The sequence below is a fragment of the Mycobacterium sp. E2462 genome (genome assembly GCF_001672685.1).
Classification (GTDB): domain Bacteria; phylum Actinomycetota; class Actinomycetes; order Mycobacteriales; family Mycobacteriaceae; genus Mycobacterium.
Genome location: NZ_LZKC01000011.1, coordinates 1 through 56074 on the forward strand (window position 1 = coordinate 1; position 56074 = coordinate 56074).

Annotated in this window: 61 protein-coding genes and 1 pseudogene (1 of these 62 cut by a window edge); 28 read left to right on the forward strand and 34 right to left on the reverse strand. The window is 70.0% G+C overall.

The annotated features are described in order from the left end of the window. Window positions 1–121 precede the first annotated feature (121 nt). The gene (yajC, locus tag A5714_RS00275) at window positions 122–466 is read right to left on the reverse strand and encodes a preprotein translocase subunit YajC (protein ID WP_068069870.1); all 345 of its coding nucleotides are present in this window, start codon (window positions 464–466) and stop codon (window positions 122–124) included. 209 nt (window positions 467–675) lie between these two features. Between yajC and gabT the strand changes: the two genes are divergently transcribed. Beyond that, window positions 676–2016 (forward strand): 4-aminobutyrate--2-oxoglutarate transaminase, encoded by a 1341-nt coding sequence (gene gabT / locus A5714_RS00280; protein ID WP_068281781.1) that lies wholly within the window; start codon window positions 676–678, stop codon window positions 2014–2016. Between the two features lie 147 nt (window positions 2017–2163). Continuing rightward, a complete protein-coding gene (car, locus tag A5714_RS00285; RefSeq protein WP_068281695.1) occupies window positions 2164–5688 on the forward strand; it encodes a carboxylic acid reductase in 3525 nt (1174 codons plus the stop codon). 61 nt (window positions 5689–5749) lie between these two features. Here the strand turns inward: car and A5714_RS00290 are convergent, their stop codons facing one another. From A5714_RS00290 to ruvC, 5 genes are all read right to left on the reverse strand, one after another. After that, the gene (locus A5714_RS00290) at window positions 5750–6445 is read right to left on the reverse strand and encodes a hypothetical protein (RefSeq protein ID WP_068281697.1); all 696 of its coding nucleotides are present in this window, start codon (window positions 6443–6445) and stop codon (window positions 5750–5752) included. A gap of 118 nt (window positions 6446–6563) precedes the next feature. Further along, window positions 6564–6950: a DUF1304 domain-containing protein gene (locus A5714_RS00295; protein ID WP_068281699.1), complete on the reverse strand. Its 387-nt coding sequence runs from the start codon at window positions 6948–6950 to the stop codon at window positions 6564–6566. Between the two features lie 20 nt (window positions 6951–6970). Further along, window positions 6971–8026 (reverse strand): Holliday junction branch migration DNA helicase RuvB, encoded by a 1056-nt coding sequence (ruvB, locus tag A5714_RS00300; RefSeq protein ID WP_068281701.1) that lies wholly within the window; start codon window positions 8024–8026, stop codon window positions 6971–6973. Then, complete coding sequence (ruvA, locus tag A5714_RS00305; RefSeq protein ID WP_068281704.1) at window positions 8023–8628, reverse strand: Holliday junction branch migration protein RuvA; 606 nt, start codon at window positions 8626–8628, stop codon at window positions 8023–8025. The genes ruvB and ruvA overlap by 4 nt, the downstream gene beginning before the upstream one ends. Then, the gene (gene ruvC, locus A5714_RS00310; RefSeq protein WP_068072439.1) at window positions 8625–9191 is read right to left on the reverse strand and encodes a crossover junction endodeoxyribonuclease RuvC; all 567 of its coding nucleotides are present in this window, start codon (window positions 9189–9191) and stop codon (window positions 8625–8627) included. Before ruvC ends, ruvA begins: the two co-directional genes overlap by 4 nt. A 181-nt stretch (window positions 9192–9372) precedes the next feature. Here ruvC and A5714_RS00315 point away from each other — a divergent pair, with 181 nt between their 5' ends. The 5 genes from A5714_RS00315 to A5714_RS00335 are packed head-to-tail and all read left to right on the forward strand — an operon-like array spanning window position 9373 to window position 12980. Continuing rightward, the gene (locus tag A5714_RS00315; protein WP_068281706.1) at window positions 9373–9984 is read left to right on the forward strand and encodes a DUF4178 domain-containing protein; all 612 of its coding nucleotides are present in this window, start codon (window positions 9373–9375) and stop codon (window positions 9982–9984) included. A 15-nt stretch (window positions 9985–9999) separates the two neighbouring features. Further along, window positions 10000–10506 carry a DUF2617 family protein gene (locus A5714_RS00320; RefSeq protein ID WP_068281707.1) on the forward strand — a complete coding sequence of 169 codons (507 nt, stop codon included), beginning with the start codon at window positions 10000–10002 and terminating at the stop codon, window positions 10504–10506. Next, the gene (locus tag A5714_RS00325; protein ID WP_068281783.1) at window positions 10503–10934 is read left to right on the forward strand and encodes a DUF4247 domain-containing protein; all 432 of its coding nucleotides are present in this window, start codon (window positions 10503–10505) and stop codon (window positions 10932–10934) included. Before A5714_RS00320 ends, A5714_RS00325 begins: the two co-directional genes overlap by 4 nt. A gap of 28 nt (window positions 10935–10962) precedes the next feature. Then, entirely contained in the window at window positions 10963–11418 is a 456-nt protein-coding gene (locus A5714_RS00330) for a DUF350 domain-containing protein (protein WP_068072430.1), read from the forward strand. Next, entirely contained in the window at window positions 11415–12980 is a 1566-nt protein-coding gene (locus A5714_RS00335) for a polyamine aminopropyltransferase (protein WP_068281709.1), read from the forward strand. Before A5714_RS00330 ends, A5714_RS00335 begins: the two co-directional genes overlap by 4 nt. A 9-nt stretch (window positions 12981–12989) precedes the next feature. Here A5714_RS00335 and A5714_RS00340 read toward each other — a convergent pair whose 3' ends face one another. Both A5714_RS00340 and A5714_RS00345 read right to left on the reverse strand, forming a co-directional pair. After that, window positions 12990–13742, reverse strand: coding sequence for a YebC/PmpR family DNA-binding transcriptional regulator (locus A5714_RS00340; protein WP_068281711.1), 753 nt, complete (start codon window positions 13740–13742; stop codon window positions 12990–12992). An 83-nt stretch (window positions 13743–13825) separates the two neighbouring features. Then, window positions 13826–14527 (reverse strand): hypothetical protein, encoded by a 702-nt coding sequence (locus A5714_RS00345; RefSeq protein WP_068281785.1) that lies wholly within the window; start codon window positions 14525–14527, stop codon window positions 13826–13828. Window positions 14528–14718: 191 nt separating this feature from the next. Here A5714_RS00345 and A5714_RS00350 point away from each other — a divergent pair, with 191 nt between their 5' ends. Beyond that, window positions 14719–14937, forward strand: a complete 219-nt coding sequence (locus A5714_RS00350) for an acyl carrier protein (protein WP_068281714.1) — start codon at window positions 14719–14721, stop codon at window positions 14935–14937. A gap of 22 nt (window positions 14938–14959) precedes the next feature. Here A5714_RS00350 and A5714_RS00355 read toward each other — a convergent pair whose 3' ends face one another. From A5714_RS00355 to A5714_RS00430, 16 genes and pseudogenes are all read right to left on the reverse strand, one after another. Beyond that, window positions 14960–15637: a DsbA family protein gene (locus A5714_RS00355; protein WP_068281787.1), complete on the reverse strand. Its 678-nt coding sequence runs from the start codon at window positions 15635–15637 to the stop codon at window positions 14960–14962. Between the two features lie 2 nt (window positions 15638–15639). Next, on the reverse strand, window positions 15640–16992 hold the full coding sequence (locus A5714_RS00360; RefSeq protein WP_068281716.1) for a cytochrome P450: 1353 nt from the start codon (window positions 16990–16992) through the stop codon (window positions 15640–15642). 35 nt (window positions 16993–17027) lie between these two features. Further along, on the reverse strand, window positions 17028–17624 hold the full coding sequence (gene pdxT, locus A5714_RS00365; RefSeq protein ID WP_068281718.1) for a pyridoxal 5'-phosphate synthase glutaminase subunit PdxT: 597 nt from the start codon (window positions 17622–17624) through the stop codon (window positions 17028–17030). Then, a complete protein-coding gene (tesB, locus tag A5714_RS00370) occupies window positions 17621–18466 on the reverse strand; it encodes an acyl-CoA thioesterase II (RefSeq protein ID WP_068072411.1) in 846 nt (281 codons plus the stop codon). Before tesB ends, pdxT begins: the two co-directional genes overlap by 4 nt. 9 nt (window positions 18467–18475) lie before the next feature. After that, window positions 18476–19396: a pyridoxal 5'-phosphate synthase lyase subunit PdxS gene (pdxS, locus tag A5714_RS00375; RefSeq protein ID WP_068072409.1), complete on the reverse strand. Its 921-nt coding sequence runs from the start codon at window positions 19394–19396 to the stop codon at window positions 18476–18478. Between the two features lie 98 nt (window positions 19397–19494). Further along, window positions 19495–20094: a TetR/AcrR family transcriptional regulator gene (locus A5714_RS00380; protein WP_197502897.1), complete on the reverse strand. Its 600-nt coding sequence runs from the start codon at window positions 20092–20094 to the stop codon at window positions 19495–19497. Window positions 20095–20129: 35 nt separating this feature from the next. Then, window positions 20130–20567 (reverse strand): nitroreductase family deazaflavin-dependent oxidoreductase, encoded by a 438-nt coding sequence (locus A5714_RS00385; protein ID WP_068281719.1) that lies wholly within the window; start codon window positions 20565–20567, stop codon window positions 20130–20132. A 31-nt stretch (window positions 20568–20598) separates the two neighbouring features. Continuing rightward, entirely contained in the window at window positions 20599–21318 is a 720-nt protein-coding gene (locus tag A5714_RS00390; protein WP_068281789.1) for an SDR family NAD(P)-dependent oxidoreductase, read from the reverse strand. Window positions 21319–21446: 128 nt separating this feature from the next. After that, entirely contained in the window at window positions 21447–22472 is a 1026-nt protein-coding gene (locus A5714_RS00395) for an NUDIX domain-containing protein (RefSeq protein WP_068281721.1), read from the reverse strand. Then, window positions 22472–23596: a glycosyltransferase family 4 protein gene (locus A5714_RS00400; protein WP_068281723.1), complete on the reverse strand. Its 1125-nt coding sequence runs from the start codon at window positions 23594–23596 to the stop codon at window positions 22472–22474. The genes A5714_RS00395 and A5714_RS00400 overlap by 1 nt, the downstream gene beginning before the upstream one ends. Further along, entirely contained in the window at window positions 23596–24513 is a 918-nt protein-coding gene (locus A5714_RS00405; RefSeq protein ID WP_068281725.1) for a phosphatidylinositol mannoside acyltransferase, read from the reverse strand. Before A5714_RS00405 ends, A5714_RS00400 begins: the two co-directional genes overlap by 1 nt. Next, window positions 24512–25157, reverse strand: a pseudogene (gene pgsA / locus A5714_RS00410) (phosphatidylinositol phosphate synthase); the annotation flags it as partial. The pseudogene pgsA and the gene A5714_RS00405, both read right to left, overlap by 2 nt. A gap of 13 nt (window positions 25158–25170) precedes the next feature. Then, a complete protein-coding gene (locus A5714_RS00415; RefSeq protein WP_068281791.1) occupies window positions 25171–25746 on the reverse strand; it encodes an HIT domain-containing protein in 576 nt (191 codons plus the stop codon). Further along, window positions 25739–27796 (reverse strand): threonine--tRNA ligase, encoded by a 2058-nt coding sequence (gene thrS, locus A5714_RS00420; RefSeq protein ID WP_068281727.1) that lies wholly within the window; start codon window positions 27794–27796, stop codon window positions 25739–25741. The genes A5714_RS00415 and thrS overlap by 8 nt, the downstream gene beginning before the upstream one ends. 64 nt (window positions 27797–27860) lie before the next feature. Next, on the reverse strand, window positions 27861–28484 hold the full coding sequence (locus tag A5714_RS00425; RefSeq protein ID WP_068281793.1) for a PaaI family thioesterase: 624 nt from the start codon (window positions 28482–28484) through the stop codon (window positions 27861–27863). A gap of 42 nt (window positions 28485–28526) precedes the next feature. After that, on the reverse strand, window positions 28527–29411 hold the full coding sequence (locus A5714_RS00430) for an aldo/keto reductase (protein WP_068281729.1): 885 nt from the start codon (window positions 29409–29411) through the stop codon (window positions 28527–28529). 58 nt (window positions 29412–29469) lie between these two features. On the opposite strand from A5714_RS00430, the gene A5714_RS00435 reads away from it, so the two are divergent. After that, complete coding sequence (locus A5714_RS00435; protein WP_068281731.1) at window positions 29470–29970, forward strand: DUF1990 family protein; 501 nt, start codon at window positions 29470–29472, stop codon at window positions 29968–29970. Here A5714_RS00435 and A5714_RS00440 read toward each other — a convergent pair. The 4 genes from A5714_RS00440 to A5714_RS00455 are packed head-to-tail and all read right to left on the reverse strand — an operon-like array spanning window position 29952 to window position 32384. After that, entirely contained in the window at window positions 29952–30905 is a 954-nt protein-coding gene (locus A5714_RS00440) for a nitronate monooxygenase family protein (protein WP_068281733.1), read from the reverse strand. The genes A5714_RS00435 and A5714_RS00440 overlap by 19 nt on opposite strands. Window positions 30906–30908: 3 nt before the next feature. Next, window positions 30909–31253, reverse strand: coding sequence for a cupin domain-containing protein (locus A5714_RS00445; protein ID WP_068281735.1), 345 nt, complete (start codon window positions 31251–31253; stop codon window positions 30909–30911). A gap of 28 nt (window positions 31254–31281) precedes the next feature. Next, complete coding sequence (locus A5714_RS00450; protein ID WP_068281737.1) at window positions 31282–31707, reverse strand: hypothetical protein; 426 nt, start codon at window positions 31705–31707, stop codon at window positions 31282–31284. Next, window positions 31704–32384, reverse strand: coding sequence for a metalloregulator ArsR/SmtB family transcription factor (locus A5714_RS00455; RefSeq protein WP_068281739.1), 681 nt, complete (start codon window positions 32382–32384; stop codon window positions 31704–31706). The genes A5714_RS00450 and A5714_RS00455 overlap by 4 nt, the downstream gene beginning before the upstream one ends. A 333-nt stretch (window positions 32385–32717) precedes the next feature. Here A5714_RS00455 and A5714_RS00460 point away from each other — a divergent pair, with 333 nt between their 5' ends. From A5714_RS00460 to A5714_RS00490, 7 genes are all read left to right on the forward strand, one after another. Then, a complete protein-coding gene (locus A5714_RS00460) occupies window positions 32718–32930 on the forward strand; it encodes a hypothetical protein (RefSeq protein WP_197502818.1) in 213 nt (70 codons plus the stop codon). A 110-nt stretch (window positions 32931–33040) separates the two neighbouring features. After that, complete coding sequence (locus A5714_RS00465; protein ID WP_068069688.1) at window positions 33041–33340, forward strand: hypothetical protein; 300 nt, start codon at window positions 33041–33043, stop codon at window positions 33338–33340. Between the two features lie 128 nt (window positions 33341–33468). Continuing rightward, the gene (locus A5714_RS00470) at window positions 33469–34116 is read left to right on the forward strand and encodes a TetR/AcrR family transcriptional regulator (RefSeq protein ID WP_068069690.1); all 648 of its coding nucleotides are present in this window, start codon (window positions 33469–33471) and stop codon (window positions 34114–34116) included. Between the two features lie 307 nt (window positions 34117–34423). Beyond that, on the forward strand, window positions 34424–35233 hold the full coding sequence (locus A5714_RS00475) for an SGNH/GDSL hydrolase family protein (RefSeq protein WP_082959490.1): 810 nt from the start codon (window positions 34424–34426) through the stop codon (window positions 35231–35233). A gap of 36 nt (window positions 35234–35269) precedes the next feature. After that, the gene (locus tag A5714_RS00480) at window positions 35270–35941 is read left to right on the forward strand and encodes a DedA family protein (protein WP_068069692.1); all 672 of its coding nucleotides are present in this window, start codon (window positions 35270–35272) and stop codon (window positions 35939–35941) included. 392 nt (window positions 35942–36333) lie between these two features. Next, the gene (locus A5714_RS00485; RefSeq protein ID WP_068069694.1) at window positions 36334–36768 is read left to right on the forward strand and encodes an anti-sigma factor antagonist; all 435 of its coding nucleotides are present in this window, start codon (window positions 36334–36336) and stop codon (window positions 36766–36768) included. Window positions 36769–36803: 35 nt separating this feature from the next. Continuing rightward, entirely contained in the window at window positions 36804–37892 is a 1089-nt protein-coding gene (locus A5714_RS00490) for a glutamate--cysteine ligase (protein ID WP_068281741.1), read from the forward strand. Here the strand turns inward: A5714_RS00490 and A5714_RS00495 are convergent, their stop codons facing one another. From A5714_RS00495 to A5714_RS00505, 3 genes are all read right to left on the reverse strand, one after another. Next, on the reverse strand, window positions 37893–38663 hold the full coding sequence (locus A5714_RS00495) for a sulfite exporter TauE/SafE family protein (RefSeq protein WP_369829405.1): 771 nt from the start codon (window positions 38661–38663) through the stop codon (window positions 37893–37895). Between the two features lie 74 nt (window positions 38664–38737). Then, a complete protein-coding gene (locus A5714_RS00500) occupies window positions 38738–39679 on the reverse strand; it encodes a catalase family peroxidase (RefSeq protein WP_068281745.1) in 942 nt (313 codons plus the stop codon). Between the two features lie 9 nt (window positions 39680–39688). After that, window positions 39689–40480 (reverse strand): SDR family NAD(P)-dependent oxidoreductase, encoded by a 792-nt coding sequence (locus A5714_RS00505; protein ID WP_068281796.1) that lies wholly within the window; start codon window positions 40478–40480, stop codon window positions 39689–39691. A 164-nt stretch (window positions 40481–40644) separates the two neighbouring features. On the opposite strand from A5714_RS00505, the gene A5714_RS00510 reads away from it, so the two are divergent. Together A5714_RS00510 and A5714_RS00515 are read left to right on the forward strand one after the other, a co-directional pair. Further along, window positions 40645–42204, forward strand: coding sequence for a long-chain-fatty-acid--CoA ligase (locus A5714_RS00510; RefSeq protein ID WP_068281747.1), 1560 nt, complete (start codon window positions 40645–40647; stop codon window positions 42202–42204). Next, window positions 42201–42989 (forward strand): MBL fold metallo-hydrolase, encoded by a 789-nt coding sequence (locus A5714_RS00515; protein ID WP_068281749.1) that lies wholly within the window; start codon window positions 42201–42203, stop codon window positions 42987–42989. Before A5714_RS00510 ends, A5714_RS00515 begins: the two co-directional genes overlap by 4 nt. Here A5714_RS00515 and A5714_RS00520 read toward each other — a convergent pair. Next, on the reverse strand, window positions 42984–43817 hold the full coding sequence (locus A5714_RS00520; protein ID WP_068069707.1) for an enoyl-CoA hydratase/isomerase family protein: 834 nt from the start codon (window positions 43815–43817) through the stop codon (window positions 42984–42986). The genes A5714_RS00515 and A5714_RS00520 overlap by 6 nt on opposite strands. A gap of 171 nt (window positions 43818–43988) precedes the next feature. Between A5714_RS00520 and A5714_RS00525 the strand changes: the two genes are divergently transcribed. The 4 genes from A5714_RS00525 to gyrB all read left to right on the forward strand — a co-directional run bounded on the left by A5714_RS00525 (window position 43989) and on the right by gyrB (window position 49150). Then, window positions 43989–44858 carry a formylglycine-generating enzyme family protein gene (locus A5714_RS00525; protein WP_068281751.1) on the forward strand — a complete coding sequence of 290 codons (870 nt, stop codon included), beginning with the start codon at window positions 43989–43991 and terminating at the stop codon, window positions 44856–44858. 224 nt (window positions 44859–45082) lie between these two features. Then, on the forward strand, window positions 45083–45787 hold the full coding sequence (locus tag A5714_RS00530; protein ID WP_082959491.1) for a GntR family transcriptional regulator: 705 nt from the start codon (window positions 45083–45085) through the stop codon (window positions 45785–45787). Window positions 45788–45847: 60 nt separating this feature from the next. Then, window positions 45848–47200: an arylsulfatase gene (locus A5714_RS00535; RefSeq protein ID WP_068069710.1), complete on the forward strand. Its 1353-nt coding sequence runs from the start codon at window positions 45848–45850 to the stop codon at window positions 47198–47200. A 12-nt stretch (window positions 47201–47212) separates the two neighbouring features. Beyond that, window positions 47213–49150, forward strand: coding sequence for a DNA topoisomerase (ATP-hydrolyzing) subunit B (gyrB, locus tag A5714_RS00540; protein WP_068281753.1), 1938 nt, complete (start codon window positions 47213–47215; stop codon window positions 49148–49150). Window positions 49151–49162: 12 nt separating this feature from the next. Here gyrB and A5714_RS00545 read toward each other — a convergent pair whose 3' ends face one another. Further along, window positions 49163–49507 (reverse strand): DUF202 domain-containing protein, encoded by a 345-nt coding sequence (locus tag A5714_RS00545; protein WP_068281755.1) that lies wholly within the window; start codon window positions 49505–49507, stop codon window positions 49163–49165. After that, complete coding sequence (locus A5714_RS00550; protein ID WP_068074468.1) at window positions 49504–49884, reverse strand: YidH family protein; 381 nt, start codon at window positions 49882–49884, stop codon at window positions 49504–49506. The genes A5714_RS00545 and A5714_RS00550 overlap by 4 nt, the downstream gene beginning before the upstream one ends. 273 nt (window positions 49885–50157) lie before the next feature. Between A5714_RS00550 and A5714_RS00555 the strand changes: the two genes are divergently transcribed. From A5714_RS00555 to A5714_RS00580, 6 genes are all read left to right on the forward strand, one after another. Then, window positions 50158–51639, forward strand: coding sequence for an ABC transporter substrate-binding protein (locus A5714_RS00555; RefSeq protein ID WP_068281757.1), 1482 nt, complete (start codon window positions 50158–50160; stop codon window positions 51637–51639). A gap of 33 nt (window positions 51640–51672) precedes the next feature. Continuing rightward, entirely contained in the window at window positions 51673–52560 is an 888-nt protein-coding gene (locus tag A5714_RS00560; protein ID WP_068281759.1) for an ABC transporter permease, read from the forward strand. Continuing rightward, a complete protein-coding gene (locus A5714_RS00565; RefSeq protein WP_068281761.1) occupies window positions 52557–53312 on the forward strand; it encodes an ABC transporter ATP-binding protein in 756 nt (251 codons plus the stop codon). The genes A5714_RS00560 and A5714_RS00565 overlap by 4 nt, the downstream gene beginning before the upstream one ends. 74 nt (window positions 53313–53386) lie before the next feature. Further along, window positions 53387–53737: a hypothetical protein gene (locus A5714_RS00570; RefSeq protein WP_156671275.1), complete on the forward strand. Its 351-nt coding sequence runs from the start codon at window positions 53387–53389 to the stop codon at window positions 53735–53737. 61 nt (window positions 53738–53798) lie between these two features. Further along, window positions 53799–55310, forward strand: a complete 1512-nt coding sequence (locus tag A5714_RS00575) for a SulP family inorganic anion transporter (RefSeq protein WP_068281763.1) — start codon at window positions 53799–53801, stop codon at window positions 55308–55310. Window positions 55311–55439: 129 nt separating this feature from the next. Next, a protein-coding gene (locus tag A5714_RS00580; RefSeq protein ID WP_068281766.1) for a TIR domain-containing protein crosses the window boundary here: on the forward strand, window positions 55440–56074 show its 5' end (the start). It continues 2515 nt past the right edge of the window; 635 of the gene's 3150 nt are visible here — the first part of the coding sequence; the start codon lies at window positions 55440–55442; the stop codon falls past the right edge of the window.

A 56074-nucleotide genomic window follows, 5' to 3' on the forward strand; every position in this document is an offset into this window, starting at 1 on the left:
CCAGCAACAGCAGGAAAACCGACAGGTAGCGGGCAGGGTGCACCGGCGCCGAAGACGATGCCACGTTCCTTATATCTCCTCGAGAATCGCTTTCTAACCCGGACAGAGCCTACGTGCCCGGTCAGGAATCCTCGATCACCCGGCTCTGATCGACCGGGCCACCCGCCTCGGCCACACCGTCGGCGTGCTCGTCGTCAAGGTCGGCGTCGTCGGTGATCCGGTCGCGGATCGCCAGCTTCATCCAGGTGGTCACCACCCCGGGCGCGATCTCCAGGTCGACGTCGTCGTCGGTGATCGCGACGACCGTGCCCTGCAGCCCCGACGTCGTGTGCACCCGGTCACCCGGGCGCAACGACTCGTGCAGGTCGATGGTCGCCTGCATCGCGCGCTTCTGGCGCCGCGACGCGAAGTACATGAAGCCGCCCATGATGAGCACGAACGGCAAGAACATGATCAAGCTCTCCATGGACGTGCCTGCCTTCCGTCGTGAATTTTCGGGTACCCCCGTCGGGGCGGCGCGGCTCGGACGCACACCTGTACCGACGGTCCAGTGTGCCCCTAGTTTGGCAGGCCGCGGGCGGCGGCCGACCGGGCCGGTGCACGGGAGGCCGGCCGGCGCCACGCCGGATAGGCTCGTGGTGGCCGCGACGCGCGCGGCCCGTGAAGGGGGATGTGGTGGCCAGCCTCGAACAAACTCGCCAACTGGTCACCGAGATTCCCGGGCCGGCGTCGCTCGAACTCAACAAGCGACGGGCCGCCGCGGTCTCGCACGGCGTCAACGTCTCGGTGCCGGTGTTCGTGGCCCGCGCGGGCGGCGGCATCCTCGAGGACGTCGACGGCAACCGGCTCATCGACCTGGGCTCGGGCATCGCCGTGACCACCATCGGCAACTCGTCGCCGAAGGTCGTCGACGCGGTGCGCGCGCAGGTGGCCGAGTTCACCCACACGTGCTTCATGGTGACGCCGTACGAGCAGTACGTCGCCGTCGCCGAGGAGCTCAACCGCATCACCCCCGGCACAGGCGAGAAGCGCTCCGTGCTGTTCAACTCTGGCGCCGAGGCGGTCGAGAACGCCGTCAAGGTTGCGCGGTCCTTCACGCGCAAGCCGGCCGTCGTCGCGTTCGACCACGCGTACCACGGCCGCACCAACCTGACGATGGCGCTCACCGCCAAGTCCAAGCCCTACAAGAACGGCTTCGGCCCGTTCGCGCCGGAGGTCTATCGGGCGCCGCTGTCCTATCCCTACCGCGACGGGCTGCTGGACAAGGAGCTGGCCACCGACGGCGAGAAGGCCGCCGCCCGCGCCATCGGCGTCATCGAGAACCAGGTCGGCGCCGACAACCTGGCCGCCCTTGTCATCGAGCCCATTCAGGGCGAGGGCGGGTTCATCGTCCCGGCCGAAGGCTTCCTGCCCGCGCTGCTCGCGTGGTGCCGCAAGAACGACGTGGTGTTCATCGCCGACGAGGTGCAGAGCGGGTTCGCCCGCACCGGCGCCATGTTCGCCTGCGAACACGAGGGCATCGAACCCGACCTGATCTGCACCGCAAAGGGCATCGCCGACGGGCTGCCACTGTCCGCGGTCACCGGCCGCGCGCAGATCCTGGACGCGCCGCACGTCGGCGGTTTGGGGGGCACCTTCGGCGGTAACCCCATTGCCTCTGCGGCCGCCCTGGCCACCATCGCCACGATCGAGAACGACGGCTTGATCGAGCGAGCCCGACAATTGGAACGACTCATCACGGAACCGTTGTTGCGGCTACAGGCCAGTGATGACCGAATCGGCGATGTCCGCGGCCGCGGCGCCATGATCGCCATCGAATTGGTGAAATCTGGAACCGCCGAGCCCGACGCGGAACTCACCCAGAAGCTGTCCACCGCCGCGCACGCGGCCGGCGTCGTCGTGCTGACCTGCGGCATGTTCGGCAACGTCATCCGGCTGCTGCCCCCGCTGACCATCACCGACGAGCTGTTGGCCGAAGGGATCGACGTCCTGGCCCAACTGCTGCACGAACTCTAGAGCCGGCCATCGCCCCTGGTGGGCAATCTCACACCGCCAACATTCGGGGAGGTCGTGGAGGAATAAGGTTACTTTAGCTAACGTTCTAAGGGTCAGCGCGTAGCGCAGATTTAACTAACTATCTTTTATTTGCAAGGGGAACTGTCTATGTCGACCACCAACCTCGACGAGCGGCTGGCCCGCCGCGTCGAAGACCTCACCGCCAACGACCCGCAGTTCGCCGCCGCCAAGCCGGACCAGGCGATCACCGACGCCCTCGAGCAGCCCGGCCTGCGGCTGCCGCAGATCATCCAGACCGTGTTGGAGGGCTACGCGGACCGCCCGGCGCTGGGACAGCGCTCCGTCGAGTACGTCAAGGACCCGGCCACCGGCCGCACCACCTTCGAGCTGCTGGACCGCTTCGAGACCTTCACCTACGGCGAGGTGAACGAGCGCGTGTCCGCGCTGGGCCGCGCCTGGGCCACCGAGTCCGTGCGCCCCGGCGACCGCGTGTGCGTCCTGGGCTTCAACAGCGTGGACTACGCGACCATCGACATGGCGCTGGGCCAGATCGGCGCGGTCTCCGTGCCGCTGCAGACCAGCGCGTCGATCACCGGCCTGCAGCCGATCGTGGCCGAGACCGAGCCCGTCCTGGTCGGCGCCAGCGTCGCCCAGTTGAACGACGCCGTCGAGCTGATCCTGGGCGGTGACCACCGGCCCGCCAAGCTGGTTGTCTTCGACTACCACCCCGAGGTGGACGACGAACGCGAGGCCGTCGAGGACACCCGCGCGCGCCTGAGCGACGCCGGGGTCGCCGTCGAGACGCTGGCCGAGGTCTTGGAGCGCGGGCGGCAACTGCCCGCCGCCGAGCCCCCCGCCACCACCGAGGACGACCCGCTGGCCCTGCTGATCTACACCTCGGGCAGCACCGGCGCGCCCAAGGGCGCGATGTACCCGCAGAGCAACGTCGGCAAGATGTGGCGCCGCGGCAGCAAGAACTGGTTCGGGGAAAGCGCCGCGTCGATCACGCTGAACTTCATGCCGATGAGCCACGTCATGGGCCGCGGCATCCTCTACGGCACGCTGGGCAACGGCGGCACCGCGTACTTCGCGGCCCGCAGCGACCTGTCGACCCTGTTGCAGGACCTCGAGCTGGTCCGGCCCACCGAGCTGAACTTCGTCCCGCGCATCTGGGAGACGCTGTTCGGTGAATACCAGCGCCAGGTCGAGCGGCGGCTGCCCGACAGCGCCGACAGCCAGGCCCGCAAGGCCGTCGAGGAGGAGGTCCTCGAGGAGCAGCGCCAGTACCTGCTGGGCGGGCGCTACATCTTCGCGATGACGGGCTCGGCGCCCACCTCACCTGAACTGCGCAACTGGGTCGTGTCCCTGCTGCAGATGGACCTGCTCGACGGCTACGGCTCGACCGAGGCCGGGATGGTCCTGTTCGACGGCGAGATCCAGCGACCGCCCGTGGTCGACTACAAGCTCGTCGACGTGCCGGACCTGGGTTACTTCAGCACCGACCGCCCGTACCCGCGCGGGGAGTTGCTGCTCAAGACCGAGAACATGTTCCCGGGCTACTACAAGCGGGCCGAGACCACCGCCAGCGTCTTCGACGAGGACGGCTACTACCGCACCGGTGACGTGTTCGCCGAGACGGCTCCCGACCGGCTGGTCTACGTCGACCGGCGCAACAACGTGCTCAAGCTGGCCCAAGGCGAGTTCGTGACCCTGGCCAAGCTGGAGGCCGAGTTCGGCAACAGCCCGCTGGTGCGACAGATCTACGTCTACGGCAACAGCGCCCAGCCCTACCTGCTGGCGGTCGTGGTGCCCACCGAGGAGGCGCTGCAGCGCTGGGACGGCGACGAGCTCAAGGGCAAGATCGCCGACTCGCTGCAGACTGTCGCCCGGCAAGCCAACCTGCAGTCCTACGAGGTGCCGCGCGACTTCATCATCGAGACCGAGCCGTTCACGCTGGAGAACGGGCTGCTGACGGGGATCCGTAAGCTGGCCTGGCCCAAGCTCAAGGCGCACTACGGCGACCGCCTCGAGGAGCTCTACGCCAAGCTCGCCGAGGGCCAGGCCAACGAGCTGGCCGAGCTGCGCCGTAGCGGCGCGGACGCGCCGGTGCTGCAGACCATCAGCCGGGCCGCGGCCGCCATGCTGGGCACCGCGACCTCCGAGCTGACGCCCGACGCGCACTTCACCGACCTCGGTGGTGACTCACTGTCGGCGTTGACGTTCGGCAACCTGCTGCGCGAGATCTTCGACGTCGACGTGCCGGTGGGCGTGATCGTCAGCCCGGCCAACGACCTGCAGGCGATCGCGAACTACATCGAGGCCGAGCGGCAGGGCACCAAGCGGCCCACGTTCGCGGCCGTGCACGGCCGGGGCGCCACCACGGTGCACGCCAGCGACCTGACGTTGGACAAGTTCCTCGACGAGGCCACCCTGAGCGCCGCGCCGAACCTGCCCAAGCCCGCCGCCGAGGTGCGGACCGTGCTGCTCACCGGCGCGACCGGCTTCCTGGGGCGCTACCTGGCGCTGGAGTGGCTCGAGCGGATGGACCTCGTCGACGGCAAGGTGATTGCGCTGGTCCGCGCGAAAAGCGACGCGGAGGCCCGGGCCCGGCTCGACAAGACCTTCGACAGCGGGGACCCCAGGCTGCTGGAGCACTACCGCAAGCTGGCTGCCGACCACCTCGAGGTGATCGCCGGTGACAAGGGCGAGGCCAACCTCGGCCTGGACTCCCAGACGTGGCAGCGGCTGGCCGACACGGTCGACCTGATCGTCGACCCGGCGGCCCTGGTCAACCACGTGCTGCCGTACAGCGAGCTGTTCGGGCCGAACGCGCTGGGCACGGCCGAGCTGATCCGCGTCGCGCTGACCAGCAAACTCAAGCCGTACACCTACGTGTCGACGATCGGCGTCGGCGACCAGATCAAGCCGGGCGAGTTCGTCGAAGACGCCGACATCCGGCAGATCAGCGCCACCCGCGCGATCAACGACAACTACGCCAACGGCTACGGCAACAGCAAGTGGGCCGGCGAGGTGCTGCTGCGTGAGGCCAACGACCTGTGCGGGCTGCCGGTCGCGGTGTTCCGCTGCGACATGATCCTGGCCGACACCAGCTACGCCGGACAGCTCAACCTGCCGGACATGTTCACCCGGCTGATGTTGAGCCTGGTCGCCACCGGGATCGCGCCCGGCTCGTTCTACGAGCTGGACGCCCAGGGCAACCGGCAGCGGTCACACTACGACGGCCTGCCGGTCGAGTTCATCGCCGCGGCGATCTCCACGCTGGGGGCGCAGGCCCTCGACGGGGTCGCGGGGTTCCAGACCTACCACGTCATGAACCCCTACGACGACGGCATCGGGCTCGACGAGTACGTCGACTGGCTGGTGGAGGCCGGCTACTCGATCCAGCGCATCGCCGACTACGGCGAGTGGCTGCAGCGGTTCGAGGGCGCGATGCGGGCCCTCCCGGACCGGCAACGCCAGTACTCGTTGCTGCCGCTGCTGCACAACTACCAGCACCCGGAAAAGCCGATCACCGGGTCGATGGCGCCGACGGACCGCTTCCGCGCCGCGGTGCAGGAGGCAAAGATCGGGCCGGATAAGGACATCCCGCACGTGTCCGCGCCGGTGATCGTCCAGTACATCACCAACCTGGAGCTGCTCGGCCTGCTCTGACCGCGCAACGCGAATCGCCCAGCCCCCGCGGGGGCTGGGCGATTCGTCTTTCCGACGGTGATCAGCGTTGCGGGTGCGGCCACCGCAGGTAGGAGGCGTTGCCGCCACTGGCCGTCGCGGGCGTGCGCTGGCGCCGCCAGCCCCGCTTGGGCGGCTCGGGCTCGGCCACCTCGGCGGCCGGAACCCGCGGCCGGGTCAACGCGCTCGAGGACACCTCCGACGGCTCGTAGTTGGCCTCACGGTACGGCTCGACGGCCGGAGCCGCCGCCACGGGTTGCACGTCACGCGCCAACCGCACGGCCGTGCGGGCCAGCGCCATGCCGGCGAGCAGGATGATCAGCGCGCCCAGGCCCGAGAAGTAGGACAGCTCGAGGGCCGCCCGCTTCCGGTCGGTCGCCGCGATCGGGTCGCCGGCCGAGCCGATACCCAGCAGCGGCGCCACCTGGTTTCCGACCACGAACCAGGCGCCGGCCAGCACGGCCAGCCAGCCGCCCACCATCGCGGTGGCACGGTGGCCGGCCAGGATCAGCAAGAGGCCGCCCACCACGGCGGCGGCGCCGGGCAGCACCTCGAGCCAGCCGCGGGCGGCGCTCCACGCCCAGTCGCGGTCGGGCGTGTAGGCGAAGTTGAAGCGCGGACCGACGAAGGGAATCAACGCCCCCCACGCCCCCAAGATGACCAGCAGCAATCCGCTGACCGCGCCACGCGATCGAGGCATCCTGAGCCCGCGCGCGCGGTCGTCCTCTGCGTATTTCATGACATCTCCTCGCTAGATACCGGGCGGTTCTCCGGCGACGCCTGATTACCCGGCACTTTGCAGAAGTAACCTGGGCGGCTGCGCCGGCCCGTGGCCACTGAGGCTGGTGAGGCTGCTGTTACGCGATGTGACCGATCAGCAACAGCACGATCGCGAGCACCGGAAACGCCCCCTGCGTCACCGCGGCGCGGGCCTTGTCCCGCGCGGACGCCAGCAGTACCACCGCGGCGGCGGCCATCGAGCCGACGCCGGCGAAGACGAGCGCCGCCCCGACGGCGTTGTGTCCCAACGCGATTGCGGCGACACCCACTCCGGTGACGATCGCGAGGAACAGGTTGTAGAAACCCTGGTTGAAGGCCAGCAACTTGGTGGTTTCGGCCTCCTCGGCGGTGGTGCCGAAGGTGGCGCGGGTGCGCGGCGAGGTCCAGGTCAACGATTCCATCACGAAGATGTAGACGTGCAGTAACGCCGCCAGCGCGGCGACGATCAAACCGCCAGTGAGCACCGGAATCCTCCTCGCACGAGTTACTCGAACAGCCCGGGCTGACCCAGCGCCGTCACCGCCGCGGGCGGCGCCATGCCCAGGTGGGTCCACGCCTGGGCCGTGGCCACCCGCCCGCGCGGCGTGCGGGCGACCATCCCGGCGCGCACCAGAAACGGCTCGCACACCTCCTCGACGGTGGCGGCCTCCTCCCCCACCGCCACCGCCAGCGTCGAGACGCCCACCGGGCCGCCGCCGAAACTGCGGGTCAGCGCCGACAACACCGCCCGGTCCAGCCGGTCCAGGCCCAGCTCGTCGACGTCATAGACCTGCAGCGCCGCCTTCGCGACGTCGCGGGTGATCACCCCGTCCGCCCGCACCTCGGCGAAGTCGCGGACCCGGCGCAGCAGCCGGTTGGCGATCCGCGGCGTGCCGCGCGAGCGCCGGGCGATCTCCTCGGCCGCGTCGGCGCCCACCTCGATGCCCAGGATCCCGGCGGAGCGGGCCAGCACGCGCTCCAACTCGGCCGGCTCGTAGAAGTCCATGTGGGCGGTGAACCCGAACCGGTCCCGCAGCGGGCCGGTGAGCGCGCCGGAGCGCGTGGTGGCGCCGACCAGGGTGAACGGCGCCACCTCCAGCGGTATCGAGGTGGCGCCGGGGCCCTTGCCGACCACCACGTCGACCCGGAAGTCCTCCATCGCCAGGTACAGCATCTCCTCGGCGGGCCGCGCGATGCGGTGGATCTCGTCGATGAACAGGACGTCATGCTCGACCAGGTTCGACAGCATGGCGGCCAGGTCTCCGGCGCGCTCCAACGCCGGGCCGGACGTCATCCGCAGCGACGACCCGAGCTCGGCGGCGATGATCATGGCCAGCGACGTCTTGCCCAGGCCCGGCGGCCCGGACAGCAGGATGTGGTCGGGGGTGCCGCCCCGGTTCTTCGCGCCCTCGATGACCAGCTGCAACTGCTCGCGCACCCGCGGCTGGCCGATGAACTCGCGCAGCGACCGGGGGCGCAGGCCGACGTCGATGTCCCCCTCCCCGGGGACCAGAGCCGCCGATACGTCGCGCTCGGCGTAGCCGTCCGGAAACTCGCTCATCGCGACTTGCCCAACAGGGACAGGGCGGCGCGCAGGGCGCCGGAGGTGGTGGCCTCCGGGTCGGCGGCGAGCACCTTGTCCGTCGCCTCCTCGGCTTGCTTGCCGACGAAGCCGAGGCCGACCAGGGCCTCGACCACCGGGCCGCGGACGGCGTGGCCGTTGCGGACGGTGGGGGCGGCCGCGCCACCCGCCGCGGCATCCACCGGGCCGATCTTGTCGCGCAGCTCCACGATCATCCGTTCGGCGCCGCGCTTGCCGATCCCCGGCACCCGGGTCAGCGCCGTCACGTCGCTGTCGTGCAGCGCCCGGCGCAGCGCGGCGGCGTCGTGCACGGCCAGCGTCGCCATCGCCAGCCGGGGACCGACGCCGGAGACGGACAGCAGCGTCGAGAACAGGTCCCGGTCGTCGGCGTCGGTGAAGCCGTACAGCGTCATCGAGTCCTCCCGCACGATCATCGCGGTGAGCAGGCGGGCCTCCGTCCCGGTCCGCAGGGTCGCCAGCGTCGACGGCGTCGCGTTCACCCGGTAGCCCACGCCGGCGGCCTCGATCACCGCGTGGTCGAGCGCCACCTCGAGCACCTCACCGCGCACCGAGGCGATCATCGCGCGGCCCTGCGCGTGGCGTCCAGCTTCGCCCGGTAGGCCTGCCGGTGCCGCGCGGCCAGCGCCTCGGCCGCCGCCATCCGGGCGATCATCGGGGCCCGCCAGCAGTGGCAGATCGCCAGGGCCAGCGCGTCCGCCGCGTCGGCCGGCGTCGGCTTCGTCTGCAGCCCCAGGATTCGGGTCACCATCGCGGTGACCTGCGCCTTGTCGGCCGCGCCGTTGCCGGTGACCGCGGCCTTGACCTCGCTGGGGGTGTGGAAGTGCACGGCGATACCGCGCTTGGCCGCCGCCAGCGCGACGACGCCGCCGGCCTGGGCGGTGCCCATCGCGGTCGAGACGTTGAGCTGGGAGAACACCCGCTCGACGGCGACGACCTCCGGCTGGTGGGTGGCCAGCCAGTGTTCGACCGCGTCGCTGAGCTGCAGCAGGCGCTCGGCCAGCGGCGCGTCCGACGGGGTGCGCACCACGTCGACGTCCAGGGCGACCACGCGTCGCCCGCTCCCGCTCTCGACCACCGACAGCCCGCATCGGGTCAGCCCGGGATCGACGCCCATCACGCGCATTCCGGCTCCCACCTGTAGAACAGCTGTTCGATACCCTAGCGGCGCGCGGTGACCGGCCCGGGCAGGACACGCGGCGACGCGGCCGATTGCCGGTCGCGAGGTTTAGGCACCCGACCGGGCTAAAGCTGTTAGCTTTAGCCCCACACGTTCGCTCAAGCCTCGTCGGGATGGAACAAGTAGCGTGGGATCTCTGCTGGTCATCGTCGCCATCGTGCTGTTCATCGCGTCCATCGTGGTCCTCGTGATCGCTTTGCGGCGGCCCAAGCGCCCGGCCCCGCCGGCCGGCCGACCGGACCCGCTGGCCGCCGACGCGCTACCGCAGTTCGGGCCTCGGCAGCTGGGCCCCGGCGCCATCGTCAGCTACGGCGGCGTGGACTACATCGTCCGCGGCTCGGTCACCTTCCGTGAGGGCCCGTTCGTGTGGTGGGAACACCTGCTCGAGGGCGGCGAACAGCCGATCTGGTTCAGCGTCGAGGAGGACGACGGGCGCCTCGAGCTGGCCATGTGGGTGACCCGCAAGGATCTGTGGCTGCGGCCCGGGGACCCCTACGTCGTCGACGGGGTGGCGTTCCACGAGTCGGAGCGGGGCCGCGCCTCCTACACCACCGAGGGCACCACCGGGTTGCCGGCCGGCGGCGAGATGGAGTTCGTCGACTGCACCAACGCCGACGAGACCGCGCTGCTCTCGTTCGAACGGTGGGCCCCCGACATGCCATGGGAGATCTCCACCGGCAAACCCGTGGTGCCGGGCGAGCTGACCGTGTATCCGGCGCCGCCGCCCACCCCCGCGTAGGGCGCGGGAGCTCCGGTGCCCCTCCACCACCTCGCGGTGACCCCCACGGACGTGTCCGGGGAGCGCCTCGGCCTGGCCCTCAACGCGCCGGTCCCCGCGCCGCTGGCCACCTGCCGCCTCGAGCACCCGGGCGGCGGCGCCGTGCTGCTCGGCGTGCTCGGCGCCTCCCACGTGGTGGCCGTCGAGCACGCCGCGGGCCGGTTCTCCGAGGAGGTGTCCTGCTCCGCCCGCAGCGCCGGCGCCGATCTGCCGCGGCGCACCGCCGGCCCCGGCTACCTCCTGCACTCGCGCACCGAGGCCCGCGACGAGCCCGGTTTCCGGCGGCTCGCCCGCACTCTGCGCGACCGGTGCGCCGCAGAACCCGGGTGGCTGGGCGGCAGCTTTCCCGGCGACGACGCCGCGCTGACCGTCCTGGCCGCCGAGCCCGACGGGCCCGGCTGGCGCTGGCAGACGTGGCACCTGTACCCCGGGGCGTCGGGGGGCGGGACGGTGGTGCACACCGCGAGCCGGTGGCGACCGTGAGCCGCAACCGGCTCTTCGTCATCGCCGGCGTGCTGGCGCTGGCGGCCACGCTGTGCCTGGTCTTCGGAATCATCCTGCTGCAGAAGAACGTCGCGTCCTACGTCGCCGGGCACTACCACCAGTACGCCCGGGACGTGAACGGCACCCGATATCAGTGCAGCGGCAAGCCCGACGACGTCGCGGACACCCTCGCCGACTACGCCGAGCCCGACGCGCGCGCCGACAGTGACAGCACCGAGTACCTGCGCTACCCCAACAACATCGTCATCGTCGGACCCGACGGGCAGTATCCGTGCAGCATCCGCGTCGAGCCGCTCAGCGCCGGCTACAGCCACGGCGCCTTCGTCTTCCTCGGTCCCGGATTCAGTCCCGGATCACCGTCGGGCGGCGCCGGCGGCACCCCGGGCGGGCCCGGCGGAACCAAGTGACGGCACACCACCGATAAAGGAGACAACCATGTACCTCGCCGTCGAGATCGGCACGGTCGACCTCAACCCCGTCCTCAAGGGCGCGGTCGCCACGATCCTGTACTTCCTGGTCGGGATGGGCGTCCTGCTCGTCGGCTTCTACGCGGTGGACGTGCTGACGCCGGGCAAGCTGCGTCAGCTGGTGTTCGTCGAACGCCGCCCCAACGCCGTCGTCGTCGCCGGCGCCATGTACATCGCCCTGACCATCGTCATCATCACCGCGATCACCGACAGTTACAGCCAGCTGGGTCAGGGGCTGGTCGGCGTGGCTGTATACGGGCTGATGGGCGTCGTGCTGCTGGGCATCGCCCTGCTGGCCATGCACCTGCTAATCCCGGGCAGCTTCCACGAGCATGTCGACGAACCGCAGCTGCACCCGGGGTCCTTCGCCGTGGCGCTGATCCTGCTCGCCGTCGGAGGGGTCACCGCCGCCGCGGTCTCATGACCACCGAGCGGACGCCGGCGCGCTGGCGCGCGGTCCTGCTGGCCGCCGTCGCGGCGTGCGCGGCCTGCGGCATCATCTACGAACTCGCGCTGCTGACCCTGTCGGCGAGCCTCAACGGCGGCGGCATCGTCGCCACCTCGCTGATCGTGGCGGGCTACATCGCCGCCCTGGGGGCCGGTGCCCTGCTGGTCAAGCCGCTGCTGGCGCGGGCGGCCATCACCTTCGTCGCCGTCGAGGCGCTGCTCGGCATCGTCGGCGGGCTCTCCGCGGCGGCCCTCTACGTGGTGTTCGCCTTCCTGGAGGGCGACGGCTCGACATGGGTGCTGGCACTGTGCACGGCCCTGATCGGGGCGCTGGTCGGTGCGGAGGTGCCGCTGCTGATGACGCTGCTGCAGCGCGGCCGTGTGGCGGGCGCGGCCGACGCCGGCCGCACGCTGGCCAACCTCAACGCCGCCGATTACCTCGGCGCCCTGCTCGGCGGGCTGGTGTGGCCCTTCCTGCTGCTGCCGCAGCTCGGCATGATCCGCGGCGCGGCGGCCACCGGCATCGTCAACCTGGCCGCGGCCGCGGTGGTGGCGGTGTTCCTGCTGCGGCGGGTGGTGTCCACGCGGCAGCTCGTCACCGCGCTGTGCGCGCTCACCGCCGCGCTCGCGGTGCTCGCGACGCTGCTGGTGTGCTCGGCCGACATCGAGACCACCAGCCGGCAGCGGCTCTACGCCGACCCGATCATCGCCTACCGGCACACCGCGTACCAGGAGATCGTGGTGACCCGCCGCGACAACGACACCCGCCTCTACCTCGACGGGGGCCTGCAGTTCTCCACCCGCGACGAGTACCGCTACACCGAGAGCCTGGTGTACCCGGCGCTCGGGGGCCGCGCCGGCGGCGCGCGCTCGGTGCTGGTGCTCGGCGGCGGCGACGGCCTGGCCGCGCGCGAGCTGCTCCGCCAGCCGGGCATCACCGCGATCGTGCAGGTCGAACTCGACGCCGCGGTGATCGACATCGCCCGCACCACGTTGCGCGACGCCAACGCCGGCGCACTCGACAACCCGCGGGTGGGGCTGGTGATCGGCGACGCGATGAGCTGGCTGCGCACCCCGCACCCGGAGCTGCGCCCGGCCGCGGGGTTCGACGCGGTCATCGTCGACCTTCCCGATCCCGACACCCCCGCGCTGGGCCGGCTGTACTCCACCGAGTTCTACGCCCTGGCGGCCGGCGCACTGGCGCCCGACGGGCTGTTGGTGGTGCAGTCAGGCAGCCCCTTCTCGACCCCGACCGCGTTCTGGCGCACGGTGTCGACGATCCGGGCCGCCGGCTGCGCGGTCACCCCGTACCACGTGCACGTGCCGACCTTCGGGGACTGGGGATTCGCGCTGGCCCGGCGGTCCGGCGCCGCGCCGGTTCCGACGCTGCCGGCCGGCGCTCCCCCGCTGCGCTTCCTCGACCAGCGGGTGCTGGATGCCGCCACGGTGTTCGCCGGCGACGTCGCGCCCCGCGACCTCGAGCCGTCGACGCTGGAGCACCCGCGCGTCGTCGACGACATGCGCCACGGCTACAACTGACGCCGGGGGTTACGCCTCGATCTGCGCCAGGATGTCGTCCGGGATGTCGGCGTTGGTGAAGACGTCCTGCACGTCGTCGCTGTCCTCCAGCGCGTCGACCAGCTTCATCACCTTCTGCGCGCCGTCGGCGTCCAGGGGCACCGTCACCGACGGTTGGAACCCCGCCTCCGCGGAGTCGTAGTCGATGCCGGCCTCCTGCAGCGCGGTGCGCACCGCCACCAGGTCACCGGGCTCGCTGATGATCTCGAAGCTGTCGCCCAGGTCCGTGACGTCCTCGGCGCCGGCGTCGAGGACCGCGGCCAGGACGTCGTCCTCGGTGAGGCCGTTCTTCTCCAGGGTGATGACGCCCTTGCGGGAGAACAGGTAGGCCACCGACCCGGGATCGGCCATGGTGCCGCCGTTGCGGGTCATCGCCACCCGCACCTCGCTGGCGGCCCGGTTGCGGTTGTCGGTCAGGCACTCGATCAGCACCGCGACGCCGTTGGGCGCGTAACCCTCATAGGTGATGGTCTGCCAGTCGGCGCCGCCGGCTTCCTCGCCCGCCCCGCGCTTGCGGGCCTTCTCGATGTTGTCGTTGGGGACCGAGCTCTTCTTGGCCTTCTGAATGGCGTCGTAGAGGGTCGGGTTGCCCGCCGGGTCACCGCCGCCGACGCGGGCCGCGACCTCGATGTTCTTGATCAGCCGGGCGAACATCTTGCCGCGGCGGGCGTCGATGACGGCTTTCTTGTGCTTGGTGGTGGCCCACTTGGAATGGCCGCTCATCGCTGTCCGCACCTCTTCTGTTGCTCTTCCGCCAGACGAGTCTACGTGGGCCGACGGCGCGCCCGGCGGCGCGGGCCGCGAGGTCAGCGCGCGGTGACGCGCCCGACAAGGAGCGGTTGCGGCGCCCCGGCGTCACGCGTGTCGACGAAGAGCTGTTGCATGACGGCCCGCCACGACTCGGCGCGCAGCGCCGCGCCGTCTGCGCCGTCGCAGAGCCCGACGATGGTGGCCCGCCCGTCGTCGGCCAGGGTGTAGACCGGGCCGCAGCCGCCGTCTGCGGCGGCCTGTTCGGCCCTCAGGTCGGCCATGGTGAACCGGCCGCCGCCGACCGCGGTGACGTGGCCGCACCGCTGCACCGCGGAGGACTGCAGCACGCAGACCGCCGCGCCGGCCTCAACCCGCGACGCGGGATCCAGCCGCAGCCGTCGCCCGTCGGGCAACGTGTCGGCGGCCGCCACGGCCGGGTCCACGCCGATCGCCTCGTACTCGACCGCGCGCGACGAGCCGTCCAACGCGGCGGTGCCGGTGATGTTGTGGCGGGCGACGACCACGGACCCGACGGTGCCCCCGCGGCTGTCGGTGACCGGCGATTCGCCGTCGCAGCCGCCCGACGTCATTGCGATCCGCAGCGACGGTTCGACGAAGCCGACCACGCACCGGGTCGCCCCCTGCCAGACGGTCATGCCGGGATAGATCCGCGGGCCCGGGTCGGCGGCCGCCTGCGTGGGCGCTGCCAGGCAGCCGAGCGCGAGCGTGGTCGTCAGGCAACGGCTCACGGGATTCATCAGCCGCACCGCCTTTCGCGCAGTGGGTATCCAAGCCTGGCTACCCGGGTGGCGGGCGCCCAAACTTAGCCACCAAACGAAGTGCCGCACCGCTGCCGGCGGCGCGAAATCGATTCCCGCGAAAGCGTTTTGGCCGCGACACACCGGGTATTTGCGGGCCGTACGACACCACCACTCATGAGGAGCACACCATGGCAACGGGAGAAACCGGCTTCGACGACGTCACCTTCGATCTGATCTCGGTGCAGTACCACACGTTGAAGGCCGGCCACGACTACGGGCAGTACGTCCGGGACGCCAAGAACGCCGGCCTCGACGACGTCGCGTCGTTCTTCGAAGACGTGATGAAGCAGGACTCGGCGCGCGCCCACAAGTGCCACGAGTATCTGCGTCAGCTCGAATCAGCCTGAGCGGCAATCGAACTCACCGCAGCTATTCGGGTCGGGCCGCGCGGCGGACGAGTTCGGCAATGGCTTCCCGGTCGTCATGGTCGACGACCGGGAAGCCTGCGCTGCCGGTGCCCACCCAATGCAGGGTGATGCCCGGGTTGTGGACGTCGGACCCGTCGGCGAGGAAGAAATGCGGGCTGCCCTGGACGTCGGAGGCGTGGGCGCGATAGTCGCGCATCATCTGGGCGCGGGCGCTGCCGCTGTCCAGGTCCGCCGCCAGCCGGTCGGCGTCGACCGAGGGGCACCGCTGGGCGACGGTGACGATCTCGTGGTGCAAGGCGATCGGCCGGTTGTCGGTGAAAAAGGCGTGCCGCAGCGCCATGTCGAGTTCCTCGCCGGCGCGCAGCGACTGGTGCTTGGCGGCCTGCACCGCCTCGTTGGCGGGCATGGTGGTGATGGGCCAGGTGGACGGGTCGGCTTGCCATGGCGTCCAACCGAAATCGGGTTCCAGCGCGCCGACGACGGGGATCTCGGCATCGAGGAGGCGCTTGGGGATCGCGAACTGGTTGACGTCTTCGAGCGCGAAAAGCCGTAGATCCACGCGGAGTTCGCCGGTCAGGTTCGTCTCGTCGCGCGCCCGGTAGAGCCGGTGCAGGGCGAGGGTCGCCCAGGCGCACGCGATGTCGGTGTAGGCGACGATGGTGCCGGGGGCGACGTCCACCGTCAGCGCCCGACCGTCAGCGCGGCGGGCGTGACGGCCCATTCCAGGGTGAGCTGGTTCAGCGTCACCGGCAGCGGGTGCTCCGCGGAGAGCTGCGGCGTCGACACCAGTGACAGCCGCAACCGGCTGAGCAGCTGAGCGAGCAGCGTGCTGGTGGTGAACAACACCAGGTTCCGCCCCGGGCATTCGGCCGGTCCCGCGCTGAACGGCACCAGTTGCCGGTACCGGTGCGCGGTCCCGTCGAGCCAGATGTCGGGCGCGAACTGGTTGGCGAAGAGCAGCAGCTGGTCGTCGCGGTGGAACGCCGGCGTCACGATCATCAGGCCCGCACCCGCGGCCACCGTGAACCGCTGCGGGCCGTCGCGCCACGCGGTGTCCTCGGTGGTGTCACGCAGGATCGTCGGCGTGGTGGGCCACAGCCGCACGCTTTCCAGCATGCTGGCCCGCAGGAACGGCCGCGGCAGCGGCGCGTCGGGGTCGTCGGCGTCGGCGAGCGCGCGGGCGAGCTGCTCGGGGTGTGTGCACAGCAGCGCCAGCGCGCGGCACAGCGCCATGCCGGCGGCGTCGAAGGCGAAGATCCACTGCGGCATCTGCCCCACCGGGTCGACGGCACCGCCGGCCGGTAGCTCCGCGAGCGCGGCGGAAAGGGTTCCCGGCTGCGGGTTTTCGACGTAGCGATACAGCTGGTCGAAGAACTGGGCGCGCCGGCGGTAGTGCGGTAACGACAGAAACGACCAGTTGCCCGCCTTGCGCAGCCGCAGCAGCTGATCGGTGATCCGCTCGTCGGTGCGGGCGGCGTCGCCGAACGCCAGGCGGCGGACCAGTCGCCACCAGCCGCGCATGAACTCGAAGGACTCCAACCGCTCGTCCCGCAGCGCCGCGGCGGCGATGGCCTCGGCCTCTTCGGCGATGACGGACGCGAACTGACCTGCCATGCGGTGTAGTTCGGCGCCGGCGTCCAGCGCCGCCTCGTTGAGGGCGCGGCGCCGCGCCCGGATGGCGCCCTGGGTGATCAGCACGCCGTGCGGCTGAAACCATTGCAGCGCCTTGCGTTTTTCCAGATTCGCGGGGTGGAACGGGTCGGGCGCGTGGTCGAGCACCCGGCCGACGTCCTCGGGGTCGAGGATCACCAGGATCCGCCGTCCGGGCAACGCCAGTTCGACGGGCCCGCGGCCGAATTCCTCGCGAAGTCGCTGCATCCGGGCCACGGCGCGGGAATCGGCCCGGGTCGACTCGAGCAGCCGGACCACGGGTCGCCGGCGCGCCAGGACTCCGGCGGCGATCGAGGAAGCGCCCAGGTCGGAGAGGGCCGTGAGCGCCCGGAAACCGGTCAGTCGATGTGCGTTGCGGGTCACGGCTGCTAGCTACCCGCCGACAACCACACCAAACTTCAGCGGCGGCCCGTCACGATGTCAACGAACAACTGGTGCACCCGGCGGTCGCCGGTCACCTCGGGGTGAAACGCCGTCGCCAGCTTCGCGCCCTGCCGTACGGCGACGGGATGACCCGCGGCGCTGGCCAGCTCCTCGACGCCCTCGCCGGCGCGTTCGACCCAGGGCGCCCGGATGAACACCGCGCGGACCGTCCCCGACAGTCCCGCGAAGGCCACGTCGCCCTCGAACGAGTCGACCTGGCGCCCGAATGCGTTGCGCCGCACCGTCATATCGATCCCGCGCAGCGGCAGTGCCGCCCGATCACCGACGCCGGCGTCCAGTATCTCGCTGGCCAGCAGGATCATGCCGGCGCACGCGCCGTAGGCGGGCAGGCCGTCGGCCAGCAGTCCGCGCAGCGGCTCTGTCAGGTCGAGCTCACGCAGTAGGTGGCTCATGGTGGTGGATTCCCCGCCGGGGATCACCAGGCCGTCGATCGACTCGAGCTCGGCGCGGCGGCGCACGGGCATGGCCTCGGCGCCGGCTTCGCCCAGGGCCGCGAGGTGCTCCCGGGTGTCGCCCTGCAACGCCAGCACCCCGATGCGCGGGCCGCTCACTGCTGGGTGGGCAGGTAGCCGCGGGGGAAGCGGGTCAGGCCCTCCTGCATGACGGCCGCGACCATCTCGCCGTGCTGGTTGAAGATCTTGCCCTGGCACAGCGCGCGCCCGCCGCAGGCCGACGGCGACGACTGGTCGTAGAGGAGCCATTCGTCGGCCCGGAACATCCGCATGAACCACATCGCGTGGTCCAGTGACGCCACCTGCAGGTGTTCGCGCTCCTCGAGGTGGGTGACCTGCGCCGAACCCAGCAGCGTCAGGTCGCTCATGTAGGCCAGCGCGCAGATGTGCAGCACCGGATCGTCGGGCAGCGGGTCGCGGTGGCGGAACCACACCTGCTGCTGAGAAGCCTTGTTCGGGAGCCGGTGAATCTGGTCGCGCGGGGCGATGCGAATGTCCCACTCCTGGAACTGCTTGAAGCCCTCGTCGTCGAACACCTTCATCGACTTGAGTCCCGGCAGGTCGTCCGGCGGCGGCGCCGAGGGCATCACGTCCTGATGGTGGATGCCCTCCTGATCGGTCTGGAACGACGCCGACATGGAGAAGATGGTCTCGCCGTGCTGGATGGCGTTGACGCGGCGGGTGCAAAACGAGCCGCCGTCGCGCAGCCGCTCGACGATGAAGATGGTGGGCGCCGAAGAGTCGCCGGGACGGATGAAGTAGCCGTGCAACGAGTGCACCAGGAAGCTCGGGTCCACAGTGCGCACCGCCGAGACCAGGGACTGGCCCGCCACCTGGCCGCCGAAGGTGCGCTGGAAGTTGCCCTGTTCGGGGCTGAACACGCTCCCGCGGTAGATGTTGACCTCGAGTTGCTCGAGATCAAGGATCTTTTCGATCGACACGGACTGTTTTTACCAGCCGCGCTGCGCCAGCCGATGGGGCTCCGGGACTTGCTCGACGTTGATGCCCACCATGGCCTCCCCCAAGCCGCGCGACACCTTGGCCAGCACGTCGGGGTCGTCGTAGAAGGTGGTGGCCTTCACGATCGCGGCGGCGCGCTGGGCGGGATCGCCGGACTTGAAGATTCCCGAGCCGACGAACACCCCTTCAGCGCCCAGTTGCATCATCATCGCCGCGTCGGCCGGGGTGGCGATGCCACCGGCGGTGAACAGGGTGACCGGCAGCTTGCCGGCCCGCGCCACCTCCACGACGAGGTCGTAGGGAGCTTGCAATTCCTTTGCCGCGACGAACAATTCGTCTTCCGACAACGACGTGAGCCGGCGGATCTCGCCGCCGATCGCGCGCATGTGCGTGGTCGCGTTGGAGACGTCGCCGGTGCCGGCCTCGCCCTTGGAGCGGATCATGGCCGCGCCTTCGGCGATGCGGCGCAGCGCCTCCCCCAGGTTCGTGGCCCCGCACACGAACGGCACGGTGAACTTCCACTTGTCGATGTGGTGGGTGTAGTCCGCGGGCGTCAGCACCTCGGACTCGTCGACGTAGTCCACGCCGAGGCTCTGCAGGATCTGCGCCTCGACGAAGTGGCCGATGCGGGCTTTGGCCATCACCGGGATGGTGACCGCGGCGATGATGCCCTCGATCATGTCCGGGTCGCTCATCCGCGAGACGCCGCCCTGCGCGCGGATGTCGGCGGGCACCCGCTCCAGTGCCATCACCGCGACGGCGCCGGCGCCCTCCGCGATTCGGGCCTGCTCCGGGGTGACGACGTCCATGATGACCCCGCCCTTGAGCATCTCGGCCATACCCCGCTTGACCCGGGCCGTTCCGGTCCGCCCGTTGCCGTTGTGTCCCGCGTTGTGTGCCGCGCTGTCCACCGCTACCTCTGGTTTTCTCGATCGTCTGTGCCTACCGGTACCGACCCAGTGTAGTAGTCACGCGCGGCCCGATTCGCGCTGAAGGGGCCGCTCGGCGCTCAGCGCAGGGCGGCGTCCAGCAGCGCTTCGGCGGCGCTGCGGGCCGCCGCCGCGGCTTGCAGGTCGCGGTCCAGTTGCGCGCTGAGCCCCGCGCCGTCGTAGAGCAACTGCAGCTGACGCCCCAGCTCGTCGGGGCTCCTCGCCCCGGCCTGGCGGGCGAGATCGGTGAACAGCTCGCGGACGTCGTCGCGAAACCCGTCCGCGGCTTGCCGAATCGCGCCGCCGTCGGGGGCCTCGGCGCTGGCCGTGACGAAAGCGCAGCCGCGAAAGCCGGGGGCGGCGAACCCGTCGGCCTGCGCGTCGAAGACGGCGAGCAGGCGCTCCCGCGCGTCGTCGTGGCGCCCGATCGCGCGCCGCAGCTCGGCCAAGGTGGCTTGGTGCCGACCGTCGAGATAGGCCCGCACCAAGTTCTCCTTGCTGCCGAAGGTGTTATACAGCGACGCCTTGGCGACCCCCGCACGCTCGATCACGCGGTCGATGCCGACGGTTTGCACGCCCTCGGCGTAGAACAGATCGTCGGCGGCGGCCAGGAGCCGATCGCGCGCCGATCCCCGGTTGACGCGGCGGTCGCCGTCGGGCGCAGTCTCGGACACGCTCACCTGCCCCTCCTCTCCTGTAGACAGCTCTGTCTACTTTACGCCGCCGTGGGCTCCAGGACGACGATGGGAATCTCCCGCGCGCCGGCGTGGGCGCGGTACCCGGGGAAATGCGGCCAGTGCCGCTCGGCGACGGCCCACAGCCGGGCCTTCTCGTCGCCGAACGCCTCGCGGGCGCGCAACGCGTGCGTGACCGGGCCGTCTTGCAACCAAACGTCGGGGTTGGCTGTCAGGTTGCGGTACCACGCGGGATGCGTGGCAGCACCCGCGTTGGATGCCACCACCACGTAGGCGGCGCCGTGCGGGATGCGCATCAGCGGGGTCTTGCGCAGTGCACCGCTGCGGGCGCCGACGGTGGTCAGGATGACCACCGGGCGGCCTTCCATCGTGCCGCCATCGACGCCGTCACTGGCCTCGTAACGGGCGACGTGATCGCGGATGCGTTCGGTCGGGCTGGGCAGATAGCTGTCGGTCATGGCTGTTGATTCCCCTCCGTTGTCGGGAGCGCTAGATGGCCGTGCGGCCGCCGTCGACGGGCAGCACCGCGCCGGTGATGTAGCTGGCCTTGTCCGACGCCAGGAACGCGATGGCCTGGGCGATCTCCTCCGGTTGGGCGGCGCGGCCCAGCAGCGTGGTGCCGCCCAGGTTGGTGATGAGTTCCTCGGTGGCGCCGCCGGTGTAGGCGGGCCCGGGCGCGACCGTGTTAACGCGCACGCCGGCCGGGCTGTACTCGGCGGCCCAGGCGCGGCTCATCGCGGTCAGTGCGGCTTTCGTCGCGCCGTAGGCCGCGGCGCCGGGCAGGCCGACATGGCCGGCCATGCTGTCGACGCTGACGATGCTGCCGTGGCCGCGCTCGGCCATGCCGGGTGCGAGCGCAGCGACCAGTCGGTAGGCGCCACGCACGTTGGCGGCGAACAACTCGTCGAAAGTGGCGTCGTCGAGTTGGTCGGTCGGGCCGAACCAGGAGAACCCGGCGTTGTTGACCAGCACGTCGACGTCGCCGGTTGCGGCGGCCAGCGCCGCGACTCCGGCCGGGTCGGACAGGTCGGCGGCGACGAATCGCGCCCGCCCGCCGCGCTCGGTGATGGCGGTGACGGTGTCGGCGCCACGGCTGACGTCGCGGCCGTGCACGATCACCTCGAAACCGTCGTCCGCCAGCGCGAGCGCCGCGGCACGCCCGATTCCCGACGTCGCCCCGGTGACCAGAGCCTTGGATCGATTCTCCATCACGAACCTCACTATCTGAGTAGACCTGTCTGTCTAGCTGATGGTAAGGACCATAGACAGACCGGTCTACTCATGACAAGGCCCGGGGGCTGTGAGCTGCGCCACCCACCCGCGGCCGAGCCCGCCAGTCAGCGGATCGACAACACCGGGCCGGGGGTACGGCCGCCGGCGAGGGCGGCGGCCTCGGGCAGCAACCCGGACAGCTGCAGGGGGTACACCGTCTCCCCCGCGGCGACCAGTGCGACGATGTCGGCCGCATCGCACCAGCGGTGGCCGTGGATGTAGCTGCGCTCGAGGTGGGTGCGGCCGGTGCCGGACGGTTCGAAGCGCCGGGTGCGGTAGACGAAGTAGAACTCCTCGCTGTCGATCAGCGAGCCGTTGAATTCGAAGACCTCGTCGCGCCGCCACACCGGCCCCACCAGGTCGGCGGGCGCAACCCGCAGGCCGGTCTCCTCGGCGAGTTCCCGAGCGGCGGCCTCGGCCAACCGCTCCCCCTCCTGGACCTCCCCGCCCACGGTGAACCACCACTTCGGCGCGTGCCGGTCGGCCAGCGCCGGGTCTGACCCGCGCAGCAGTAGCACCGCGCCGGCGTCGTCGAGCAGGACGACGCGCGCGGAGGTGCGGTGGTTGAGCACGCCGGGGTCGCCGTGGGCCAGCGCGTGCGGTCGCTCGACGATCTCGAAGTAGCTGGGCAGCGCGGCGGTCCCCCCGAGCCGCAACAGCCGCACAAAGCGCCGCTCGGCCAGCGCCAGGGTGTCGCGCACCGCGTCGTTGTGGAAGCGGCGGGCCAACACCACGCGGGCCTCGGCGTCGGCCAGCTCGGCGATCAACCCGGCCGGCAGCGACGCCGGATTCACCACGGCCAACGCGGCGGACAGCTCGTTCTCGGCGCCCTCCCGCGCGCTTCGCTGCGCCCCCTCGGCGGCGTCGGCCAGCGCCGCAAGCCGCCGGCCCTCCGAGGCACCGCCGTAGGCATCGATCGCCACCGCCCGCGCCACCACCGCGCGCCGGGCCAGCGCACCGTCAAGCGCCTGCCAGGACAGGTCGTAGCGCACGTGCAGCCGGTCCAGGCGGTTCGCGGTCCGGTACGCCCAGGCGCCCAACACCGCCAGCGTAGCGACCAGCGCGATGATGGCGACGATCAGCCATGTCATCAGCTGGCCACCTCGACCTTGGCGCCGGACGCGGCGACCGTCTCGTACACCCGCATGATCTGGCTGGCCACCACCGACCAGTCATAGCGCTGGACGGCCCGCGACCCGGCCGTCGCGTACCGCTCCCGCAGCACGTCGCTGCCTAGCACGGCGATCACGGCGTCGGCCAGCGCGGCGCTGTCGCCCACCGGCACCAGCGCCCCCGCCTCCCCGTCGCGCAGCACGCGGCGGAAGGCGTCCAGGTCACTGGCCACCACGGGGGTGCCGGCCGCCATGGCCTCGACCAGGACGATGCCGAAGCTCTCGCCCCCGATGTTGGGCGCGCAGTAGACGTCGGCGCTGCGCATCGCCGACGCCTTGCCCGCGTCGTCGACCTGGCCGAGGAACCGCAGGTGTCGCGCCAGCGCGCCGGCCTGGGCGCGCAGCTGGTCCTCGTCGCCGCGGCCGACGATCAGCAGCTGCACGTCCTCGTACTGTTCGACGATCCGGGGCAGCGCGTCCAGCAGCACCGCCATGCCCTTGCGCGGCTCGTCGAAACGCCCCAGGAACAACACCGTCTTGCCGGGCCGCGGGTAGCCGTGCAGGCGCGGGGCGGCGGCGAACGAGGCGACGTCGACGCCGTTGGGAATCTCGACGGCGTCGGTGCCCAGCGCCTCCATCTGCCAGCGCCGGGCCAGGTCGGAGACCGCGATGCGGCCGATGATCTTCTCGTGCATGGGCCGCAAGATGCCCTGGAACACCGACAACGTCAGCGATTTTGTGGTCGAGGTGTGAAACGTCGCCACGATCGGCCCCTCGGCGATGTTCAGCGCCAGCATCGACAGGCTCGGCGCGTTCGGCTCGTGCAGGTGCAGGACGTCGAAATCCCCGTCGGCGAGCCATTTCTTGACCTTGCGGTGGGTCGCCGGCCCGAAGCGCAGCCGCGCCACCGAGCCGTTGTAGGGAATGGGCACGGCCCGCCCGCCGGACACGACGTAGTCCGGCAGCGTGGTGTGCGGCGAGAACGGCGCGAGCACGCTGACCTGGTGCCCGCGGCCGCGCATCACCTCCGCCAGCTGCAGCACGTGCGACTGCACCCCGCCCGGCACGTCGAACGAGTAGGGGCACACCATGCCGATGCGCATCAGGTGGCCCGGAGCCGGGCCTGTCTGGCCTCGGACAGGTCGGCCAGCCACTGCGGCTGCATCATGTGCCAGTCCTCGGGATGGGCGGCGATGTTGGCGGCGAACCGGTCGGCGAGCGCCTGCGTGATGGCGCCGACGTCGCCGCTGCTGGTGTCCAGGGGCGGGAACACCTCGAAACCCCACCCGGGCCCGTCGAACCAGCAGTGCACCGGAAGCAGGGCGGCCCCGGTGGCGACCGCCAGCTTCGCCGGTCCGGCCGGCATCCGGGTGGCCTCGCCGAAGAAGTCGACCTGCACCCCGGTGCGGGTGAGGTCGCGGTCGGCCATCAGACACACCAGCCCGTTGGCGCGCAGCCGGTCGCACAGGACGTCGAAGGGCGGCCGGTCCCCTCCCGACAGCGGTAACACCTCGAAGCCCAGGGTCTCGCGATAGCGGACGAACCGCCGGTACAGCGATTCGGGTTGCAGGCGTTCGGCCACGGTGGCGAAGGTCCCGCGGGTCTGGGTGAACCACACCCCGGCCATGTCCCAGTTGCCGCTGTGCGGCAGCGCGCAGATCGCCCCGCCTCCCGCGGCCAGCGCGGCGTCCAGGTTGTCGGCGCCGCGGAACGCCGCATCGAGTTCGCCGGCCAACTCGCCCAGGTTCATCGACGGCAGGCGAAACGCCTCCCGCCAGTACCGGCCGTAGGACGCCAGCGACTCGCGCATCAACGCGTCGGGCACCTCGGCCGGCGAGACGCCGGTGACGCGGGCCAGGTTCTTGCGCAGCTGCGCCGGCCCCCCGCGGCGGGCGGCGTAGTGCGCCCCGGTGTCGAAGGCGGTGCGCGCGGCGAACTCCGGCAACGCGCGCACGGCCATCCACCCGGCCGCGTACGTCCAGTCGGTCGCGGTGCGGGTCAGCCGCTCGGGCAGGATCACGGCTGCCCCGTCCGGGGCAGCGGTCCGGCGGCCTGCGGCGACTTCTTCACCGCGTACAACCGCTGGCCGCAGGTGAGCACGCTGGCCACCGCCAGCAGCCACATCGCGACCGGCAGCGCCGGCGGCCAGGCGACGAACGGAAAGTCGGACACGCCCGCGCCGGTCAGCACGATGATCAACCGCTCGGGGCGCTCGATCAGGCCGCCGTCGCCACGCAGGCCGCTGGCTTCGGCCCGGGCCTTGATGTAGGAGATCACCTGCGAGGTGACCAGGCAGATCAGGGTCGCCGCCGCCAGCGGCTTGTCGTGGGCGGTGAACACGATCCACCACAGCAGCCCGCAGAACACGGCGCCGTCGCTGACCCGGTCACAGGTGGCGTCGAGCACCGCGCCGAACCGGGTGCCGCCGCCACGCTCGCGGGCCATCGCCCCGTCGAGCATGTCGAACACCACGAAGAACCACACCACGCACGCCCCGGCGAACAGCTTGCCCAGCGGGAACAGCGTGAGCGACGCCGCGACGCACGCGGCGGTGCCCAGCAGGGTGACGCTGTCGGGGGTCAGCCCGAGGCGCAGGGCCGCCCGCGCCGTGGGGGCCGTGAGCCGCGCAAAGGCCGCCCGGGACAGAAACGGCGCCTTGCTCATCGGGCGGCGCTCCTCATGGCTGGTTGGTCCACTCCGTCGCCAGCAGCCGGCGGGTCTCGCGCAGCAACTGCGGGATCACCTTCGAGCCGCCGACGATGGTGATGAAGTTCGCGTCGCCGCCCCATCGCGGGACCACGTGCACATGCAGGTGCTCGGCCAGCGAGCCGCCCGCCGAGGAGCCCAGGTTCAGCCCGACGTTGAAGCCGTGCGGCCGCGACACGTTCTTGATCACGCGGATCGCCTTCTGAATGAACGCCATCAGCTCGGCGCTCTCCGCGTCGGTGAGGTCTTCGAGCTCCGAAACCCGCCGGTACGGCACCACCATCAGGTGGCCGGGGTTGTAGGGGTAGAGGTTGAGCACCGCGTAGACCAGCTCGCCGCGGGCGACCACCAGGCCGTCCTCGTCGGACAGGTGCGGGATGTCGCTGAACGGCTCGTCGGGCTTGCCCCCGGGGTCGCGCTTCATCGGCGACTCGGCCAGGTACGTCATGCGGTACGGCGTCCACAAGCGCTGCAGGTGATCACGCTCGCCGACGCCCGTGTCGAGGATGGCGTCGTCGACGCCGTCGGCCTTTCCGGGGTCACTCACCACTGGACACCTTCACGAGTTCGGCTGTGGGAACGGCGTTTTCACGGTCGGCGATCCACTTGACGATGGCGTCGACGGCGCTGTCGCGGGGCACCCCGTTGATCTGGGTGCGGTCACCGAACCGGAAGCTCACCGCGCCGGCCTGCACGTCGCGGTCGCCGGCGAGCAGCATGAACGGCACCTTCTGCGCGGTGTGGTGCACGATCTTCTTGGCCATCCGGTCGTCGCTGCCGTCCACCTCGACCCGCACGCCGTGCGCCTTGAGTTGCGCGGCAACGCTTTCCAGGTAGGGCAGGTGCTCGTCGGCGACGGGGATCCCGACGGCCTGTACCGGGGCCAGCCACGCCGGGAACGCCCCGGCGTAGTGCTCGGTGAGGATGCCGAAGAACCGCTCGATCGACCCGAACAGCGCGCGGTGGATCATCACGGGCCGTTGCCGGGTGCCGTCCGGGGCGGTGTACTCCAGCGCGAAGCGCTCCGGAAAGTTGAAGTCCAGCTGAATGGTGGACATCTGCCAGGTGCGGCCCAACGCGTCCTTGACCTGCACCGAGATCTTCGGGCCGTAGAAGGCCGCCCCGCCCGGGTCGGGCACCAGGTCCAGGCCGGACTCGGCGCCGACTTCCGCGAGCACGCTGGTGGCCTCCTCCCAGACGTCGTCGGAGCCGACGAACTTCTCGGGATCCTTGGTCGACAGCTCCAAATAGAAGTCGGTGAGGCCGTAGTCGCTGAGCAGGTCCAGGACGAAGCGCAGCAGCGAGCGCAGCTCGTCGCGCATCTGGTCGCGGGTGCAGAAGATGTGGGCGTCGTCCATGGTGAGGCCGCGGACCCGGGTCAGGCCGTGGATGACGCCGGACTTCTCCAGGCGGTAGACCGTGCCGAACTCGAAGAGCCGCAACGGCAATTCGCGGTAGGAGCGGCCGCGTGTCCGGAAGATCAGGCAGTGCATGGGGCAGTTCATCGGCTTGAGGTAGTAGTCCTGCCCCGGCTTGCGCAGCGACCCGTCCTCGTTGTACTCGGCGTCGAGGTGCATCGGGGGGAACATGCCGTCGGCGTACCAGTCCAGGTGCCCCGAGGTGTGAAACAGCTGCGCCTTGGTGATGTGCGGGGTGTTGACGAACTCGTAGCCCGCCCGCTCGTGCTGGCGCCGCGAGTAGTTTTCCAGCTCCCGGCGCACGATGCCGCCCTTGGGGTGGAAAACGGCCAGCCCCGAACCGATCTCGTCGGGGAAGCTGAACAGGTCGAGTTCCACGCCGAGCTTGCGGTGGTCGCGACGCTGCGCCTCTTCGATAAGTTCGAGGTGCTTGTCCAGGGCCTCTTGGGATTCCCAGGCGGTGCCGTAGATGCGCTGCAGGCTCGCGTTGCGCTGGTCGCCGCGCCAGTACGCGGCCGAGCTGCGGGTGAGCTTGAACGCCGGGATGTGCTTGGTCGTGGGGATGTGCGGGCCACGGCACAGGTCACCCCAAACCCGTTCCCGCGTGCGGGGATTGAGGTTGTCGTAGGCCGTCAGCTCGTCGCCGCCGACCTCCATCACGTCCGGGTCGCCGGACTTGTCGTCGACCAGCTCCAGCTTGTACGGCTCGGCCGAAAGTTCTTGACGGGCCTGATCTTTGGACTCGTAGACGCGGCGGGAGAACAGCTGGCCCTCTTTGACGATCTGGCGCATCCGCTTTTCCAGCTTGTCGAGGTCCTCGGGGGTGAACGGCTCCGCCACGTCGAAGTCGTAATAGAAGCCGTCGGTGATGGGCGGCCCGATGCCGAGCTTGGCGTGCGGGAACAGCTGCTGGACGGCCTGGGCCAGCACGTGGGCGGCCGAGTGCCGGATCACGCTGCGGCCGTCGTCGGTGTTGGCGGCCACGGGCACGACGTCGGCGTCGGCGTCGGGCACCCAGCTCAGGTCGCGCAGTTTGCCGTCGCCGTCGCGCACCACCACGACCGCGTCGGGGGTGCCGCGCCGCGGCAGCCCGGCGTCTGCCACCGCCGCGCCCGCGGTGGTCCCGGCGGCCACCCGAATCGGGGCGGTTGCGGGGACGGGGTCGGCGGGGGCGCTCATGGGTGGGGTTCTCCGTTGTTCTCGGGTCTGACGATCGCTGCCATGCTATCGGGGCCGAGGCGCCTCAGGGCTGGCCAGGTTTGAGGCGCACGAACAGCGCCTCGGCTTCCGTCAGCAGGGTGTCACCGTCGGTCAACCGGCCGGACACGAAGATCTTGCGGCCGTCCACCCGGTCCACGCCGGCGTCGAACTGCAATTCGGTCTGGATCGGCACGATGTGCCGGTAGTCGATCTTGAGGTAGGCGGTGCGCTGGTAGGGGCCGCCGGTGAGCACCGAGGACGTCAGCCCGAGCACGCTGTCGAACAGCAGGCCCAGGAAGCCGCCGTGCACGGCGCCGTTGCGGCCCAGGTGGTAGCGCGCGAAGCGCGCCTGGCCCTGGATGCGGCCCTCGTCGGTCTTGCGGGCTGTCATGGGAATGGTCTGGATGTTGCCGCGCATCGGCAGGTCCATCCGGCGCCCCGACGGCGAATTCCATTCGTCGGCCACGAACGGGCTCAGCAGCGCCGACGCCTTCTCCAGGAGGTCGGCGGCCTCGGTGAACACCTCGTCCGGGGCGTCCGCGCCGCGCGCCAGGTCCTGCAGCGAACGCACCGCGTCGACGAACCTGCCGTAGTCCGGGCCGCCCTTGGTGGTCGGTTCCGGCGGGTTGAACCCGCCGCCGGGATGCTGCTGCTGTGCGCCGGCCATCACCACACCGTATTGCCCGGCGTGCCCGCCTGCGCGCGGTGGTTAGACCGTCTGTTGACCCCCGGCCGCGGAGAGGGTCTCGAACTCCTCGTCGGACAGCGTGATCTCGGCGGCGGCGACGTTCTCCTCCAGGTGCGCGACCTTCGACGTGCCGGGGATCGGCAGCATCACCGGGGAGCGTTTCAGCAGCCACGCGAGCGCCAGCTGCGACGGCGTCGCGTGGTGGTCGGCGGCGATGCGCTGCAACGGCCCGTCGGCGGCCGCCAGCGGTCCGGCGGCCAGCGGGAACCATGGGATGAAACCGACGCCACGCTCGGTCGCCGCGTCCAGCAGCGGCTCGGCGCCCCGCGCGGACAGGTTGTACATGTTCTGCACCGAGACGATCTCGGTGATCTCCTGGGCGGCGTCGAGCTGCTCGACGCCGATCTCGGAGAGCCCGATGTGGCGGATCTTGCCCTCGTTCTTCAGCGTGAGCAGCTCGCCGACCTGGTCGGCCAGCGGGAAATTCTTGTCGATCCGGTGCAGCTGGAACAGGTCGATGGTGTCCACGCCGAGCCGGCGCAGGCTCATCTCGCATTCCTGGCGCAGGTAACTGGGGTTACCCAACGGCACCCACACGTCCGGGCCGGTGCGCAGCAACCCCGCCTTGGTGGCGATCACCAGGCCGTCGTAGGGATGCAGCGCCTCGCGGATGATCTCCTCGGACACGTACGGGCCGTAGGAATCGGCGGTGTCGAAGAAGTTGACGCCGAGTTCGACGGCGCGCCGCAGCACCCGCACGCATTCGTCACGGTCGTCCGGCGGGCCCCAGACACCCTTGGCGGTCAGGCGCATGGCGCCGAAGCCGAGTCGGTTGACGGTCAGATCACCACCGAGCGTGAACGTTCCGGACGCTTCGGCAACGGTTTTCGAGTTCTGTGCGGTCACAATGTTAAACGGTACGCGCCGGGCGCCGCGTGCACAGCGCCCGTGGCAAGCTGAACGGGTGGATCTGGCAGCGCTTGAAGAACTTGCGTTGACCTACGCCGAGGTGGGCGCGACCGCGTCGGGCGACCGGCCCGCCGGCTACGGTCACCTGCACGTACAGGCCCAGATCGGCACCGGCCGCGCACGTTTCGAGCGGGCCGCCGACGCGGTGCTGCACTGGGGCATGCAGCGCGGCGCCGGGCTGCGGGTGCAGGCGAGCTCGGACGTGGTGGCGGTGGATGCCGTGGTGGTGGTGCGGATGGGCTTTTTGCCCGCTCCCTGCCGCGTGGTGTACGTCGTCGACGAGCCCGACCTCCGCGGGTTCGGCTATGGCACGCTGCCCGGCCACCCGGAGTCCGGCGAGGAACGCTTCGTCGTGCGCTACGAGCCGGACACATCGGCGGTGTTCGCGGAGGTGTCGTCGTTCTCGCGGCCCGCGGCGTGGTGGAGCAAGGCGGGCGGCCCGCTGGTGTCGCTGACCCAGCGCGTCATCGCCAAGCGCTACTTGCGCGCGGTCTGACCCCAACGGCTCAGCAATTGCTCAGCGCCCGAACACATTTCGTCGATCACCTCGGCGACCGACGCGTCGTCGCGGATCATGCCCACCCCCTGGCCGGCGTCCACGGGGGCCACCCGACGATCGTCGGCGGCGATCGAGGCCGCCAGTTCCTCGCGGGCCTGCGCGTCCAAGGTGTCCTCGTGGCCCGTCCAGCGCTCGACGAAGTCGTTGGTCAACACCCGTGACGGAAAATGGGCGGGCCACGGCCGGTCCTGCGCGACGTCGAAGGCCCGGGTGACCGTGGTATCGGTGGCGCGCGCCGCGATCAGCGCGCGGCGGCTGGCGTCCCCGGAGAGCGCCTCCGGGCAGGCGGCCAGGCGGGTTCCCACCCACGCCCCGCTCGCCCCGGCCGCGAGCACCGCGGCCAGGCTGCGCGCCGAGGCGATGCCGCCACCGGCGAGCACGGGCACCGTCACGGCGTCGAGCACGGCGTCCAGCAGTGGCAGCGTGGCCAGCCTGGTCTCGCCGTGACCGCCGCCCGCGGCGCCCCGGGCGACCAGGATGTCGACGCCGGCGTCGACGGCCCGGCGCGCCCCACTGCCGTCGTAAACCTGTGTGACGGTGGGGATTCCGGCGTCGTGCGCCTTGCCCACCCAGGACCAGTCCGTGCCGAAGCTCACCGACAGCAGCGCCGGCCGGGCGGCCAGGGCGTCCTCCAGCAGGCCCGCCTCGTTGCGCATCACCCAGTCGACCAGGCCGATGCCGAAGGTGCCCCGCACGTGTTGCAGCTGGGTCCGCAGCAGTTCCCTGGTGGCGACGCTGCCCATGCCGACCATGCCCAGCCCGCCGGCCGCGGTGACCGCGGCGGCCAGGCGTCCGCCGGCGACCCCGCCCATCGGGGCGTTGAGAATCGGCGCGCGCAGCCCGAACGCGCGTGACCAGTCGGTGCCGAGCATCGCCTAGTGCGCCTGCGGGAGAGTTTTGAGCACGGTCAGCAGGATCACCGAGTCCTCGACCGCGTGCAGGGCGTGCCGGGCGGTGGGGAGGGCGACGTAATCCCCCGTTCTGCCGTCCCAGGCGTCGGCGCCGGCGGTCACCCGGACGTGACCGGACAGCACCTGCAGGGTCGCCTCGCCGGGGCTGTCGTGTTCGGACAGGTCGTGGCCGCCGAGCAGGGCGAGCACGGTCTGCCGCAGTTCGTTGGTGTGGCCGCCGTGGATGGTGTGCGCTGCGCGGCCGCTGTGCGCTTGCCGGGCCTCGGCGAGCTTCTCGGCGGCGAGCGCGGTGAGCGAGACGGATTCCATGGCGCAGTCCTTTGCGATCGGCGGCCGGTCAGCCGGCGATTAGCAGTATCCCCGCCGCCACAAGCGCGACGACTTTGACCGCCTCCAGGCCGATGTAGGCGTAGTGGGCGCGCGAGCGCGGCCCGTCACGGCCGGCGAGCACCGCGTCCGAGCGGCGCGTCAACCGGGGCCGCACCGCCACCAACTGGACGGCCAGCGCGGCGGCGGCGGCGCCGACCGCCACGACCGCGCCCGTCGGGGTGGGGCCGGCCGCCGCGATCGCGCCGACGACGAGCGCGAAGACCACCTCGACGGCGTTGAGCGCGCGGAAGACCAGCCGCCCGATGCCGAGCCCGATCTGCAGCGTCACGCCCGGCGCCCGGAACTTCAGCGGCGCCTCCAGGAACGAGATGGCCAGCACCATGCCGAGCCAGACGAACGTCAGCGCCGCGGCGATGGCCGGTCCGCGGGTCACCGGGCCGGCTGCAGCAGGGTCAGGTGGGCCAGGCACAGGTCGGGCTCCGCGAACGGCTCGAGTGCGTCCACCGACAGCGGCGCTCCCATGCTCTCGACGGTGCCCTGCATGAGGCCGAGGTGCACGGGGCAGATGACGCTGGTGCGGTTCTCGGCCAGCTCGAGGAACGGGCAGTGCCGCAGGCCGAGCTGATGTCCGCCCTCGCCGATGCGGTGCTCGGGGGCGAAGCCGAGGTCGTCGAGCACGTCGATGAGGTGCTCGATGGCCTCGTCGGCGGTGGCCGGGGCATCGGGCGACGACGGCAACGCCACCTCCGTCTTGCGCGCCCAGGCCCGGCCCGCGGCGCGGGCCTTGGCGCCCGGGTCCGGTTCGGCCGCGAAGGCCGCGGCCAGGACCTCGGCAAGCAGCCGGTAGTGGCGTGTCCCGCCGCGATCCATCTGCCGCACGGCGCGGAACATCAACGGCGGGCGACCGGGCCCCTTGCGTTCCAACTCGACGTGCTCGACCTGGCCGTCCGCGACCAGGCTTTCCAGGTGAAAGCGCACGGTGTTGGGGTGCACATCGAGTACCTCGGCGATCGCGACGATGCTCATCGGGGCCGACGACCCGCGCAGCACGCGCAATACCTTGCGGCGGCGGCCGACGGACTCCCCGGTGGACGGGTCGTGGGCACTCACGGGACTTCACGCTCCTCGGTCGTCACGCTCCCTCACGTGAGGCGGCACTCGGCTGAGCGGCCCGGCAGCGTTATCTCCAGAGTGCCTCATGGTCCGGCCGCGGTGCGCGCGTGGCGGGCATGTTCGGACCGGCCGCCACCGCCGGCGACACCGGCCGCGCGGACTGCGAATCGCGATCGTGGACAGCACCTTTGAACTGCGGCAACGACTTTGGCTCCGTTCCGCAATCCGTGCGTTACGAAATAGTGACGTCCGCAGACGTAACTTGGCTGCGGTGAGTTGCGGGGTGAACAAAGGAGCTTGACGGCCATGGGTGTTAACCCACCGTTGTTGATGACCGATTCGGACCTGGACGCGTTGGCTGAGGAGTTTCTGGATTCGCACTACCTCGGTGCGACCTACGCCGACTGGTCCCCGGATCGACGGTTGGACACGTTCCTGCGCCGCCGGGGGCTCGCCCGGGTGGCCGACAACGGGGACCTGTCGCACACCGTGTTGGAACGCATCATGGCCCAGTCGGGCCGCGCCTCGTTGACGCGGCGTTAATTGGCTCGGCGATTCAACTGCGAAATTAGGTTGGCGAGTGCGATGATGAAACAGCTTGTCGAGCTGGGGCGGTGGTCACGCACATCGCTGTGGCTGATGGGGAGGCGACCATGAATTCGCTTAAGTGGCGGCAACATTGGGTAGCGCGTAGGCCGATGACGACCACGATCTATCAACTGACCGACCGGTTGCGCAACGACCACATCGCGCTGGTGCCCGCGCACCAGATCACGGCGACGGTGTCGGCGTGGCTGGCCGAGTTGGGCGTCGACAGCCCGCTGGTCGACGAGCTGGAACGGGCGGTGTGCGCCGGCGACTGGGCCGCGGCGCACGCCCTGGGCGAGTGCCTGTCGATCGAGATCGTTGCGGCCGACCGGGAGCTGACCCCCACCGGCGACGCGGACACCTGACGCATATCGGCGCCCGCCGTCGAATTCGGGGTGGGCGCGCAGCAAAACGCTGCTCTTAATCAGCAATATCGCTGGTTTTCATCGATCGTTTCGGTGTCGTAAATCGACGTGCCCATACAGTAACGGGCGTGTCCGACGTGCCGACACAGACCAGATATGCGCACGCCTCGCGGGCCAGGCGGTCCTCGGCGCACGCCGGTGACGACCGGGAGCAGGCCATTTTGGCGACCGCCGAGCGACTGCTGCAGGAACGGCCGCTGGCGGATTTCTCCGTCGACGACCTAGCAAAGGGCGCGGGCATTTCGCGGCCCACCTTCTATTTTTATTTCCGTTCCAAGAACGCGGTGCTGCTGTCGCTGCTCGACCAGATGAACACCAAGGCGCAGACGGCGCTGCGGTCGTGGGGCGCCATCCCGGCCGACGACCCGGCGGCCGCCTGGCGCGCCCGCATCGAGTCGTTTTTCGAGGTGTCGGGCGCGCACCGCGCGGTCGCGGTCGCCGGCGCGGCGGCCACGGCGACCAACCCCGAGGTACGCCAGCTGTGGGCGGCCCTGATGCAGAAGTGGACCTACCACACCACCGTGGCGATCAAGGCCGAGCGCGGCCGCGGCGTGGCTCCCGCGACGGTACCGGCGGAGGACCTGTCGGTGGCGCTGAACATGCTGAGCGAGCGGGTGATGGCCGCAACCTTCACCGGCGAGGAGCAGGCGATTCCCGAGGACCGGGTGATCGACGCGCTGCTGCACGTCTGGCTGGCCAGCATTTATCAGCGCTGAGCCGTAATGGCTTGCGGCGCCGAGCTTTACACGGCGCGGACCAGGGCGGTAACGGCCGACCCGACGCGGGCCGTGATGCCCACCCCGAGGGCCCGCGACACCAAGCGCGAGGCGCGCACGACCCCGCCTCGGGTTGGCCGGGCAGCAGGCGCTGCCCCCGCTGGTAGCGCTGCCGGGCCGATCAGGTGCCCGGGAGCTGTGAAGTGCACAACTGCCGGGGCTCCCGCCGTGCTCAACGACGCTGATCGACGGCCGCGGGGCGTTGTGTGCCATCACTGCGGACGCCGAACCTACTATTGTCGGCTTCGTGCACGGCGCTATTCACGCTGGATATCACCGTTACGTCGCCATCGGTGACAGCCAGACCGAGGGCCTGTGGGACGGCGACGACACCGTCGGCCTGCTCGGGTTCGCCGACCGTCTCGCGGTGATGGTCGACTCGCTCTACCCGGGGCTGCAGTACGCCAACCTTGCGATTCGCGGCAAACGGATCGGCCACGTCCTCACCGAGCAGGTGCCCCCGGCGCTGGCGATGCAGCCGGACCTCATCACCGTCTGCGCGGGCATGAACGACGTCATCCAGCCCGGGCGGTCGTTCGGCCCCGCCCTGGCGGACCTGGAACGCGTCTACGCCGCGCTGGCCCAATCCGGCGCCACGGTGGTGACGACCACCTTCCCCAACGTCGCGCAGTTCCTCCCGCTCGGCCGACTGGTGTCCGGGCGCCTGACCCGGATCAACGCGGCGATCCGCGGAGCCGCCGAGCGCTACGGGTTCGCCCTGGTCGACCTGTACAACGCGCCCTCGATGCGCGAGCTGGACACCTGGGCCATCGACCGGGTGCACGCGTCCACCAAGGGGCACATGCTGTTCGCGGCGGCGGCCGCGGAAGCCCTCAATCTGCCTGAGAGCAACCACGATTGGGCTCAGCCGGGCCTCCGACCCACCCAGCGTTCCTTCGCGGCAGGCACCTACGAGCAGCTGCGCTGGACGCAGGCGAGTTTCTTCCCTTGGATCTGGCGCCGGTTGCGCGGGTTGTCGTCCTACGACGGGCGCGCACCGAAACGACCGCGCCTGGAAGACCTGCGCGCGCCCAGCGAATTCCGACGCAGCCTTTAGGCCGCGGATCGGGTCACGGTCAGGCATCCTTGACGCATGGACGTGGAGGCCTTGCTGCACTCGATCCCGCCCCTTGCGGTCTACCTGGTGGTCGGCGGTGTGGTGGGGGTCGAGAGCCTGGGCATCCCGCTGCCGGGCGAGATCGTGCTGGTGACGGCGGCGCTGATGTCGTCGCATCACGACCTGGCCGTCAACCCGGTCGGCGTCGGCGCCGCGGCCGTGCTGGGCGCGGTGATCGGGGACTCGATCGGCTATTCGGTGGGGCGCCGCTTCGGTATGCCGCTGTTCGACCGGCTCGGCCGGCGATTCCCCCGCCACTTCGGCCCCGGGCACGTCGCGCTGGCCGAGAAACTGTTCAGTCGGTGGGGTTCGCGCGCCGTCTTCTTCGGCCGCTTCATCGCGCTGCTGCGGATCTTCGCCGGGCCGCTGGCGGGGGCTTTGAAGATGCACTACCCGCGGTTCCTCACGGCGAACGTCTCGGGCGCCGTCTGCTGGGCGGGCGGCACCACGGCGCTGGTGTACTTCGCCGGCATGGCCGCCGAGCGCTGGCTGGAGCGGTTCTCCTGGATCGGGCTGCTGATCGCCGTGGTACTCGGGGGCACGGCGGCGATCCTGTTGCGCGAGCGCACCTCCCGGATGGTCGCCGAACTGGAGGCCGAACACCACCGCAAGGCCGCCGCGCCGGACGCGGTGTCGGAGAGCGGCTAGCCGAGCGATCGCGGAAAACCCGCACCGCTTTTTTGCTCAGGCGGCGGCCAGAATTATTTTGCTAAACGGGCGAATATCGCGGGCGAAAGACCATATTGCGTCGCGAAAAGACACAGCCCACGACGCGCCGGCCCGTCGCCTCCACGACGGTGTTGCCGCGCCGACCGCCTCCCGTTCGCCGAGGTCAGGGGCCGTCAGCCGCGGGTGACCGGCGGGTGTCGCACGCTGGGATATTCACACGGCAAGACTTACAAAACTCTTAGGTCGAAACGTATGGACAGACGACCCCGGCGCGTTATAGAAAAGAGATTCGCACTCGCGAAATAGTCTGTCTTCAGACAATAGGACGGGCATCCATCGCGGCGGTTCGGACGCCGATTAGGGAGTCCACCATGAGTTCAATTATTGCCGAACCCCTAGGCCCTCGCGTCTCGCTGAGCAGCAAGCTGGTCTACGAACTGGGCGACCCCCACAGCACCCTGCGCGCCACCACCGACCGCCGCGGCCCGGCGGTGCTGATTTACGCCGGCGGCGAGGTCGACGCCTGCAACGAGGAGACCTGGCGGCACCTGGTGAGCGAGGCGGCCGCCGTGGTCGCCGCGCCCGGACCCCTGGTGGTGGACGTCAGCGGCCTGGACTTCATGGGTTGCTGCGCGTTCGCCGTCCTCGCCGAGCAGGCGAAGCGTTGCCGGGAGCGCGGCGTCGAATTGCGGCTGGTGAGCCTCGACCAGTTCGTCGCGCGAGTCGTCGACGCATGCGGCCTCGGCCGCACACTGCCGGTTTATCCGACGGTCGATTCCGCGCTCGCCGCGGCCGCGCGCTGGTAATCGGGTGACGTTCTGCGAGTTGATCTTTCGACCGCATGAGTGACCTTCCGACGATCGGCGCAGAAGAAGAGTTCCTGGTTGTCGATCCCGACAGCGGCGAACCCGTTCCGCGCAACGCCGACGTGGCCGCGCAGGCCGAGCGCCGCGGCGTCGAGCTGCAGCGCGAACTGAGCAGCTGCCAGGTGGAGACCACCTCCAGCGTGGTCGCGACCGCCTCGGAACTGCGCGAGGAGTTGACGCGGTTGCGCCGCACCGCGGCGCAGGCAGCCGAGGCGGCGGGGGTGCGGCTGCTGGCCTCCGGGTTGCCGCCGGTGACGCCGCGAGAATTCCCGGTCACCGACACCCCGCGCTATCAGCGCATCGGCGCCGAATTCGGGATGGTCGCCCACGAGCAGGGCATCTGCGGATGCCACGTTCATGTGCAGGTTCCCGACCGCCCGGCCGCCATCCACGTGAGCAACTGGCTGCGGCCGTGGCTCCCATATTTGCTTGCACTTAGCGCCAATTCGCCGCTGTACCGCAACGCCGACAGCGGATTTGCGAGCTGGCGCAGCATTTTATGGCGACGCTGGCCGGCCGCGGGTCCGCCGCCCTACTTCGCCTCGCCGGACGAGTACGACCGCGCGGTCGCCATGCTGGTCGACGCGCGGGTGATCCTGGACAAGGGCATGGTCTATTGGGACGTGCGCCCGTCGGCCGACTTCCCCACCGTCGAGGTCCGGGTGGCCGACGTGCCGGCAACCGTCGACGAGACGGTCCTGCTCGCCACCTTGATCCGGGCGCTGGTGATGACGGCCCTGCAGGCCCGCGACGACGACGCGGCCCGGTTGCCGCCGGGCGCGCTGCGGGCCGCCTACTGGAAGGCGGCGCACGACGGATTGGCCGGCGATGCGCTGGATCTCATCCACGGCCGGGGCGCCGTGCCGGCGCGGCAGCAGTTGGACGTGCTGGTGCACCGGGTGCGTCCAGCGCTCGAGGCGCTCGGCGAGTATGACCACGTCGTCGACACGCTGGACCGCGTCGCGGCCCGCGGCAACGGGGCGATGCGCCAGTTGCGGGCTTGGCGCAAACGGGGCGACGTCGCCGACGTCGTCGCCGAGGTGGCGGCCGCGACGCTGAGCTGATCAGGCCACTGAGAGCAAACGGTACAACCCGATCAGCCCCACCACCACGATGGTCGCGCGCAGCGCATTGCCCGACAACCGTCGGCCGTAGCGCGCCCCGATCAGCCCGCCGACCAACGATCCCGCCGCGATCAGCCCGGCGACGGGCCAGTTGATCCGGTGGAACGCGACCAGCGTATAGGCTACGGCGGCAACCACATTCACGACGAGCGCCAGCAGGTTCTTGGCCGCGTTGGTGCGCTGCACGGATTCGGGCAGCAGCGCGGCCATGACACCGACCAGCAAAATCCCCTGCCCGGCGGTGAAGTAGCCGCCGTAGACGCCGACGGCGAAGGTGCCGAAAACCAGTAGGGCCATCCGGCCCCGGCTGACGTGCTCGGGTGAGCGGCCCGCCACCTCGGCGCGCCGAACCGTCCACGCCTGGATCCGCGGCCCCAGCACCACCAGCACCAGGGCCAGCACCATGAGCGCGGGGACGACGTCGACGAACACCTTCTCGGGCAGGTGCAGCAGCAGGTAGGCGCCCACGACGGCGCCGAGCAACGACGCCGGGAGTTGCCACCGCAGCCGCCGCCACTGCCCGCTCAGCTCCGCGCGGTAGCCCCAGGTGCCCGACACGCTGCCGGCGACCAGACCGGTCGCGTTCGACATGGTGGCCGTCACCGGCGGGTAGCCCAGCGCCACCAGCGTCGGGAAGGTGATGAGGGTGCCGGAGCCGACCAGCGCGTTGATGGCGCCGGCACCGAGCCCGGCCAGGCAGATCAGCAACATATGCAGAGGCGCCACAGGAGAAAAACCCTACCCTGCGGCCGATTTCGATCGAGTCGCCTCCCGTGAGACCGTGGTCACACAGGCGGCGCTTCGGCGCCGCGGTCCACCCCGGTGCGCAGCTTCACCGATGCGGAGTACGCGAGCGAGCGAAACCGCAGCACGGGATCGTCGGAGGGTTCGATGCCGTCGGTCACCCGCATCGGGTCGAACACCACGATGTCGTTGCCGCGCTCGCGTTCGGTGTCGCGTCCGATGATCTCCAGCGTGCCGACGGTGACCACCTGGCTGCTCTGCCAGGCGGCCGATGGGTCGACCGTCGAATCGCCGGGGCCGGCGATCTGCACCCGGTACTCGAAGCGCACCGGCCCGGTGGCCAGCCGCTCGTCCAGCTCCTCGGTGAGGAAGTCCGCGTCCTCGCGTCGCGCCGCGTCGTCGGGCGGCCGGGCCGCGGTGGGGGCCGGAACCAGGTGGTAGCGAACGAACCTCGCGCTGCCGTCGGCGGCCAGCCAGCGGTAGGCGTGCAGGCCGTGGTACTCGACGGTCGCATAACTCGCCGGCACCCGGTTGGCCTCGCGCACCCCCGGCAACGCGCCGAGCGTGCGCGGGTGGGTTAGGAAATACTTGGCGAGCCGCAGCGGTGTCGTGACGCCGGGTCGCATGGCCTTGAGCAGGTCGACGAAGCCGTCGGGCGTGCTGGAGACGAACAGTTTGGCGGTCTGCGTCGACACGTCGGTGGTCTTGCCGTCGGGCAAGCGGAACTTCACGGCCATGCCGCGCACGCCGGGCGCCCCGTCGCGCTGTTTGGGATTGCCCGAACCGTTGGAGAAGCGGACCAGCGCCGGCACCGGCGAGCCGTCCAGATGCGTTGCGCGGGAGAGCATCCGGGCGTCACGGGTCGGGGTGAACGTGCCGCGGTACAGGGTGCCCTTGGCGTGCAGCGCCCGCGATCCCGGCTGCGCTCCCCCGGTGCCCCGGATGGCCTCGATCGCGTCGTCGGGCGTCAGTTGCGCGTTCATGGCCGAATCCTAGTTGCGGGGGAACCCGAAGAGCGCCACCACGCCATGATCGCGCCCGGCGGTGTAACCGCCGTCGACCGCGATGGCCTGTCCGGTGACGAAGGAGGCGTCGGTCGACAGCAGGAACGCGGCCATGGCCGCGACCTCCTCCGGCCGGCCCAGCCGCTGCAGGGCGTGCTCTTCGGTGATGGAGATCAGTGGGCCCTCCATCCCGGGGAGCCGCAGGACGCTGTCGGCCAGCGGCGTCTCGATGAAGCCGGGACAGACGACGTTGGCCCGGATGCCGCTCGGCCCGTAGTCGAGCGCGATGTTCTTGGTGAGCAGCACGACACCGCCCTTGGCCGCGTTGTAGGAGCTGCCGCCCGCCGTGCCCTCGAGCCCTTCGACGCTGGCGACGGTCACCAGCGAACCGCGCTCACCGTCCACCCGCGGCTGCTCGATCATCCGGGCCAGCGCCGCCTTGGCCACTAGGAACGTCCCGGTGAGGTTGACCCCGACGACCCGGTCCCATTCGGTGCGGTCGAGCAGATGCACGGGGCCGCCGCCGGCCACACCGGCCGCATGGAAGACCCCGTCGAGGCGGGCCGGGACGGCGGCGAACACGGCGGCCACCGCGTCCTCGTCGGTCACGTCGGCCGCCACGAACCGAAAGCCGGGACCCAAATCCGGCGGGTCGGCCACGTCGGCGCCCACGACCGCGCCGCCCTCGGCCAGCAGCCGCCGCGCGGTCGCCAGGCCGATGCCGGATGCGGCGCCGGTGACGACGAAGGTGCGGGAACGGGCGCGATCGGGAGTCACCATGTCCACCCTCCGTCGGGTCAGCTGGCAGGTAAGTCCAGCCGGGTAAGTCGACCGGATAGATCGTCGACCGGATAGATCATGGTGGCACGCCACCCCGCCGGGGGTGGCCGTAGCATGCGCGTAACGCACCACGATGGGCGAAGCGACCCGATTCGGAGGGGTTCATGCCACCAGCCGACGTCACGGCACACACGACGGAAACGCTCGCCGGGTTCGTCGACCGACACGCGCAGCAGCGGCCCGACGCGGTCGCCATCCGGTTCGGCGCGACGCAATGGTCCTGGACGCAGTGGAGCTCGCGGATCCGGCGGGTCGCGGGGATGTTGCGCGCGGCGGGCATCGAGCGCGGCGACTGCGTCGCGTTCCTCGACAAGAATCACCCCGCCTGCCTCGAGGTGCTGTTCGCGGCGGCGTCGATCGGCGCGGTGACCACCATCGTCAACTGGCGCATCGCGGGCGAGGAGATGGTGCACGTGCTCGCCGACAGCGCTGCGCGGGCGCTCATTGTCGGCGCCGAGCTGCACCCGGCCGCCGCGGTGGCCGCCGACCGGGTGCCGGGCCTGCAGCGGATCATCGAAGTCGGCGACGAGTACGAGACATTGCTCGCCGCCGCGGATCCCGCCGAGAGCGACCCGGACGTTGAAGAAAACGACACGGCGCTGGTCATTTACAGCTCCGGCACCACCGGGCGGCCCAAGGGTGTGCTGCTGAGCCAGCGGGCGTTGGTCAACCACGCGGCGAACCTCGCGTCGTCTTTCCCCTTCGCCGACGGCGATGCCAACCTGGTGGCCATGCCCCTGTTCCACGTGGGCGGAATTGGCTACGCGCTGTTTGGGATTCGCGCCGGGGTGCCGACGATCATGACCCGCGAGCCGGAGGCCGCCGCCCTGATGGCGGCGCTGGGCGACGGGGCGACGCACGCGTTCTTCGTGCCGCCGGTGATCGCCCGGTTCCTCGACGGCGGCGCCGCGGCCGTGGCCACGGTCGCCCGCCTGCGCTACATCGTGTACGGGGCGGCGCCGATGCCGTTGCCGTTGCTGCACCGGGCGCTCGCCACGTGGCCGGACACCAAATTCGTCCAGGTGTACGGGCAGACCGAACTGTGCGGGGCGGTCACGGCGCTCGGTGACGACGAGCACCGCGACGTCGAGCGGCCCGAGTTGCAGCTGTCGGCCGGAAAAGCGGTGCTCGGCTGCGAAATTCGGATCGTCGACACCGAGTCCGGTGCCGCGCTGCCGCCGGGTGAGTCGGGCGAGATCTGGGTGCGCAGCAACCAGAACATGAGCGGATACCTCAACCGCCCGGACGCGACGGCCGAGACGGTCACCGCCGACGCCTGGGTGCGCACCGGCGATGTCGGACGGCTGGACGCCGACGGCTACGTCTTCGTCGAGGACCGGTTGAAGGACATGATCATCACCGGCGGCGAGAACGTGTACGGCCCGGAGGTGGAAAGCGTGCTGACCAAGCATCCGGCGATCGCCGACGCGGCGGTCATCGGGGTGCCCGACGACTTCTGGGGGGAATCCGTCAAGGCGATCGTGGTGGCCAGCGGCGAGGTCGACGCGGACGGTGTCATCGCGTTCTGCCGCGGGCACCTGGCCGGCTACAAGTGCCCGCGCACGGTGGACTTCGTCGAAGCACTGCCGCGCAACGCCAGCGGGAAGATCTTGAAAGCACAGCTGCGCGAACCGTTTTGGCGCGACCGTGGACGGGCGATATGAGCGCCGAGGTCGACGCGCGGCGACGCGACCTCGCGATCGCGGTGCTGGGCGGCCCCACCACCGTCATCGACATCGCCGGTTTGCGGATCGTCATGGACCCCACCTTCGATCCGCCCGGGGACCACGGATACCTGACCAAGCTGCAAGGCCCCGCGGTGGGCGCCGAGGCGCTGGGCTCGGTGGACGCGGTGCTGGTCAGTCACGATCAGCATCCCGACAACTTCGATGACGCGGGACGCCTGATGGCGCTGGCCGCGCCGCTGCTCCTCACCCACCCCGGCGCCGCCGACCGGCTGGGGCCGCCGGCGCTCGGACTGGCGCCCTGGGAGTCCCACCAGCTCACCGATGGCGTTGCGGTGCAGGCCGTTCCGGCGGTCCACGGCCCCGCCGACGGGCAGCGCGACGCCGGCGGCCACGTCAACTGTGAGGTCACGGGTTTCGTGCTGAGCGGCCCGGGCCTGCCCACGGTCTATCTCAGTGGGGACAACGCGTCGATGGCCGCGGTCAAAGACGTCGCCGGGCGTTGCAGCCCCATCGACGTCGCCGTGCTGTTCGCCGGGGCCGCCCGCGTGCCGGCCAAGGAGCGCGGCCGCCCGTTGACGTTGACCTCGGCGCGTGCGGCCGCCGCCGCCGAGCTCCTGGGCGCGCGCGTGGTGGTCCCCGCACACTTCGACGGCTGGGCGCATTTCAGCGAAGGGCTCGACGACGTGGTCACGGCGTTCGACCAGGCGGGCATCGGCGACCGATTGCGGGTCGCCGCCCACGGCGACTGGGTGGACCTATAGCCGGCCCTCGGTGCGCAGCGCCGGGTGCACCCAGTCCGGCGAGCGACGCTGCTTGAACGCACGGAATCCTTCCCGCGCTTCCTCATCCGACAGACTGCTCGACATGCCGATGCGGTCGTAGAGGCCCAGGTAGTTGTCGATGCTGGACTTGATGACGCCGCGGGCCCGCGGCGCGGTCCGGCAGCATTGCGCCAAAACGACTTTGGCCTCCTCGAGAAGGTCGCCGTGCGGCACCACCCGGGCGATCAGGCCCCAGTCGAGCGCCTCGGCGGCGGTGAGGACGCGCCCGGTGAACATCAGGTCGCGGGTGCGCACCGGCCCGACGACCCGCGTCAGCATCTGGCTGTAGTAGGTGTCGGCGTAGCCGCGGAACAGTTCGGGCACCCGGAACGTCGCCCGCTCGCTGACCACGGAAAGATCGCTGCACAAAGCGATCTGGAAGCCACCACCCTGGCAGAGCCCGTTGACCGCGGAGACGACCGGCTTGGCGGACGTGCGCACCGCGTCGAACGGGGTGACGTCCATGCCCAGCGCGGAGCCGAAGGTGATCCAGTTGTCGTCGGCTCCCCCACCGCCCATGTCACCGCCGGGCGCGAACACGTCCCCGGTGCCGGTGATCAGCAAGCCGGCCAAATCCGGGTCCTCGTTGAGGCGCCCGACCGCACACCGGATCCCGAAGTACATGGCCGGCGTGAGGGCGTTGCGGGCCTCGGGCCGGTCGATGGTGCACACCGCGATCGGGCCGTGGCGTTCGAACCTCAGGTAGGCGGTGCCCAGCCAGTCGCCCTCGGGCGGGCGCGGGGTGGGCGTCGACGGCTGCCGTGTCACGGGGCTCCTCTCGGGCTCGCCGCGGAAAGCGGAGCGCTACTGTGGCTCTTACAGTATTCCTGCGGCCGGGCGGCCCGTCGGCGGGGCGCCGGACGCCCGCAAGGCGCGGTGCGGTGCTCCGGGTCCACCCGTCAGCCGCCGGCCGAGCGCCGGACCGCATAGCCTGGCGGCATGCTCACCGAGTTGATCGACCTTCCCGGCGGCGCCTTCCTCATGGGGTCCAACGCTTTCTACCCCGAGGAATCACCCGTGCACGAAGTGACCGTGCGCCCGTTTTCGATCGAGCGTCATCCGGTGACGAATGCGCAGTTCGCCGAATTCGTCGACCAGACCGGCTACGTCACTGTCGCGGAGAACGCCCTGGATCCACAGGACTTCCCCGGCGTGCCGGCCGAGGACCTCAAACCCGGTGCGCTCGTGTTCACCCCGACCGCGGGACCGGTGGATCTGCGTGCCTGGCGGCAGTGGTGGGCTTGGGTGCCGGGCGCCTGCTGGCGGCAGCCGTTCGGGCCGGGGTCCTCGATCGAGGATCGGCTCGACCACCCGGTGGTCCAGGTGGCCTATCCGGACGCCGCCGCCTACGCGAGCTGGGCGGGACGGCGGCTGCCCGGCGAAGCGCAGTGGGAGTACGCGGCGCGCGCCGGCACCTCGTCGACCTATGCGTGGGGCGACGACGTCGCGCCCGGCGGCGAGCTCATGGCCAACACCTGGCAGGGGAAGTTCCCCTACCGCAATGACGGCGCTCGCGGATGGACGGGTACCTCGCCGGTAGGAACGTTCGCGCCCAACGGGTTTGGCCTGGTCGACATGATCGGCAACGTGTGGGAGTGGACCACGACTCGCTACAGCGCCGGCCACCACCTGGCGGCCAGCTGTTGCCCCACGCCGGCGACCGGTGATCCCGCCGTGTTGCAGACGCTCAAGGGCGGCTCGCACCTGTGTGCACCGGAGTACTGCCACCGGTACCGTCCGGCCGCGCGGTCGTCGCAGTCGCAGGACAGCGCGACCACCCACATCGGGTTCCGCTGCGTCGCACCCTGACATGCGGGTGGCGAAACACCACCGCTAACGCCGCGGTATATGGCCTGGCCTACCGCGTAACCCCCGGCCAGGTGGCGTAACATTCCGCTAACCGCCACCCCCGTCATTGGTGGCACAGTGGGCCCATGCCCCGGCGCCCGCACATCCCTCCCAAGGACTTTCCCCGTCCTGTCACACGGGAGTACGCCGGTACCCGGGCAGACGCGGCGCGGTGGGTCCGCGACGTGTTGCGCAGTCAGATCCTCGAAGGCGCCTACGGCGGCTTGGCCGCCGCCCGCCCGGCGCTGCCGTCGGAATCCGCCCTGGCCGCTGAACTGGGAGTGAGCCGCAACGCCATTCGGGAAGCGCTCGAACTGCTGCGGGGCGAAGGCCTGATCACTCGCGTGCAAGGCTCCGGCACGTTCGTCACCGGCGCGAAGTTGCGCCAGCACCTCGACCGGCTGGAAGGTCTCGCCGAATCCCTTGCTGGGCATCAGCTTCCGGTGGGCAACAAGGTGTTGTCGGTACGGGAATCCACCGCCACCCCGTTCGTGGCGGCCAAGCTGCAGCTGCCCGAGAACTCCCCCATCCTGTTCATCGAGCGGCTTCGTTCGGTCGGAGGGCTGCCGCTGTCGCTGGACACCACCTCGCTGCGCATCGGGGCCATTCCGATGGACGCCGACCTGGACAAGCAGGACGTGTTCGCGCTCATCGAGCAGGCACTGGGCGAGCGCCTGGGCTGGGCCGAGATCACCGTCGAATCCGTGTTGGCGGACCCCAACACCGCCACACTGCTGCAGATCCGCACCGGTGCGCCGCTGCTGTTGTTGCACCGCCTGACCCATCTACGAGACGGCACACCGTTCGACCTCGAGACGGTGCGCTATCGCGGTGACCGATGCTCGCTGGTCACCACCGCCACGCGTGAGGACGCTTCGCCGCCGCCGTAGTCGGCTGATCCGCACCGCCACAACGATTCACCCCCACACCAATTGAGAGGTGGCACAGTCATGCCCGAACAACCCAACATCGTGTACTTCCACGTCGACAACCTCGGCATGGGAGAGCTCGGCTGCTACGGCGGAGGGATCCTGCGCGGCGCCGACACCGCCCGCGCCGACGCCTTCGCCGCCGAGTCGCTGAAGCTGTCGCACTTCGTCGTCGAGCCACAGTGCACCCCAACCCGGTCAGCCCTGATGACCGGGCGTTATCCCATCCGATCGGGCAACCACACCATCGCGTTGGGTGGAAACGGTGGTGGGATCGTCGCCTGGGAACGCACCATGGGCGACATCCTCTCTGAGAACGGCTACGCCACCGCGTGTTTCGGAAAATGGCACATCGGCGCCGAGGACGGCCGGTGGCCCACCGACCACGGCTTCGACGAGTGGTACGGCCCGGCCCGCACCTACGACGAGTGCCTGTGGCCCGACGACCCGTGGTACGACGGTGAGCGCGACGGCTACTCGTACATGTACGAGGGCACCAAGGCTGACGGGGTCACCGCCACCGACCAGCAGCTCACGGTCAAGCTCAAGGGTGAGATGGACGGCGAATACGACCGTCGCGCCAAGGCGTTCATGAAACGCAGTGTCGAGGCGGGCAAACCGTTCTACCTGTACCACAACCACTCGTTGATGCACTTCCCGATGGAGGTGCGCGAGGAGTTCAAGGGCAAGAGCACCAACGGCGCTTGGGGCGATTCGCTGCTGATGCTCGACCACGACTTCGGCAGCATCCTCGACTATCTGGCCGAGCTGGGCGTCGAGGAGAACACGATCGTGGTGTTCGCCGGCGACAACGGTGCCGAGGACCACCTGGCCGGTCGCGGCACCGCGGGCTTCTTCGACGGTTCCTACTTCAGTTCCGCCGAGGGCGGAATCCGCACCCCGTGCCTGATCCGCTGGCCGGGCAAGGTCAAACCTCGCGAGAGCAACGAGATGGTGCATGTCACCGACATGTTCCCGACGCTGCTGCGCTGGGCCGGCTGCGACGTCCCCGACGACCGCATCATCGACGGCATCGACCAACGCGACTTCTTCACCGGCGCCGACGAATCCAACCGCGAGGGCTGCATGGTGTGGCTGAACGAGGAGCTACACGCGGTGAAGTGGTCACAGTTCAAGATCAACTTCAAGCGGCAGCAGCACTTCCATGACCCGGAGATCCCGCTCGGCTTCGCCCGCATCACCAACCTGTTGGAGGACCCGAAGGAACGCGAGGCGGTCAACCAGACCTGGGTGCGGTGGTGGGTGATGCAACACGCCTACCGGTTCATCCAGGCGTTCGACGAGAGCGTGAAGACCGAGGAGCTGATCCCGGCCGGGGCGCCCCTGGACTTCGTTCCGGCCCGCACCGCCTAGGAGCATTGACCGATGGCCGATGGTGTTACTCCCAACGCTTATGGCGCGCAATCGATCACCATCCTGGAAGGCCTTGACGTCGTCCGCAAGCGGCCTGGGATGTACATCGGGTCCACCGGGGAACGCGGCCTGCACCATCTGATTTGGGAGGTCGTCGACAACGGAGTCGACGAAGCGATGGCCGGCCACGCCCGCCGCGTGGACGTGACGCTGCTGGCCGACGGTGGGGTCGAGGTGACCGACGACGGGCGCGGGATTCCGGTCGCGATGCACGCGACCGGAATCCCCACCGTGGACGTCGTGATGACCCAGCTACACGCCGGGGGCAAGTTCGACGCGGACTCCTACAGCGTCTCCGGCGGCCTCCACGGGGTGGGGGTCTCCGTTGTCAACGCCTTGTCCACCAGGCTCGAGGTGGACATCTGCCGCGACGGTTTCCAGTGGTCGCAGCGCTATGACCGGTCCATCCCGGGCACGTTGACCCGCGGTGCGAGCACGACGCGGACCGGCACGACGGTGCGGTTCTGGGCCGACCCGGACATCTTCGAGACCACGCGGTACAGCGCGGAGACCGTGGCACGCAGACTGCAAGAAATGGCCTTCTTGAACAAGGGGCTGTTGCTGACGCTGACGGATCGACGGTCGCATGCCGCCGACGGCGCACAGCGGCGTTTCCACTACCCCGGCGGCCTGGCCGACTACATCGCCCACATCAACCGCGCCAAATCCCCGATCCAGCCCAGCATCATCGAATTTTCGGGCGGCGAGCCGGGACAGCAGGCCGAGATCGCGATGCAGTGGAACCAGGGGTACTCGGCGTCGGTGCACACCTTCGCCAACACCATCAACACCCGCGAGGGCGGCACCCATGAAGAGGGCTTCCGCAGCGCGCTGACCTCGGTGGTGAACAAATACGCCAGGGACAAGAAACTGGTGAAAGACAGCGAGGCCAATCTCACCGGGGACGATATCCGGGAGGGCCTGGCGGCGGTGATCTCGGTCAAACTCGCGGAGCCGCAGTTCGAGGGCCAGACCAAAACGCGACTGGGCAACGCAAACGTGCGTTCGTTCGTCCAGAAGATGTGCCATGAGCGGCTTACCCACTGGTTCGAAGCCAATCCGGCCGAAGCGAGGGTGATCGTCGCCAAGACCGCGTCCTCGGCCCGAGCCCGCGTCGCGGCGCGTAAGGCGCGGGAGTTGGTGCGGCGCAAGAGCGCGACCGACCTCGGTGGGCTGCCCGGCAAGCTGGCCGATTGCCGCTCGACCGATCCCCGCAAGTCCGAACTGTATGTGGTGGAGGGCGATTCGGCCGGCGGCTCGGCCAAAAGCGGCCGCGACTCGATGTTTCAGGCGATCCTGCCGCTACGCGGCAAGATCATCAACGTCGAAAAGGCCCGCATCGACCGCGTCCTGAAAAACACCGAAGTCCAAGCGATCATCACCGCGTTGGGCACCGGCATCCACGACGAATTCGACATCAGCAAGCTGCGCTACCACAAGATCGTGCTGATGGCCGACGCCGACGTGGACGGCCAACACATCTCCACGCTGCTGCTGACCCTGCTGTTCCGGTTCATGCGCCCGCTGATCGAACACGGCCACGTGTTCTTGGCCCAGCCGCCGCTGTACAAGCTCAAATGGCAGCGCAGCGAACCCGAGTTCGCCTATTCCGACCGCGAGCGCGACGGCCTGCTCGACGCCGGCCTGAAATCGGGCAAGAAGATCAACAAAGAGGACGGCATCCAGCGCTACAAGGGTCTCGGAGAGATGGACGCCAAGGAGCTGTGGGAAACCACGATGGACCCCTCGGTGCGGGTGCTGCGCCAGGTCACCCTCGACGACGCCGCCGCCGCCGACGAACTGTTCTCCATCCTCATGGGTGAAGACGTCGACGCCCGCCGCAGCTTCATCACCCGCAACGCCAAAGACGTTCGCTTCCTTGATATTTGAACAACGTTCGCATCATGCGGCGAACATCAGATAGGCGAGGATGATCAGCGTCAACGAGACGACCGAGAGGCCGACCAGTACCACCGCGCGTCGTGCGTGTACCCGCTGTGGCAGCGGGCGGGCCGTCAAAGCGCGGCGACGCCGCGCCCCCACGGCGTAGACGGCCAGCGCGAGAACAGCAGCGGCCGCCGCGGTCACCCCGCGCTCCCCAAGGCCGCTCGCAACGGCGAAGTTGCGGTCCTTGAGCAGCACCAACACCCCGGACCCGGCGACGGACAGCGAGGTTCGCGTCCAGGCCAAGGCGGTGCGCTCCGGTTGCAGCCCGCGGTCGGCCGGCGCGGCCTGCGTGGACGTCACCGGCCGGCTCCGGTCCCCGTGAGCGCCAGGGCTACCGTGGCCAGGCCGACGGCCACCAGCGCAACCGCCAGGTACACCGGTGTCGCTGGTCGCGGCAGCGGTTGATCGAGGCGGATCGCCCGGTCGACCTGCCGCCAACGCCGCAGTCCCGCAACCGAAGTCAGCATCGCCGTCGCGCCCACCGCACCGCCGAGCGCGTGCCGCACTCCGGGAATGGCGAATTCCGGCAGGAACTGCACGACACCGACCGCCGCGGCAAGCAACCCCAGCGCGGTCCGCTGCCAAGCCAGGAACGTCCGCTCGTTTGCCAGGGTGAATCGGTAGTCTGGTTCGACATCGGGGACTGCTGACCCCGTCGAGCGGTCCGCGGTGCCCAGTTTCGCTGCAGCGCTTGAGGTTTTCACAATCACCCAGTCTTTCGCGGGTGACGCCGGTGTTCCAGGAAATCTGAGGTGGCGTAACTCAGTCTTCATTTGCGCGCTGAGCCGGCTCTCGCCTAGAGCCGCGTCGCCCCGGCGAACTTGAACCGGGGCCCGGTGCCACAGCAGCGTGACCACCCGCGCTGTAGGGGCTGAGATGGCGTAACGGTGGTGCAACGTCCAGTGATCAAGCGGTAATAGAAAGATCCGACGCTGGACAGCGTGTACGATATGACGACATCCGCCCGGCCGGGGCATCGCGCGCGGGCCGCTGCGGGGCCGCGCCGGCGGCGCGTTCGAGCGGCGGCCGTCGCCGCGTCAGTCCTGCTGCCCGCACTGCAGGCGCTCAGCGGATGCGGCCTGCTGACCGAGAACGCCACCGTGATCAACGTGGGGTACCAGTCCAAGACCATCAACACGGTGAACGCCGGAACGTTGCTGCGTGACCGCGGCGAGTTCGAAAGCGAGCTGCGCCAGCTCGGGGCGTCGACGGGCCGCAAGTACCGCGTGGTGTGGCAGGACTTCTCCTCCGGTGCACCGCTGACAGCGCAGATGATCGCGACCCACGTCGATATCGGGTCAATGGGCGACTACCCGTTGCTGACCAACGGATCCAAGACCAAGCGGTACGACGACGCCCGAACCAGCTGGATCGCGACCACCGGCTACAGTCTGCGCGGTTCGCTGAACCAGGTCGTGGTTCCCAACGGATCCGCGGCCCGCACCCTGGCGGACCTGACCGGCAAACGGGTGTCGACCAGCCTCGGCTCGGCCGGTGACGGCATGATCTCAACCGCGTTGCAGCGCAACGGTATCGACTCCCGTTCCGTGCACACCGTCAACCAAGATCCGTCGATCGGGGCGTCGGCCGTCGACGGCGGGCAGGTCGACGCGCTGGCGCAGTTTGTGCCGTGGCCGCAATTGGTGATCTTCCGCAACCAGGGCCGGCTGCTCTATGACGGCGGCGACAACAACGTGCCGACGTTTCACGGCGTCGTCGTCCGTAAACAGTTCGCCGACGCCAACCGCGACGTGACGGCCGCGTTCCTGCGGGCGATGCGGACGACCACCCGCTACATCGTCACGCATCCGCTGGCGGCCGCCCTGCGGGTGAGTCAGTTGACCGGCATCGAACCCGAAGTCGTCTACCTCTACAACGGCCCCAACGGCCTGGTGTCGTTCGATATGACGCTGAAAGACCAGTTCGTGAAGGCCGCCGACGCGATCAAGAGATTCCTGGTCGCCCGGGGATCGGTGAGCAAGGACTTCGACGTCGCGTCGTTCGTTGACGACGGCTACCTGCGAGGGGTGTTCGGCGGCGACTACGACCGCTTGCGCGCCGACGTGACCAACCCGAGCGTGTTGAGCGGATACGACGACCTGTGCGGCTTGCCCGTCGGCGACCCGGCGCAGGCCTCGGAGTTATGGGCCCGGGGGGCCGACACCACCACAGTGGCCGCGACACCAACCTGCCTGCTGCGCCGCGCGGCCGCCACCGCCGCGGTGCGGGCCGCGTACGTCCCGGACACCCTGACCGGCACCCGGCTGTTCGCCAACCATGCTGTGTGGCTTGATGACCCGGGCGCAGCGCCCACTCAGCGCTACAAACCCTTCGCGACGGCCGCCGGCGCCGACGCCTACCGGGCGAGTCATCCGGCAGCCGCACCACTCGCCTTCCCCGCAGCCGTCGCACAGTCGCGGTCGCCGCAGTAGCCGCCAACTGAAGTCAGAAAGTAAGGAGTCCTCGTGACAAGCACATTGAGCCGCCTGGAAGCGGCCGTCGCGCCGCCCGCGCCGGCGGTCAAGGCGCCGACGCTCAGGCCGCACCGACGCATCGCCTCCCGCGTTCCGACGGCAATCCAGCGCCGCACCGCGGCCCTGGTGTTGCCGCTGATCCCGATCGTCGCCTTCGTCGCGCTGTGGCAGCTGCTCACCGCTCATAACGTCGTCGCCTGGCTGCGGTTCAATCGGATGCCCGCGCCCATGCGCGTCGTCGAGAGCCTCGGTGCGCGGATCAGCTCCGGCGGCTACTACGACGACCTGCTGGCCAGCCTGCAGCGGATCCTGCTCGGGTTCGGGCTCGCCGCCGCGGTCGGTATCGCCCTGGGCATCCTGGTCGGGCGCTCCGCGACGGCACGAATGACGTTGCGGCCCTTCATCGAAATCGTGCGGCCCATCCCCGCGATCGCCCTGGTGCCGCTGACCATCCTGCTGTTCCCCTCCAGCGAACAAGGCATCGTGTTCATCACCTTCTTCGCCGCGTTCTTTCCGGTGGTCGTCAGCACCATCCACGCGACGGAGTCGCTGCCCAAAGTGTGGGAAGAAGCCGCCAAAACGATGGGCGCAAGCCGCGTTTCGCTCCTGCTGCACGTGATCCTCCCCGGCGCGCTGCCCGGCATCTTCACGGGCCTTTCCGTCGCCATGGGCGTGGCCTGGATCTGTGTGGTCAGTGCGGAGATGATTTCCGGGCAGTTCGGCATCGGCTACTACACCTGGCAGTCCTACGGCCTGCTCGATTACCCTGCAGTGGTCGTCGGCATGATCTCGATCGGCGCGCTGGGGCTGATGACGGCGTGGGCGGTGGAGCGGGTCGGCCGCCGCGTCAACCATTGGTTGCCGAGGGCGAGCCGATGAGCGCCGGCGCCGTTCACCTCGACGGGTTGAAGTTGGGGTTCAACGGAGTCGTCGCCGCCGACATCACCCTGGACATCGATCCTGGCGAGGTGGTCGTCTTCCTGGGCCCGTCGGGGTGCGGCAAGTCGACGATCCTGCGAGCGCTGGCCGGGCTGCTCACCCCGCTGAGTGGGCACGCCACGGTCGACGGCGCACCGGTGGCGGGCAATGCGGCCCAGTGCGCCATGGTGTTTCAGGAGGATGCGCTGTTCCCGTGGCGCACGGCACTGAAGAACGTCATGTACCCGATGCGGCTGCGGGGCGTCCGCGGCAAGGATTTGAAGGCCGCCGCGCAAGACCGGCTCGCGCAGGTGGGGCTGGCGTCCTACGGCGGTCATCTGCCCAGCCACCTGTCCGGCGGCATGCGTCAGCGGGTCCAGTTGGCGCGCACCCTCGCGTGCGAGCCGAAGGTGATGCTGATGGACGAACCCTTCGGCGCGCTGGATGCCCAGACCCGACTGGAGATGCAGCGGCTGCTGATGACCGTGTGGGAGCAACAGAAGATGACCATCCTGTTCGTCACCCACGACGTCGACGAGGCGCTGCTGCTCGCCGACCGGATCGTGTTGTTGAGCCACCGGCCCGCGACCGTCGCCGACGTCATCACCATCGCCGAACCTCGCGCTCCGCAAGCCCCGTTCACCGAGGCCTATCAGCGCCGCCGCCGCGACATCCTCGCGTTCCTCGGGCACGATTCGGCCGCGACCGCATAGGACCGCGCTCACCGACGGTGGCCGGTGCGCAGATGCTCCGACCGCCGTCCACTTCACCGGAAGGTCAGCAAGTGATGACTGAGACCGAACTGCGGGTAACCGGAGAGCTCACCGCCATCCCGGGCGTACGCCATTGGCCGTACCTCGCCTCCGGACGCGAACAACTGGGCGCTTCGCCCGACGATCGGCCGCGGCTGGTCGGGACCACGCGGACAGCGTCCCCCACCCACCACGCGGACGTGGCGCAAGCCCGGCTGTTCGCCGACCTGTTGCGCGCGGAGCACGCCGAACTCGGCGCCGCCGCGGGCCTCGGGCCGCACCTGCGTCCGCAGCCGTGCACCTCTGAGCAACTCCGGCAGTTGCAGGCGCGCATGAAAGAGATCCGCCGACTTCTTCTTGCACTTGAAAAGCGCTTCCGCTGTTGATGATTGCCCTACCCTTCACGGCGTCCGGCATCGGAGCACCGTCAGAACGGAGCAAAGCACGATGAGGCCCCACACTGCTGTCGCACGTCGGAGCGCACTCACCAGGAGCGACTCGGCCCTCGGCGCGCTGCGCAGCCTGCCCCGGTTGCGCACGGAAGTACTTGCGGGACTTGTCGTGGCGCTCGCGCTGATCCCTGAGGCCATCGCCTTCTCGGTCATCGCCGGTGTCGATCCCCGAGTCGGCCTGTTCTCTTCGGTGACCATGGCGCTCACCACGGCTGTTGCGGGGGGCCGACCGGCGATGATCTCGGCGGCGACCGCCGCCGTGGCCCTCGTCGTCGCGCCGGTCGGTCGCGAACACGGCATCGATTATCTGGTGGCGACGATCATCATGGCCGGCGTCTTCCAGGTGCTGCTCGGCTTGGCCGGCGTCGCGAGACTTATGCGGTTCATTCCGCGCAGCGTGATGATCGGGTTCGTCAACGCCCTGGCCATTCTGGTGTTCCTCTCCCAGCTGCGGCACTTGGTGGGTGTCCCGTGGCTGGTGTACCCGCTCGCCGCAGTCGGGATCGCGATCATGGTGCTGCTGCCGAAACTGACCACAGCGGTCCCGCCGCCCTTGGTGGCGGTGCTGGTCCTGACGGCGGCGGTCGTGGCGTTCGGCTGGCACGTGCCCGACGTGGCATCCCAAGGCCAACTGCCGCATTCGCTGCCGACACCGGCGATTCCGCATGTCCCGCTGACGTGGGCCGCGCTGCGGCTTATCGCTCCGTACGCCGTCGGCGCGGCGTTGGTCGGGCTGCTGGAGTCGTTGATGACCGCCAAGCTCGTCGACGACCTCACCGAAACGCCGTCGAACAAGACCCGGGAAGCGTGCGGCCAGGGCGTGGCCAACATCGTCACCGGAATCTTCGGCGGCATGGGCGGCTGCGCCGTGGTCGGCCAGACCATGATGAACGTCAAGATCGCCGGCGGACGCACGCGGCTGTCGACTGCGTGCACCGGCGCATTCCTGTTGCTTCTCATCATGTCTCTCGGCGACCTGGTCGGTCGGATACCGATGGCCGCGCTGGCCGCCGTGATGATCGTGGTCTCCGCCGCCACCTTCGACTGGCACAGCGTGGCGCCACGCACACTGAAAGTGTTGCCGCGCAGCGAAACGGTCGTCATGGTCGTCACCGTGGTGGCCACCGTGCTCACGGGCAACCTGGCCGTCGGGGTGACCTTGGGCGTGCTCACCGCCATGGTCGCCTTCGCGCGCCGGGTCGCGCACCTGACCATCGTCGAAGCCGACCACCCGTCGCACGCTCGCGGCACCCGCGTCTACCGCGTCCGGGGCGAACTGTTCTTCGCCTCCAGCAACGACCTCGTCCATCAATTCGACTACGCCAACGACCCCGACGACGTCCTGATCGACATGTCCGGCACCGACGTCTGGGACGCTTCGGCGGTCGCCACCCTCGACGCCATCCGAAACAAGTACCGTGCCCGCGGCAAGACCGTGCGGATGAGCGGCCTGGACGGGGCCAGCCTCGAGCGGCTCAACCGCCTCTCCGGCCGGCTGGGTGTCTGACCGGGCGCCGACCGGCTCGTCGACGGCATCGCCGTAACGCGCAGCCCCGACGCGGTCCGTCGGGCACAATGAGCTCGACATCAGCCGCAGCGCGTGGCCCACGCCGGCCCGACGAGGGATTGCCGAGACATGCCCCGGATCTTCCTGAGCCACTCCAGCAAGGACAACGCGCAGGCGGCCGCGTTGCGGCAGTGGCTGATCGACCAACGCCCGGAATTGGTCGACGAGATCTTCCTCGACATCGCCGAGGACACCGGCCTGGCCCCGGGTCACCGGTGGAAAGACGCGCTGCGCCAAGCGAATCAACGCTGCGAGGCGGTGATCTGCCTGGTGTCCCATTCGTGGGGTAGCTCGCCGGAGTGCAAGACCGAATACCGCACCGCGGAGAACCTGGGCAAGCAGATCCTCGTCGCCCGGCTCGAAGACACCGGCGATTCCGACATCACCGCCGAGTGGCAGCGCTGCGACCTGTTCGCGCCCGGGCCCACGACCGAGATCACCGCGGCCGGGGCGCAGGTGTCGTTCAACGCGGCAGCGCTCGACCAGCTGAAGAAGGCGATCGAGGGCACCGGTATTGGGCCGGAGAACTTCGTGTGGCCGCCGCGCAGCGACCCGGATCGCGAGCCCTACCGCGGCTGGGAACCGTTCGAGGACATCGACGCCGGCGTCTTCTTCGGGCGCGACACCGCGATCATGCGGGGCACCGACGAGCTGCGCAAGATGCGGTACTCGGGTGTGAAGTCGCTATTCGTCATCTTGGGCCC

Excerpts from the sequence above, each read along its gene's own strand:
- yajC (WP_068069870.1), bottom strand. The coding sequence starts at position 466 with ATGGAGAGCTTGATCATGTTCTTGCCGTTCGTGCTCATCATGGGCGGC.
- car (WP_068281695.1), top strand. The coding sequence starts at position 2,164 with ATGTCGACCACCAACCTCGACGAGCGGCTGGCCCGCCGCGTCGAAGAC.
- A5714_RS00290 (WP_068281697.1), bottom strand. The coding sequence starts at position 6,445 with ATGAAATACGCAGAGGACGACCGCGCGCGCGGGCTCAGGATGCCTCGA.
- ruvB (WP_068281701.1), bottom strand. The coding sequence starts at position 8,026 with ATGAGCGAGTTTCCGGACGGCTACGCCGAGCGCGACGTATCGGCGGCT.
- ruvA (WP_068281704.1), bottom strand. The coding sequence starts at position 8,628 with ATGATCGCCTCGGTGCGCGGTGAGGTGCTCGAGGTGGCGCTCGACCAC.
- ruvC (WP_068072439.1), bottom strand. The coding sequence starts at position 9,191 with ATGCGCGTGATGGGCGTCGATCCCGGGCTGACCCGATGCGGGCTGTCG.
- A5714_RS00330 (WP_068072430.1), top strand. The coding sequence starts at position 10,963 with ATGTACCTCGCCGTCGAGATCGGCACGGTCGACCTCAACCCCGTCCTC.
- A5714_RS00335 (WP_068281709.1), top strand. The coding sequence starts at position 11,415 with ATGACCACCGAGCGGACGCCGGCGCGCTGGCGCGCGGTCCTGCTGGCC.
- A5714_RS00340 (WP_068281711.1), bottom strand. The coding sequence starts at position 13,742 with ATGAGCGGCCATTCCAAGTGGGCCACCACCAAGCACAAGAAAGCCGTC.
- A5714_RS00345 (WP_068281785.1), bottom strand. The coding sequence starts at position 14,527 with ATGAATCCCGTGAGCCGTTGCCTGACGACCACGCTCGCGCTCGGCTGC.
- A5714_RS00350 (WP_068281714.1), top strand. The coding sequence starts at position 14,719 with ATGGCAACGGGAGAAACCGGCTTCGACGACGTCACCTTCGATCTGATC.
- A5714_RS00385 (WP_068281719.1), bottom strand. The coding sequence starts at position 20,567 with ATGACCGACAGCTATCTGCCCAGCCCGACCGAACGCATCCGCGATCAC.
- A5714_RS00390 (WP_068281789.1), bottom strand. The coding sequence starts at position 21,318 with ATGGAGAATCGATCCAAGGCTCTGGTCACCGGGGCGACGTCGGGAATC.
- A5714_RS00395 (WP_068281721.1), bottom strand. The coding sequence starts at position 22,472 with ATGACATGGCTGATCGTCGCCATCATCGCGCTGGTCGCTACGCTGGCG.
- A5714_RS00400 (WP_068281723.1), bottom strand. The coding sequence starts at position 23,596 with ATGCGCATCGGCATGGTGTGCCCCTACTCGTTCGACGTGCCGGGCGGG.
- thrS (WP_068281727.1), bottom strand. The coding sequence starts at position 27,796 with ATGAGCGCCCCCGCCGACCCCGTCCCCGCAACCGCCCCGATTCGGGTG.
- A5714_RS00425 (WP_068281793.1), bottom strand. The coding sequence starts at position 28,484 with ATGGCCGGCGCACAGCAGCAGCATCCCGGCGGCGGGTTCAACCCGCCG.
- A5714_RS00440 (WP_068281733.1), bottom strand. The coding sequence starts at position 30,905 with ATGCTCGGCACCGACTGGTCACGCGCGTTCGGGCTGCGCGCGCCGATT.
- A5714_RS00445 (WP_068281735.1), bottom strand. The coding sequence starts at position 31,253 with ATGGAATCCGTCTCGCTCACCGCGCTCGCCGCCGAGAAGCTCGCCGAG.
- A5714_RS00460 (WP_197502818.1), top strand. The coding sequence starts at position 32,718 with ATGACCGATTCGGACCTGGACGCGTTGGCTGAGGAGTTTCTGGATTCG.
- A5714_RS00465 (WP_068069688.1), top strand. The coding sequence starts at position 33,041 with ATGAATTCGCTTAAGTGGCGGCAACATTGGGTAGCGCGTAGGCCGATG.
- A5714_RS00480 (WP_068069692.1), top strand. The coding sequence starts at position 35,270 with ATGGACGTGGAGGCCTTGCTGCACTCGATCCCGCCCCTTGCGGTCTAC.
- A5714_RS00485 (WP_068069694.1), top strand. The coding sequence starts at position 36,334 with ATGAGTTCAATTATTGCCGAACCCCTAGGCCCTCGCGTCTCGCTGAGC.
- A5714_RS00490 (WP_068281741.1), top strand. The coding sequence starts at position 36,804 with ATGAGTGACCTTCCGACGATCGGCGCAGAAGAAGAGTTCCTGGTTGTC.
- A5714_RS00495 (WP_369829405.1), bottom strand. The coding sequence starts at position 38,663 with ATGTTGCTGATCTGCCTGGCCGGGCTCGGTGCCGGCGCCATCAACGCG.
- A5714_RS00500 (WP_068281745.1), bottom strand. The coding sequence starts at position 39,679 with ATGAACGCGCAACTGACGCCCGACGACGCGATCGAGGCCATCCGGGGC.
- A5714_RS00505 (WP_068281796.1), bottom strand. The coding sequence starts at position 40,480 with ATGGTGACTCCCGATCGCGCCCGTTCCCGCACCTTCGTCGTCACCGGC.
- A5714_RS00510 (WP_068281747.1), top strand. The coding sequence starts at position 40,645 with ATGCCACCAGCCGACGTCACGGCACACACGACGGAAACGCTCGCCGGG.
- A5714_RS00515 (WP_068281749.1), top strand. The coding sequence starts at position 42,201 with ATGAGCGCCGAGGTCGACGCGCGGCGACGCGACCTCGCGATCGCGGTG.
- A5714_RS00525 (WP_068281751.1), top strand. The coding sequence starts at position 43,989 with ATGCTCACCGAGTTGATCGACCTTCCCGGCGGCGCCTTCCTCATGGGG.
- A5714_RS00535 (WP_068069710.1), top strand. The coding sequence starts at position 45,848 with ATGCCCGAACAACCCAACATCGTGTACTTCCACGTCGACAACCTCGGC.
- gyrB (WP_068281753.1), top strand. The coding sequence starts at position 47,213 with ATGGCCGATGGTGTTACTCCCAACGCTTATGGCGCGCAATCGATCACC.
- A5714_RS00555 (WP_068281757.1), top strand. The coding sequence starts at position 50,158 with ATGACGACATCCGCCCGGCCGGGGCATCGCGCGCGGGCCGCTGCGGGG.
- A5714_RS00565 (WP_068281761.1), top strand. The coding sequence starts at position 52,557 with ATGAGCGCCGGCGCCGTTCACCTCGACGGGTTGAAGTTGGGGTTCAAC.
- A5714_RS00570 (WP_156671275.1), top strand. The coding sequence starts at position 53,387 with ATGACTGAGACCGAACTGCGGGTAACCGGAGAGCTCACCGCCATCCCG.
- A5714_RS00575 (WP_068281763.1), top strand. The coding sequence starts at position 53,799 with ATGAGGCCCCACACTGCTGTCGCACGTCGGAGCGCACTCACCAGGAGC.